The organism is Rhodococcus sp. F64268, assembly GCF_023015605.1.
GTDB lineage: Bacteria > Actinomycetota > Actinomycetes > Mycobacteriales > Mycobacteriaceae > Rhodococcus.
Map to the genome: position 1 here is coordinate 401723 of NZ_JALKAI010000001.1, position 56667 is coordinate 458389.

Annotated in this window: 53 protein-coding genes and 1 tRNA gene (2 of these 54 only partly in view); 35 read left to right on the forward strand and 19 right to left on the reverse strand. The window is 66.1% G+C overall.

Annotated elements, in window-relative coordinates:
- From MWU77_RS01870 to mddA, 4 genes are all read left to right on the forward strand, one after another.
- Positions 1 to 548, forward strand: the 3' portion of a protein-coding gene (locus MWU77_RS01870; RefSeq protein ID WP_247272803.1) for an ATP-dependent DNA ligase. Its footprint begins 1738 nt before the window's first position; the window shows 548 of its 2286 coding nt (coding positions 1739-2286); the start codon falls outside the window, past its left edge; the stop codon is at positions 546 to 548.
- A gap of 142 nt (positions 549 to 690) precedes the next feature.
- On the forward strand, positions 691 to 951 hold the full coding sequence (locus tag MWU77_RS01875; protein ID WP_169687916.1) for a LuxR C-terminal-related transcriptional regulator: 261 nt from the start codon (positions 691 to 693) through the stop codon (positions 949 to 951).
- Positions 952 to 999: 48 nt separating this feature from the next.
- Positions 1000 to 1329: a YnfA family protein gene (locus MWU77_RS01880; protein ID WP_169687915.1), complete on the forward strand. Its 330-nt coding sequence runs from the start codon at positions 1000 to 1002 to the stop codon at positions 1327 to 1329.
- Positions 1330 to 1405: 76 nt separating this feature from the next.
- Complete coding sequence (mddA, locus tag MWU77_RS01885; protein WP_169687914.1) at positions 1406 to 2185, forward strand: methanethiol S-methyltransferase; 780 nt, start codon at positions 1406 to 1408, stop codon at positions 2183 to 2185.
- Here mddA and MWU77_RS01890 read toward each other — a convergent pair.
- Positions 2172 to 2630: a hypothetical protein gene (locus MWU77_RS01890; RefSeq protein ID WP_169687913.1), complete on the reverse strand. Its 459-nt coding sequence runs from the start codon at positions 2628 to 2630 to the stop codon at positions 2172 to 2174. The two genes, mddA and MWU77_RS01890, sit on opposite strands and share 14 nt — an antisense overlap.
- Before the next feature lie 194 nt (positions 2631 to 2824).
- Between MWU77_RS01890 and MWU77_RS01895 the strand changes: the two genes are divergently transcribed.
- Positions 2825 to 3718, forward strand: a complete 894-nt coding sequence (locus MWU77_RS01895; RefSeq protein WP_169687912.1) for a siderophore-interacting protein — start codon at positions 2825 to 2827, stop codon at positions 3716 to 3718.
- 31 nt (positions 3719 to 3749) lie between these two features.
- Here the strand turns inward: MWU77_RS01895 and MWU77_RS01900 are convergent.
- Positions 3750 to 3822, reverse strand: a tRNA-Arg gene (locus MWU77_RS01900).
- Between the two features lie 240 nt (positions 3823 to 4062).
- On the opposite strand from MWU77_RS01900, the gene MWU77_RS01905 reads away from it, so the two are divergent.
- Both MWU77_RS01905 and MWU77_RS01910 read left to right on the forward strand, forming a co-directional pair.
- A complete protein-coding gene (locus MWU77_RS01905; RefSeq protein ID WP_169687911.1) occupies positions 4063 to 4875 on the forward strand; it encodes a M23 family metallopeptidase in 813 nt (270 codons plus the stop codon).
- Positions 4876 to 5075: 200 nt separating this feature from the next.
- On the forward strand, positions 5076 to 6587 hold the full coding sequence (locus MWU77_RS01910) for a glutamate-cysteine ligase family protein (RefSeq protein WP_169687910.1): 1512 nt from the start codon (positions 5076 to 5078) through the stop codon (positions 6585 to 6587).
- A 78-nt stretch (positions 6588 to 6665) separates the two neighbouring features.
- Here the strand turns inward: MWU77_RS01910 and MWU77_RS01915 are convergent, their stop codons facing one another.
- The 3 genes from MWU77_RS01915 to MWU77_RS01925 form a co-directional block, all read right to left on the reverse strand.
- Complete coding sequence (locus MWU77_RS01915) at positions 6666 to 8972, reverse strand: M28 family peptidase (RefSeq protein ID WP_247272804.1); 2307 nt, start codon at positions 8970 to 8972, stop codon at positions 6666 to 6668.
- Positions 8973 to 9050: 78 nt separating this feature from the next.
- Complete coding sequence (locus tag MWU77_RS01920) at positions 9051 to 10277, reverse strand: globin domain-containing protein (RefSeq protein WP_169687908.1); 1227 nt, start codon at positions 10275 to 10277, stop codon at positions 9051 to 9053.
- A gap of 18 nt (positions 10278 to 10295) precedes the next feature.
- Positions 10296 to 10736: an Rrf2 family transcriptional regulator gene (locus MWU77_RS01925; RefSeq protein ID WP_169687907.1), complete on the reverse strand. Its 441-nt coding sequence runs from the start codon at positions 10734 to 10736 to the stop codon at positions 10296 to 10298.
- Between the two features lie 145 nt (positions 10737 to 10881).
- Here MWU77_RS01925 and MWU77_RS01930 point away from each other — a divergent pair, with 145 nt between their 5' ends.
- From MWU77_RS01930 to MWU77_RS01950, 5 genes are all read left to right on the forward strand, one after another.
- Positions 10882 to 11793 (forward strand): universal stress protein, encoded by a 912-nt coding sequence (locus MWU77_RS01930; RefSeq protein WP_247272805.1) that lies wholly within the window; start codon positions 10882 to 10884, stop codon positions 11791 to 11793.
- Between the two features lie 65 nt (positions 11794 to 11858).
- The gene (locus MWU77_RS01935; RefSeq protein ID WP_169687905.1) at positions 11859 to 12899 is read left to right on the forward strand and encodes an LLM class F420-dependent oxidoreductase; all 1041 of its coding nucleotides are present in this window, start codon (positions 11859 to 11861) and stop codon (positions 12897 to 12899) included.
- A 45-nt stretch (positions 12900 to 12944) separates the two neighbouring features.
- On the forward strand, positions 12945 to 13853 hold the full coding sequence (locus MWU77_RS01940; RefSeq protein ID WP_169687904.1) for a universal stress protein: 909 nt from the start codon (positions 12945 to 12947) through the stop codon (positions 13851 to 13853).
- 850 nt (positions 13854 to 14703) lie between these two features.
- On the forward strand, positions 14704 to 15129 hold the full coding sequence (locus MWU77_RS01945) for a hypothetical protein (RefSeq protein ID WP_169687903.1): 426 nt from the start codon (positions 14704 to 14706) through the stop codon (positions 15127 to 15129).
- A 184-nt stretch (positions 15130 to 15313) separates the two neighbouring features.
- Positions 15314 to 17467: a hypothetical protein gene (locus MWU77_RS01950; RefSeq protein ID WP_247272806.1), complete on the forward strand. Its 2154-nt coding sequence runs from the start codon at positions 15314 to 15316 to the stop codon at positions 17465 to 17467.
- Positions 17468 to 17511: 44 nt separating this feature from the next.
- Here MWU77_RS01950 and MWU77_RS01955 read toward each other — a convergent pair whose 3' ends face one another.
- Entirely contained in the window at positions 17512 to 17781 is a 270-nt protein-coding gene (locus MWU77_RS01955; RefSeq protein ID WP_169687901.1) for a hypothetical protein, read from the reverse strand.
- 26 nt (positions 17782 to 17807) lie between these two features.
- Positions 17808 to 18731, reverse strand: coding sequence for a nitroreductase family protein (locus MWU77_RS01960; protein WP_247272807.1), 924 nt, complete (start codon positions 18729 to 18731; stop codon positions 17808 to 17810).
- A gap of 187 nt (positions 18732 to 18918) precedes the next feature.
- Here MWU77_RS01960 and MWU77_RS01965 point away from each other — a divergent pair, with 187 nt between their 5' ends.
- Positions 18919 to 19566, forward strand: a complete 648-nt coding sequence (locus MWU77_RS01965) for a response regulator transcription factor (RefSeq protein ID WP_169687899.1) — start codon at positions 18919 to 18921, stop codon at positions 19564 to 19566.
- A 22-nt stretch (positions 19567 to 19588) separates the two neighbouring features.
- Here the strand turns inward: MWU77_RS01965 and MWU77_RS01970 are convergent, their stop codons facing one another.
- From MWU77_RS01970 to MWU77_RS01985, 4 genes are read right to left on the reverse strand one after another with little or no spacing between them, the layout of a single operon-like run.
- Positions 19589 to 21250 carry a GAF domain-containing sensor histidine kinase gene (locus MWU77_RS01970; protein WP_247273047.1) on the reverse strand — a complete coding sequence of 554 codons (1662 nt, stop codon included), beginning with the start codon at positions 21248 to 21250 and terminating at the stop codon, positions 19589 to 19591.
- Positions 21251 to 21255: 5 nt separating this feature from the next.
- Entirely contained in the window at positions 21256 to 21900 is a 645-nt protein-coding gene (locus MWU77_RS01975; RefSeq protein WP_247272808.1) for an alpha/beta family hydrolase, read from the reverse strand.
- Positions 21901 to 21919: 19 nt separating this feature from the next.
- Positions 21920 to 22996, reverse strand: coding sequence for a tellurite resistance/C4-dicarboxylate transporter family protein (locus MWU77_RS01980; protein ID WP_308198750.1), 1077 nt, complete (start codon positions 22994 to 22996; stop codon positions 21920 to 21922).
- Between the two features lie 11 nt (positions 22997 to 23007).
- Positions 23008 to 23874: an Fpg/Nei family DNA glycosylase gene (locus tag MWU77_RS01985; RefSeq protein WP_169687897.1), complete on the reverse strand. Its 867-nt coding sequence runs from the start codon at positions 23872 to 23874 to the stop codon at positions 23008 to 23010.
- Positions 23875 to 23962: 88 nt separating this feature from the next.
- On the opposite strand from MWU77_RS01985, the gene MWU77_RS01990 reads away from it, so the two are divergent.
- From MWU77_RS01990 to MWU77_RS02000, 3 genes are read left to right on the forward strand one after another with little or no spacing between them, the layout of a single operon-like run.
- Positions 23963 to 24763, forward strand: coding sequence for a thymidylate synthase (locus MWU77_RS01990; protein WP_247272809.1), 801 nt, complete (start codon positions 23963 to 23965; stop codon positions 24761 to 24763).
- Positions 24760 to 25251, forward strand: coding sequence for a dihydrofolate reductase (locus MWU77_RS01995; protein ID WP_169687895.1), 492 nt, complete (start codon positions 24760 to 24762; stop codon positions 25249 to 25251). The genes MWU77_RS01990 and MWU77_RS01995 overlap by 4 nt, the downstream gene beginning before the upstream one ends.
- 34 nt (positions 25252 to 25285) lie before the next feature.
- Positions 25286 to 25612: a cupin domain-containing protein gene (locus MWU77_RS02000; RefSeq protein ID WP_169687894.1), complete on the forward strand. Its 327-nt coding sequence runs from the start codon at positions 25286 to 25288 to the stop codon at positions 25610 to 25612.
- Positions 25613 to 25654: 42 nt separating this feature from the next.
- Here MWU77_RS02000 and MWU77_RS02005 read toward each other — a convergent pair whose 3' ends face one another.
- A complete protein-coding gene (locus MWU77_RS02005; RefSeq protein WP_247272810.1) occupies positions 25655 to 27163 on the reverse strand; it encodes a carboxylesterase/lipase family protein in 1509 nt (502 codons plus the stop codon).
- Between the two features lie 119 nt (positions 27164 to 27282).
- Here MWU77_RS02005 and MWU77_RS02010 point away from each other — a divergent pair, with 119 nt between their 5' ends.
- From MWU77_RS02010 to MWU77_RS02050, 9 genes are all read left to right on the forward strand, one after another.
- Positions 27283 to 29124: a dynamin family protein gene (locus MWU77_RS02010; protein ID WP_247272811.1), complete on the forward strand. Its 1842-nt coding sequence runs from the start codon at positions 27283 to 27285 to the stop codon at positions 29122 to 29124.
- A complete protein-coding gene (locus MWU77_RS02015) occupies positions 29124 to 30560 on the forward strand; it encodes a GTPase (RefSeq protein ID WP_169687891.1) in 1437 nt (478 codons plus the stop codon). Before MWU77_RS02010 ends, MWU77_RS02015 begins: the two co-directional genes overlap by 1 nt.
- A 146-nt stretch (positions 30561 to 30706) precedes the next feature.
- Positions 30707 to 31699, forward strand: a complete 993-nt coding sequence (locus MWU77_RS02020; RefSeq protein ID WP_247272812.1) for an Hsp70 family protein — start codon at positions 30707 to 30709, stop codon at positions 31697 to 31699.
- A gap of 96 nt (positions 31700 to 31795) precedes the next feature.
- Positions 31796 to 32170, forward strand: coding sequence for a hypothetical protein (locus MWU77_RS02025; protein ID WP_169687889.1), 375 nt, complete (start codon positions 31796 to 31798; stop codon positions 32168 to 32170).
- A 22-nt stretch (positions 32171 to 32192) separates the two neighbouring features.
- Positions 32193 to 32513, forward strand: a complete 321-nt coding sequence (locus MWU77_RS02030; protein WP_169687888.1) for a hypothetical protein — start codon at positions 32193 to 32195, stop codon at positions 32511 to 32513.
- Positions 32514 to 32565: 52 nt separating this feature from the next.
- On the forward strand, positions 32566 to 33084 hold the full coding sequence (locus MWU77_RS02035) for an RNA polymerase sigma factor (RefSeq protein ID WP_169687887.1): 519 nt from the start codon (positions 32566 to 32568) through the stop codon (positions 33082 to 33084).
- Positions 33085 to 33157: 73 nt separating this feature from the next.
- Positions 33158 to 33784, forward strand: coding sequence for a TetR/AcrR family transcriptional regulator (locus tag MWU77_RS02040; RefSeq protein ID WP_247272813.1), 627 nt, complete (start codon positions 33158 to 33160; stop codon positions 33782 to 33784).
- On the forward strand, positions 33781 to 35403 hold the full coding sequence (locus MWU77_RS02045; RefSeq protein ID WP_169687885.1) for an acyl-CoA dehydrogenase family protein: 1623 nt from the start codon (positions 33781 to 33783) through the stop codon (positions 35401 to 35403). The genes MWU77_RS02040 and MWU77_RS02045 overlap by 4 nt, the downstream gene beginning before the upstream one ends.
- A 95-nt stretch (positions 35404 to 35498) precedes the next feature.
- Positions 35499 to 36287, forward strand: a complete 789-nt coding sequence (locus MWU77_RS02050) for an FAD:protein FMN transferase (RefSeq protein WP_247272814.1) — start codon at positions 35499 to 35501, stop codon at positions 36285 to 36287.
- 6 nt (positions 36288 to 36293) lie between these two features.
- Here MWU77_RS02050 and pgi read toward each other — a convergent pair whose 3' ends face one another.
- Complete coding sequence (pgi, locus tag MWU77_RS02055) at positions 36294 to 37928, reverse strand: glucose-6-phosphate isomerase (protein ID WP_247272815.1); 1635 nt, start codon at positions 37926 to 37928, stop codon at positions 36294 to 36296.
- A gap of 75 nt (positions 37929 to 38003) precedes the next feature.
- Here pgi and MWU77_RS02060 point away from each other — a divergent pair, with 75 nt between their 5' ends.
- A complete protein-coding gene (locus MWU77_RS02060; RefSeq protein ID WP_169687882.1) occupies positions 38004 to 39455 on the forward strand; it encodes an NAD-dependent succinate-semialdehyde dehydrogenase in 1452 nt (483 codons plus the stop codon).
- Positions 39456 to 39495: 40 nt separating this feature from the next.
- Here the strand turns inward: MWU77_RS02060 and MWU77_RS02065 are convergent, their stop codons facing one another.
- A complete protein-coding gene (locus MWU77_RS02065) occupies positions 39496 to 39819 on the reverse strand; it encodes a chorismate mutase (RefSeq protein ID WP_169687881.1) in 324 nt (107 codons plus the stop codon).
- Between the two features lie 209 nt (positions 39820 to 40028).
- Here MWU77_RS02065 and pcrA point away from each other — a divergent pair, with 209 nt between their 5' ends.
- Entirely contained in the window at positions 40029 to 42395 is a 2367-nt protein-coding gene (gene pcrA, locus MWU77_RS02070; RefSeq protein WP_247272816.1) for a DNA helicase PcrA, read from the forward strand.
- Positions 42396 to 42482: 87 nt separating this feature from the next.
- Here pcrA and MWU77_RS02075 read toward each other — a convergent pair whose 3' ends face one another.
- The gene (locus tag MWU77_RS02075; RefSeq protein WP_169687879.1) at positions 42483 to 43439 is read right to left on the reverse strand and encodes a M23 family metallopeptidase; all 957 of its coding nucleotides are present in this window, start codon (positions 43437 to 43439) and stop codon (positions 42483 to 42485) included.
- Positions 43440 to 43927: 488 nt separating this feature from the next.
- Here MWU77_RS02075 and sucC point away from each other — a divergent pair, with 488 nt between their 5' ends.
- Together sucC and sucD are read left to right on the forward strand one after the other, a co-directional pair.
- Complete coding sequence (gene sucC / locus MWU77_RS02080) at positions 43928 to 45097, forward strand: ADP-forming succinate--CoA ligase subunit beta (protein ID WP_169687878.1); 1170 nt, start codon at positions 43928 to 43930, stop codon at positions 45095 to 45097.
- A gap of 15 nt (positions 45098 to 45112) precedes the next feature.
- Positions 45113 to 46015: a succinate--CoA ligase subunit alpha gene (gene sucD, locus MWU77_RS02085; protein WP_169687877.1), complete on the forward strand. Its 903-nt coding sequence runs from the start codon at positions 45113 to 45115 to the stop codon at positions 46013 to 46015.
- A 91-nt stretch (positions 46016 to 46106) separates the two neighbouring features.
- On the opposite strand, the gene MWU77_RS02090 is transcribed toward sucD, so the two are convergent.
- A complete protein-coding gene (locus MWU77_RS02090) occupies positions 46107 to 46727 on the reverse strand; it encodes a YigZ family protein (protein WP_169687876.1) in 621 nt (206 codons plus the stop codon).
- A 64-nt stretch (positions 46728 to 46791) separates the two neighbouring features.
- Between MWU77_RS02090 and MWU77_RS02095 the strand changes: the two genes are divergently transcribed.
- Genes MWU77_RS02095 through purH form a run of 4 tightly spaced genes read left to right on the forward strand, consistent with a single transcriptional unit; the run spans position 46792 to position 51662 of the window.
- The gene (locus MWU77_RS02095; RefSeq protein WP_247272817.1) at positions 46792 to 47775 is read left to right on the forward strand and encodes a DUF5336 domain-containing protein; all 984 of its coding nucleotides are present in this window, start codon (positions 46792 to 46794) and stop codon (positions 47773 to 47775) included.
- Between the two features lie 49 nt (positions 47776 to 47824).
- On the forward strand, positions 47825 to 49402 hold the full coding sequence (locus tag MWU77_RS02100; RefSeq protein ID WP_247272818.1) for a DUF6350 family protein: 1578 nt from the start codon (positions 47825 to 47827) through the stop codon (positions 49400 to 49402).
- 54 nt (positions 49403 to 49456) lie between these two features.
- A complete protein-coding gene (gene purN / locus MWU77_RS02105; protein ID WP_240959118.1) occupies positions 49457 to 50104 on the forward strand; it encodes a phosphoribosylglycinamide formyltransferase in 648 nt (215 codons plus the stop codon).
- Positions 50091 to 51662: a bifunctional phosphoribosylaminoimidazolecarboxamide formyltransferase/IMP cyclohydrolase gene (gene purH / locus MWU77_RS02110; RefSeq protein ID WP_247272819.1), complete on the forward strand. Its 1572-nt coding sequence runs from the start codon at positions 50091 to 50093 to the stop codon at positions 51660 to 51662. Before purN ends, purH begins: the two co-directional genes overlap by 14 nt.
- Before the next feature lie 55 nt (positions 51663 to 51717).
- On the opposite strand, the gene MWU77_RS02115 is transcribed toward purH, so the two are convergent.
- From MWU77_RS02115 to MWU77_RS02125, 3 genes are all read right to left on the reverse strand, one after another.
- Positions 51718 to 51954, reverse strand: coding sequence for a hypothetical protein (locus MWU77_RS02115; protein WP_169687872.1), 237 nt, complete (start codon positions 51952 to 51954; stop codon positions 51718 to 51720).
- Between the two features lie 273 nt (positions 51955 to 52227).
- Positions 52228 to 53199: an alpha/beta hydrolase gene (locus MWU77_RS02120; RefSeq protein ID WP_169687871.1), complete on the reverse strand. Its 972-nt coding sequence runs from the start codon at positions 53197 to 53199 to the stop codon at positions 52228 to 52230.
- Positions 53200 to 53237: 38 nt separating this feature from the next.
- Positions 53238 to 53819 carry a DUF4126 domain-containing protein gene (locus MWU77_RS02125; protein ID WP_247272820.1) on the reverse strand — a complete coding sequence of 194 codons (582 nt, stop codon included), beginning with the start codon at positions 53817 to 53819 and terminating at the stop codon, positions 53238 to 53240.
- Between the two features lie 101 nt (positions 53820 to 53920).
- Here MWU77_RS02125 and MWU77_RS02130 point away from each other — a divergent pair, with 101 nt between their 5' ends.
- Together MWU77_RS02130 and MWU77_RS02135 are read left to right on the forward strand one after the other, a co-directional pair.
- Positions 53921 to 55306 (forward strand): sigma 54-interacting transcriptional regulator, encoded by a 1386-nt coding sequence (locus MWU77_RS02130; RefSeq protein ID WP_247272821.1) that lies wholly within the window; start codon positions 53921 to 53923, stop codon positions 55304 to 55306.
- A protein-coding gene (locus tag MWU77_RS02135; protein WP_247272822.1) for a VWA domain-containing protein crosses the window boundary here: on the forward strand, positions 55306 to 56667 show its 5' portion. It continues 573 nt past the right edge of the window; only the first 1362 of its 1935 coding nucleotides appear in the window; it begins with the start codon at positions 55306 to 55308; its stop codon lies beyond the right edge, outside the window. Before MWU77_RS02130 ends, MWU77_RS02135 begins: the two co-directional genes overlap by 1 nt.

Genomic DNA, 56667 nt, shown 5'->3' on the forward strand with positions numbered 1-56667 from the left:
GCGTGCTCGATGCGCTTGCCGCGGCGGCGGGAAGACTGGCAGTGCCGGACCAGTTGACCGGGGACGGCGCCGCCGCGCTTGCCACGAGCCTCGAGCGCGGATGGGAAGGCGTTGTCGCCAAGCGCCGCGACTCGGTGTATCTGCCGGGAAAGCGGAGCGCGGCGTGGGTGAAGGCGAAGAACTGGCTCACCCAGTCGGTGGTGATCGGCGGTTACCGGGCGGGACAGGGGAACCGCGCGGGGTCGTTCGGCTCGTTGCTTCTCGGCATCCCCGCCGACAGCGGGCTCGTCTATGCGGGGAGGGTCGGTACGGGGTTCGACGACCGGACTCTCGCGGAGTTGACCTCGTCGTTGCGGGGGAGACGGCGGGAGGAGAGCCCGTTCGTGGACGAGCTGCCCGCCGTCGATCAGCGTGACGCAGTGTGGGTGGAACCCGACCTGGTGGGGGAGGTGCGGTTCGCGGCGTGGACCGAAGGTGGCCGACTTCGTCACCCGAGCTGGCGTGGCCTGCGTAGTGATCTGGACCCGCACGACGTGCGCCGGGAATGAAATGTGCCGGCGACGATGAGGGCGAATGAGTCCATTCGGCTGGTGGTTGTCGGTGTAAAATCGTATGTTCTTCTCATACCGGACTCGGAGGCTTTGTCGGGGGGCCGCCGGTAGTCAGATCGATCGACGAAGGAATCCCGACATGACGAGTGTGCTCGAGCCCTCCCGCACCTACTCCTCACCGCAGCTCTCGGCTCGTGAAACCGAGATACTTCGGGAGTGGCTGCTGTGTGATTCCAAGTCCGAGGCAGCCGCCCGCTTGTTCGTGACCGCAGCCACCGTGAGTACTCACATCGCCCGCATCCGCGACAAGTACCTGCGTGTGGGGCGCCCCGCGACCACCAAGACGTCGCTGCTCGTGCGCGCACTCCAAGACGGTGTCGTATCCATCGACGAGTTGTGAACACGGCACCGCAGGGCCAGGCCGGTCCGATCCGTAGTCTGTTCGAGCATGACCGTCCTCAAATCCCTCGTCCTGTTCGCAGTTGCCGCCTTGTTCGAGATCGGTGGGGCGTGGCTGGTCTGGCAGGGCGTGCGCGAGCACCGTGGTTGGATCTGGGTGGGTCTGGGTGTGATCGCCCTCGGGGCGTACGGGTTCGTCGCGACGCTGCAACCGGATGCCAATTTCGGCCGCATCCTCGCCGCATACGGCGGGGTCTTCGTCGCGGGCTCCCTGCTGTGGGGTGTCGTGATGGACGGCTTCCGTCCTGATCGCTGGGACATCGCGGGGGCGCTGGTGTGTCTCGCAGGTGTCGCCGTGATCATGTACGCCCCGAGGTGACGGAGAGTACAAGGGTGGAGGATTCGCCACCTCAGGGGACCTTCTGAGCGCTGGCTGTCATCCCGACACTGAGCGCATGACTACGACAACCAACTCGGATCCTCGCACCCACACCCCGGCTTCCCGGCTGCTCGTCACTGCATACGGGGTCTGCGCGTATCTCATATTCCTCGCGGTGTTCCTGTACTCGATCGGATGGGTCGAACGACTGGTGGTACCCCGGAACATCGATCAGGGGCCTCGTGCCCCGGCCGGAATCGCCATCGTGATCGACCTGGTGCTGCTCTCGCTGTTCGCAGTGCAGCATTCGGTGATGGCCAGACCCTGGTTCAAGAGACGCTGGACCCGGATCGTGCCGGAGCCCGCGGAACGATCCACCTACGTCCTGCTCGCCTCGGCGGCGTTGGCACTCGTGATGTGGCAGTGGCGTCCACTCCCACACCCGATTTGGGGCATCGACAGCAGTCCGCTACGAGTACTGCTCTATGCGATCTCGCTCGCAGGGTTCGGTCTCGTGCTCGTGTCGACGTTCGCCATCGACCATTTCGACCTGTTCGGATTGAGACAGGTCATCCGTAGCCAACGCGGACAACTGCCCGCGGCGAACGCCTTCCGGATACCGCTGCTGTACCGGTCGGTGCGGCATCCGCTCTATCTGGGTTTCCTCGTCGCGTTCTGGGTTGCGCCGACCATGTCGGTCGGGCATCTGCTCTTCGCGGCGGTGACGACGGCATACATCCTCGTCGCGATCAGGTTCGAAGAGCACGACCTCATCGTGACGTTCGGCGAGCGATATCGCTCCTATCGGACTCGCGTACCGATGATCCTGCCGTGGAAGTGGTTCAGCCGACGGTGACAGCGCCGGTGGCCGGGGTCGAATTGCACAGCGGACCGCTGGCGAGGCTCACCGATCCGAATACGGTGGTCAGCACCTCGCCCGGTCCGGTGTCGACGGTCGCAGACAGATTCGGGTATTCCCCGGTGAGGTCGACGATGCCGGTGCGTCCGTTGTCGCGGTTGAGCCATGCGACCGTCACCTGACCGGCGGCCGGTATCGGCCACAGCGCTTGCGTGGTTGCGAACTGCACGTGGCCTGCGGTGATCCCGTGTTCGTCGTCGGGACCGGGGTGGGCTGCCACCGATGTGAGTGACGCGAGGCTGCCTTGGTTGAGGCAGCCGATGGTGATCGCTGTACCCAGCGGTTGCGTCGGAGCAGCTGTGGCAACACCGGCGAAGAGAACCGCGGCTGCGACGGGGGCTGCGAAGGTGAGTGCTCGACGGATGAATCGCACTGCAGGCATGCTGCGGGCTCCTCGGGTGGGGGAATGTCGTGTCCGAGTGCCGACCACAGCGTGTGCTTTCGTGCGTGGCGCGTCCCGCGACCGATCGACTGCCGCGATTCTATCGATCTTGCGATCGGCAGGGGATGGTTTCGGACCCGATGGTGTTAGCGCAGTCACATGATCGACGGATAGTGATCGGTTAGCCTGGCCTAATGAAGTGGGAGAATTTCGTAGCCACGCTGGTCGCGCGTGAACAGGTCGCGGAACATCTGTTGCGCGCTCGCCTCGAGATCGGGGAGGGGACCGGGAACGGCTACCGCCCGCTGGCTGCAGCAGACGAGGCCGTGGCGTTCTACCTCTCGCACGACGCGGAGGAACTGCACGCGCGACCGAGCGAGAATCCGAATGCCCTGGGCGGCTGGGAGATTGTCGACGAGGAGCGCAGCGCCGGACATCGCAACTACACCGTGCGCTCGTACGACGCGGAATCCCGCGAGATGGTGGTCGACTTCGCGGTGCATGATCACGGCCCCGCGATCGAGTGGCTGCGCGCAGCGGAACCCGGCTGGCGTGTGCTGATGGCGGGCCCGCGCTCGTGGCACGAACCGCCGTCCGCGGCGACCCGCCACGTTCTCGCCGGCGACCTCGCCGCACTGCCTGCACTGGCGCGAGTCCTCGAGCAGACCGATCCTTCGGTGCACGTGACCGTCGTCGCCGAGGTCCTCGACCGCAGCGAGCTCGAATACCTGCCCTCGCGGGAGAACACCGAGATCGTCGAACTCGTCGGCAGCGGAAACGGAGTGTCGCGCACGCGGCTGTCCGCGGCGCTCGCCGAGCTCGACCTGCCTGCCGATGGGTACTGCTGGTTCGCGGGTGAGGCCGCCGATATCCGCGCCGCCAAGAAGCATCTGCGTTCGCTCGGCTGGTCGCGCGACCAGTACGACATCGTCGGCTATTGGCGTGAGGACTCCGAGCGATGGACGGCGAAGTTCGAGGAGCAGGGTGACGAGCTTCGCTCGGTGTATTCCACCGCGCTTGCCGAGGGGAAGTCGGTGGAGGAAGCGATGGATGTCTACGAGGCCGCGCTGGAGAAAGTCGGCCTGTAGACCCGGCTGGCCAGCGCATACGTCGAGCGTGTGCCCTCGGCAGGATTCGAACCTGCGACCTACCCTTTAGGAGAGGGTTGCTCTATCCCCTGAGCTACGAAGGCGCGCGCCGATTCGGGGGCCGAATCGCGGCGCGCTGTGAGTGTAGCGGTCGCTCCCGCGCTGTGCGAAGAGAGCCGGAAATTCGCTGTTTGTTACCGACCGGTTGGTTCGATTCCCGCACTGTGGGATCGCGAAGAGGTAACGCTGGACCGGACGTATATCGTTTTGTTACCTTGAATCGCCAGGAACGACCGGGGTGTTACGCACCGGCCGAAATCGGGACTACGAACGGGACAGCGACTGTGGCACGGCACCAGCGGACACGCGAAGATGCATCGGAATTCGAGATCGATCTGACGGTCGGATCGACTCAGCGTGGGCGTCATCGCATCGAGCCGACGGGCCCGTCGGCTCCGGCCAAGGCAGCCACCGTGGCGTGCGCCACCGGCGCGTTCATGGCCATCGGCGCACAGTTCACTGCAGGCACCGCTGCCGCTCACCCCGGCCACGATCACGGCCCCGTCCAGGCGGCTCCCGCCCCGCAGCTTCCGTTCGAGCTGCCCGAGGGCATCGAGCTTCCCGCGATTCCCGGCATCACCACTCCCGCCGAGCAGGGCGCCCCGCAGCTGCCCGTCGAGGTCCAGGGTCTCGTCGACCAGTTCACCGGTGGCGGCAATTGGCTCGACAACCTCAACCCGATCAAGCCGAACACGGTGCAGCCGGTGTCGGGCACGCTCACATCCGACTGGGGTGCGCGCTGGGGCTCGCACCATGGCGGAATCGATATCGCCGCCCCTATCGGCACTCCGATCCAGTCGGCCGCCGACGGCACGGTCCTCGACGCAGGCGCCGCATCCGGCTACGGCCAGTGGGTTCGCGTACTCAACGACGACGGCACCACCGCTGTCTACGGTCACGTCGACACCTACCAGGTCTCCGCGGGCCAGCGCGTCAGCGCGGGTCAGCAGATCGCCACCGTCGGCAACCGTGGCTGGTCGACCGGGCCGCACCTGCACTTCGAGGTGTGGGACGAGGCAGGCAACAAGACCAACCCCAACACCTGGCTCAGCGACCGTGGCGTTGTCGCCGACTGGAGCGGCTACCGCGCAGTCTGACCGCCGCTCCCCGCGACACTTCGAAACGCACCCGGCCTTGCGGCCGGGTGCGTTTGCGTTCACGGACGCACACATGCTCCGGTGTTTCGGGTGGTCGTGCGGTAGTTTCATCTTCACCGCCTGCTACGCAGGAGGCAGAGGCATCAGATCTGGGTAGGGTGCCTGCATCGAGATCTGTCGGCACAGACCGGGGAGAACACGTGGGCACAGAGATTTCTGCTCGTTCGTTCACCGGCGCAGACCGCCGACAGTTCCGGCACAAGGTCCGCGAGTGCATGAGCGCGCTCGAACGTATGCTCCGCGACGGTGCGTTCGCCGATGCGCATTCTTCGCCCGAGCCGCAGCTCGGCATGGAGATCGAGTTCAATCTCGTCCAGGACGACATGGCTCCGGCAATGTCCAACCTGGAAGTGCTCCAGGCGATCGACGACCATGCGGTCTTCCAGACCGAACTCGGCCAGTTCAACGTCGAGATGAACGTCGAACCGGGGCCGCTGTCCGGCGACGCCACGATCGAAATCGAACAATCCCTTCGTCACTCGCTTCGGCGCGCGGACGAGCGGATGCACCAGTTCGATGCCCAGCTCGTGATGATCGGGATGCTGCCGACCCTCGAACTCGACCATCTCGGCCGAGACCGGATCACCGCCAATCCGCGCTACGAGGCACTCAACGAGCAGATCTTCGCAGCACGAGGTGAGGACATCGAACTCGACCTCGACGGTGTGCCGCTCCCCGGTACGGGTGAGGTGGAACGCTTGCGCGCCGATACCAACTCGGTGGTGCCCGAAGCGGCCTGCACTTCGCTGCAACTGCACCTGAGGGTGGCACCCGAGGATTTCGCACCGCATTGGAACGCAGCGCAGTGTCTGGCGGGGGTGCAGGTGGCGCTCGCAGCGAATTCGCCGTTCCTGGCAGGTAAGGCGCTGTGGCACGAGAGCCGGATCCCCCTGTTCGCCCAGGCCACAGACACCCGCCCCCTCGAGTTGAAGAACCAGGGCGTGCGTCCACGAGTGTGGTTCGGGGAACGCTGGATCGAGTCCCCGATCGACCTGTTCGAGGAGAACTCCCGCTATTTCACTGCGCTGCTACCGGAGATCACCGACTCCGACCCCGCCGCGGAACTCGATGCTGGCCTGATTCCGCAACTGCGTGAGCTTCAGATGCACAACGGCACCATCTATCGGTGGAACCGGCCTGTCTACGACGTCAGCGACGGTCAGGCCCACCTGCGGATCGAGAATCGGGTCCTGCCTGCCGGGCCGACCGTCCTCGACACGATGGCGAACGCGGCGTTCTACTACGGATTGCTGCGAGCGCTCGTCGAGGACGAGGACCCGCTGTGGCGGCGGATGACATTCGACGCGGCCGAGGAAAACCTGATCATCGGTGCCAAATTCGGACTCGAATCTCGCCTGTACTGGCCGAAACTGGGCTGGGTCGGTGCCGACGAGCTCGTCCTGCGCCGGTTGCTGCCGCTGGCGGATCGTGGGCTGGAATCGTTCGGGCTCTCCGCCCGCGCGCGCGACCGCTACCTCGGGATCATCGAGGGCCGGTGCTTGAATCGGCAAACTGGGGCGGCATGGCAACGTGAGCATGTCGCGCGACGTGAAGCGGCGGGCGAAGATCGTCGCATCGCGCTGTCGGGGATGCTCCGCGATTACGTCGCGGCGATGACCGACGGCAGACCCGTACACGAGTGGGATGCGTAGGCGCGGGCTTTAGCGCGTCCGGCCGTGGTGTGTCGATCGTCGGTGTGCCGATCGTCATCTCGTGGCGTCGCGAGTCGATCAGATCCGCAACGACCGGCTGACGACGACCGTCGGCGCCATCACCACTCGATCCGTCGGTGGTTCGTAGCCGGGGACGACGCTCAGATCGTCCGACAGATCGATCAGGCGCAGTCCCACCCGATCTTCGAGGACGCTCAGGGTGAGGGTGACCTCGACCCCTTCCGGCCCCGCAGCCCAGAATCGGAATCCGAAGTCGTCGGCCGGTTCCGCTCGGTGCCCGTCGACGGTTGCGCCGTGGACAGTGGCCGTTGTGCTGTCGACCCACAGTCCGACGGCGTTCGCGCCCCTGGGGGACGACAGGCGAAGCCGAAGCTCCCGGGCACCGCCTGCAGCAGTGTCGTCGAGGACCTCCATCTCGGGTGCCTGAAGAGGTGCTACGGGCGCCGGACCATGCGCCATCGGCTCGTCCCGCCAGGGAAATTCCGCGGTCAGGGGGCTCGCCGGGTCGACGAGCAGTTCCCGGCTCCACTCCGAGCGTGGGGAGTCCGGAGACGCCCAGATTGCGGTGTCGCGGTCGCTGTCGAGTGCGTACCACAGGTGTTCCAGTCGCGGATCGGTCGCGCCGTCGCGGTTGAGATAGCCCGCGACGAGTACACACACGAGTACCGACGCGACGACTGCGGTTCCGGCCGTCTGCGTCACGGAGATTCGCCCGACCCGTGTCGCGGACGACGGGAGCACCGCTTCCCAGAGCACGAGGGTCAGGGAGAACAACACCGCGACGAAGACGCCTGCGAGCGGCGCTCCGAACATGAGGCCCGCATCGAACGACACCACCACGGCAGGGACGAGGAGCAGCGCGGCAGGGACGGCCCCGACCGCCACCGAGAGGGTCGGAAGCGGTGGACGATCGGTGAGAAAGCGAGCGATCTGTATTCCTGCGAGTGCGGGCAGTGCGGGCAGAACCAGCACCGATGCGACACCGACATACGGCAATGCGATCACCGAGGTGAAGGCGATCAGGACGAACGCCCCCACAACGAGGGATGCGGCCGGTAGGCGCGTTCGGGCCCACAGATAGGTCGTCACGAGCACGCCCGCTGCCGCGACCACGGCGGCAAGTTGGTAGACGTCAGGACGATAGGGTTCGCTCGTCACGGGGGAGGCCATCCCGGGGGCGAGGCGCATCGCGATGAACCACGGAAGCCAGGCGGCGAGTGCCGCGACCCCCACCGCGACTGCCGAGACTCCGGTGGCGGCGGCGACAGTCCAGTACGTGGCTTCACCCCGTCGAATCCGCGCAGCGACCAGCCAACCGACCGCGGCGACGAGGAGTCCCGTCAGCACGAACTCCACCCAGCGTGGATAGTGGATCAATCCCCAGGGCGCCGCGGTCACGACGTCCTCGCCCCCGGAGTCGAGCGCGGTGAGGTCGGACTCGACGAGTTCGCGGGCGACAGTGAGGGTGGCATCACCCATCTGTTGCAGCGACTCGTGACTCAGCCGGTCCGGGGTGTCGAGGGGGCTGTGGTAATACGCCGAGCCCCTCGCGATCGCGGTGTCGTAGGCGTGGAAGCCGGCCGCGGCGAAATGCTTGAAATCAGTGTCGTTGGGGAGCACTTCGAACCCGAATTGGGTGAACGAATCGGCGTTGGCGCCGGGTGCATGGGCCAGTGTCTCGACGAGGGTTCCGTTGGGGTCCGTGATGCGGAAGGTGACGGGTATCCCTGCGTTGCCGCGTGCCTCATGGTTGAGAACGACGGTGGGGCCGAGCGACGGTGAGCGCGTCTGCGTGAACATCTGGGAGCCGAGGAGACCGTCTTCCTCGCCGTCGGTGAGCAGGACGATGACGTCGTTACGCGGTGCGGGACCGGCCGTGATCGCGCGCGCGGATTCGAGGACGGTACCGATACCGATACCGTCATCGGCGGCGCCGGGTGAACCACGCACGGTGTCGTAGTGGGCGGCGAGCACCACCGTCCCGGTGGGGTCGGTTCCTGGGAAGAGCGCGACGATGTTGTGTACTCGGGCGCCGCGCTGCGTTGCTCCGTCGGTGGGTGAATACCAGCCCACGCCGCTCTTGACGGAGGTGCGCCAGCCGAGCGCCTCGAGTTCCCCGACGAGGTACTCGCGCGCCGCGCTGTGTGCGGGAGAGCCCAGAGTTCGGGGCTCGGCGGCGACCGCCTCGATGTGGGTGGTCGCGCGTCCAGCGCTGAACACATCGGCGGGCGCGTCGGTGGTGAGCGGCGTCGGGGAAGAAGTCAGCAGCACCGCCGCGAGCCCGACGACGAGTAGCGCAAGAAGCGCGAGCACGCTCGACCGTCGGGGTAGTGCCCGAGCAGCCTCGGGCGAGGCGGTGTCCATGGATCGAGCGTAGCGGTCAAAACGGGCAGAGCCCCGGCCGACAAGCCGGAGCGCTGCCCGTTGATCGATCAGCTGTCGTCAGGCTCCTGCGGGCGCCCAGCTGTCAGGTCCGAATACCTCGTAGTGGATGTTCTCGGCAGGCACGTTGCGCTCGATGAGGGCCTCGCGCAGCGACAGCATGAACGGGAGCGGTCCACACAGGTAGGCGTGGGTCTTCGGGTCGAGGGGGAGATCCGTGATGTCGGCCCGTCCCACGCGGATCGTCTCGATCGGTTGACGCGCACCGAGGTCCTCGTACCAGCGGTAGACACCGGCCGACGGGATCTTCTCGACGAGGGTCGAGAGTTCGTGCCGGTGTGCGTGGTTGGCTGCCGAGCGGTCGGCGTGGAGTACCGAGATCGGGCGCTGGTCGCCGACCTCAGCGAGGTGCGAGAGCATGCCGATCATCGGGGTGCAGCCGATGCCCGCGGAGGCGAGGAACAGGGGGGCGTCCTCATCGGTGAGCACGAGGTCGCCGAACGGCGTGGTCACCTGGAGTTCGTCGCCTTCGAAGCAGTTCTCGAACAGGAAGTTGGAGACCTCACCGGCGGGGATGGCGGTGCCGTCGGGCGCGGTGGATGCGGCGACGCGCTTGACGGTGATCCGCCAGTCGCCGCGAGACGGCGCGTTGGACAGGCTGTACTGGCGAATCTGGCGAGCACCGTCGGGCAGCTCGACGCCGACCGAAAGATACTGTCCCGGGCGGAAGGTGGGCAGGGCGGCGCCGTCGAGTGAGGTGAGGACGAACGAGACGGTGTCGGCGGACTGGTAGACGCGCTCGGCGACACGCACGGTGCGCCACACCTCCCCGACCTCGACGCCCGCGGCCTTGTAGAGGTCGGCCTCGAGTGCGATGAGGGTGTTCGCCATCAGCCAGTACAACTCGTCCCACGCCTGCGCGACCTCGGGAGTGACTGCGGCACCGAGGACTTCGACGATCGCTTCGAACAGGTGCTTGTGCACGATCCAGTATTCGTCGGGCTTGATGCCGAGAGAGGCGTGCTTGTGCGCGATACGGGAGAGGATGGACTCGACGCGTGCGGGGTCGGGATCGAGCTGAAGGGTGGCGAAGGCTGCGATCGATCCGGCGAGTGCCTTCTGCTGCTCACCCTGCTTCTGGTTGCCCCGGTTGAACAGGTTGCGCTCGAGTTCGGGGTGCGCCGCGAACATCTTCTTGTAGAAGAGGGGAGTGATATCGCCGATGGCGGCACCGACGGCCGGCAACGTAGCGGCGATGACTTCCTTGGATTCGGGCGAGAGAGTCATGGTGAACTCCATTTCCTGTCAGGGGGTGGGCTGAGTGAGGGTCAACAGAATCGGTTCGATCTTCGATGTCGCCAGGTCGGCGACGGTGACGTCGTCGAGCGTGGCGTAGAAGGCCTCCTGCGCGTCGCGCAGTGCCTTCCTGAGTTTGCAGCCGTGACGGAGGGGGCACGGGTTCGCTCCCTCGCAGTCGACCACTTCCTCGTCTCCTTCGAGTTGCCGCGCCAGCCATCCGATACTGGCGGTGCGACCGAGTTCGGTGATGGCCAGCCCTCCGCCACGTCCGCGGCGGGTGGTGACGACGCCGAGCTCATTCAGTCTGGCGACCACTTTCGTCGTATGTGCGTACGACAGATGCAGTTGTTCGGCAACGAGTTTCGTTCTCGGCACGCTGTCCGCGGAGGACGCGGCCAGGTGCATGACAACTCTCAGTCCGAGATCGGTGAACTGGGTGAGTTGCATGCCCTCACGCTAGTTAATTTGCATCCAGAATGACAATTTAGTGTGACGCAGATCGCGTGGGGAGTCGCGTTGTCTCACTTACTTCTCCGGTTGCAGGGACGAAAGTCCATTCCACACCACATCCTTAGGAGCTAGTCTCGATCTTGTGAAACCTCACGGTGAAACACCTCGGGACCACAACAATGTGACTGTCGGTGTGGACGGATCGCCCGCGTCCACTCGAGCGGTCCGCTGGGCCGCGGCCACCGCGGCGCAACGAGGACTGTCTCTGCACCTCGTTCATGCGGTCGATTTCGCCACCACCGGCTGGGCAGCGACCCCCTTCGTTCAGACATCACGCGTCTTCGAGTGGGCGGAGGAGGACGCCAAGGCTGTGCTCGGCGAGGCCGAGCGGATTGCGCGCCAGAGCGCTCCCGGCCTCGAGATCACCGCCGCGGTGGCCCTCACGGGCACCGCGAAATGGCTGGTCCGATTGTCGCGGGAAACCCGGATGCTCGTGCTCGGGGAATCCGGCGGCGGACGCCTCGGCGAAATGTTTCTCGGTTCGACACCCGTTGCGGTCATCGGCCACGCCACCTGCCCTGTCGTCGTCGTGCGCGGTGAGGACGCACCATCCGAACCCGACTACCGTCCCGTCGTGGTCGGAATCGACGGAAGTCCGCTGAGCGAGAATGCGCTCGCCGCCGCGTTCGAGGAGGCCTCGTTCCGCGACGTCGACCTGGTTGCTGTGCACATCTGGAGCGATCTGAAGGTCGGAGCCCTCGAGACCATGCCGCTCGAATTCGAGCCCGAGGCGCTCGAGGACGTCGAGCGTGTGCTGCTCGGTGAGCGCCTGGCGGGCTACGGCGAGCGTTATCCCGACGTCACCGTCATCCGCAAGATCTACGTCGACGGACCACGCACCCATCTGCAGGCGTGGAGCGAGCATGCGCAACTCGTCGTGGTCGGCAGCCGGGGTCGCGGCGGATTCAAAGGACTCGTCCTCGGTTCCACCAGCAACTCACTTCTGCGTGCGGCGCACTGCCCGGTCATGGTCGTCCGTCCGGACGAAGACTGACGGCGGTAGTGTTCGGGGCACGGTCCACAGGCGTGCCCCGCACGCTGCAGAGTTGAGGTGTGCACATGCGAATCGGAATGGGTTTGAACTACAGCGGCGGATTCGCCGAGACTGTCGCCGAGGTCGCCGACCTCGAGCGGGCCGGCCTCGACATCGTCTTCGTCCCGGAAGCCTATTCGTTCGACGCAGTGAGCCAGATCGGTTACATCGCGGCGAAGACGTCGCGCGTCGAGCTCGCGTCCGGCATCTTCCAGCTCTACACGCGCACGCCCACGCTGACCGCGATGACCGCAGCCGGCCTCGACTACGTGTCCGACGGTCGCTTCGTCATGGGCATCGGGGCATCGGGTCCGCAGGTCATCGAAGGATTCCACGGTGTGCCGTATCACGCGCCGCTGGGCCGCACCCGTGAGATCGTCGAGATCTGCCGCAAGGTCTGGCGGCGCGAGAAGGTCGAGTACCAGGGCAAGTACTATCAGCTCCCCCTTCCCGAAGACAAGGGAACCGGCCTCGGCAAGCCACTGAAGATCATCAACCAGCCTGTGCGCGAACGAATCCCGGTTGTCATCGCGTCGATCGGCCCGAAGAACGTCGAGCTGACCGCCGAGATCGCCGAGGGGTGGGAGCCCATCTTCTACTACCCGGAGAAGGTCTCCGAAGTGTGGGGCGATGCGCTGGCCAAGGGCAAGGCAAAACGCGATCCCGCACTGGGTGAACTGCAGACCTACGTCCAGGTCGCGCTCGCGATCGGCGACGACGTCGACCACATGATCGACTGGGTCCGGCCGATGCTCGCCCTCTACATCGGCGGTATGGGAGCCAAGGGCAAGAACTTCTACAACGATCTCGCCGTCCGCTACGGCTTCGAGAAGGAAGCCGCGCTCATTCAGAACCTCTACCTCGACGGCAAGAAGGAGCAGGCAGCGGCGGCCGTGCCCGAGGATCTTGTGCGCGCCGTCTCGCTGATCGGTCCCGAAGGTTATGTGCGTGAGCGTGTCGCAGCGTTCGAAGAAGCCGGCGCGACGACACTGAACGTCACCCCGCTCGCCGGCGACACCGCAGGGCGGGTCCGTCTGATCGAACAGATGCGGAATATCTGCAGCTGACCCGCCGGCGGGTCAGCGTCACCATCACGGAGAAAGGTTCCGGATATGAGCGAGATCAAGCCGATCATAGTTGCGGTCGACGGGTCCGACGCAGCCTCGGGTGCGGTGATCTGGGCTGCCCGCGCGGCAAGTGCCCGATCGGTGCCACTGCGCATCGTCACGGTCGTCCACGTTCCGGCTTTCTACTACTCGGAGCCCTACCTCGCGCAAAGTTTCCACGAGGAGATGAAGACCACTGCCCGCGACCGCCTCGCCAATGCGGGGGTGCTCGCGCGGAAGGTCGTCGACGACAGCAACGGCTCGGTGGAGATCAGCACCGAGCAGATCGAGGGCAAGGTCGCGCCCACGCTGGTCGAACTGTCGTCACACGCCGACCGACTCGTCGTCGGATCGCGTGGGCTCGGCGAGGTCAAAGGTCTGCTCGCGGGCTCGGTGTCGACATCCGTCGCCGCCCACTCCCATGCTCCCGTGGTGATCGTGCGCGGCCGCACTCTCGATGGGGCGCCCCCGGTCGAAGGTCCCGTCGTGGTCGGTGTGGACGGGTCGGAGTCGTGCCGGGCCGCCGTCGAGTGTGCGTTCGAGGAGGCCGTCGCGCGGCAGACGACCCTCGTCGCGGTCAATGTGTGGAGCGATGTCAGTGTGCAGCCGTCGCTGGGCGCAGTGCCCGAGGATCCGCATTGGAGTCGCATCCAGACAGGCGAGGAGATCGTGCTTGCCGAACGCCTCGCCGGATACCAGGAACGCTATCCCGACGTCGTAGTCGAGCGGGTGGTCGCGCGCGATCGTCCCGTGCGGGTGCTCAGTGAATACGCCGAGAGCGCACAGCTTCTCGTGGTGGGGTCGCGCGGGCGGGGTGGGTTCAAGGGCCTGCTGCTGGGATCTACGAGCAACGCGTTGATCCAGACCGCGGATTGTCCGGTGTTGGTGGCGAGGTCGGAGACGGGCGAGGAGTAGACGCGGCAGGGCGTCCGGGAATCGGACGCCCTGCGGGCGGCTCTGCCGAACCGATCGGAGACCCTACGGGTCCCTGAGCTTGCCTTCGGCCCCTTCCCCAACGCTGCCCGGTCGCCATACCCCGATAGACCGTCTCGGCCAGCACTTCTGGCCCCACGTCGGAGGTGGCGTGTGGCTTGTACTGGACCCGGTCGGTTGTGTCGACCCGCGCGATCGGGTGCTCCACCGCCAGCTGCAGAGACGAAGGATACTGGCGCCCAGTCGGTTTCGTGCCGGGGAATGGCACCCCGGTACGCAGCGTCGATGCGCTGCCGTCGGACTCTGGGAGATGAGCGACGATGCCTCTCGACGTGCCGTGGTTACCGAAACGGCCCTTGCGCACGCGGAAGCAGGCGAACACCTCGAGCCCCTCGATAGCCATTGCCGAATCGGCAGGGATCGAGGGGTTCGAAGATTACGACGTCAGTGAAGAATCTGGTGACCAGGTGATGTGTCGGCCGGCGCGAAGGAATGCGCTCGCGGCTCGTTGCTGATTTATGCCTCCGAAGGGCGTGTGGATAGAATCCACCGTACGGTGCATGACAGTCCAATCTGTCGTGTGCCCAGACCCCGGTTCGGTGTTACAGCACCTGCCGGGGTCGACCTGTATTCAGGCCGGTGGAGGGATGATCTCACGTGGCGTGATCGGGGTCAACCTCGAACGATTGTTCGGTTCGCTCGGAGTCTTGCCGGGCGGTTCCGGACGCAGCGTTGTGTCTTCTGGATCGCGGTGTCGCGAACAGGGCGAGATGAAGCCGTCTACTCATCGCTTCCGCTGAGTACGCCGAAGCAGCAATGACATGATCGACTCATGACGACCGTGCCGCGCTGGGCGTGGGTACTGCTGGCCATGATTACGGCTGCTTGGGGCGCCTTTGCGGCGTCGAATCCGATACTCCAGATCACCGACTGCGAGATTGGGCTGTCCGCCATCAGTCCTTCTGAGTGCAACGAATCGATCTGGAGCTATTTCGGTAACAGCATGGTGATCGTTTTGGTTTTGCCGGCAATGGCGTGCTTGCTTCCGGTAGCGGTGCCGCGCATCTCTGCGGCGTGGACGGTCGCCGGATTGCTGGTGGTGGCGTCGGTGCTCGGCTTTTCAGAGGCGATGTCGTCCATACCGTCGTTGCTGGGTGTATACGGTTTCTACCTGCCGATCGCGTTTCTCGCTGTTCTCTTGGCAATTCGAGGTCAGGCGATCACCCTCCGCCAGCGCCGTGTGTCCGGCTACCCGTAGTTGGGGCCTCAGCGAGGACAACAGTTGCGGTCGATGGTGACGCCCAGAGCCACCACAAACAACCCCTGCGCAGGGACCGCCACTGTCGATATGACCGCTGCGCCGCCCACCGTTGAGAGTCGCATGCCGATCGAGCACAGCTCAGACTTCAACCGGAGTCGGAACCGTCGGGTACGTTCCGATCATGACGCCGAAGTGGGAACAGGTCCGAGGCTCGAACTACGGCACGATGGGACGCACCGTTCACGGAACTGTCCACCGGCCCGACGGATCGTGGAGCCGCGTGTGGCACGCGCCTGAGAACACGTGGCGTTACGAGAACGAGTCCGGTGAGCCCACTTTCATCGAGAACGACACCGACAGGTGGTCCAGTGACGGAGACGGCACTATGGTGCACACCGTCAAGTCTCCCACCACTGGCTACGCAATCATGGGTGCGTCGCCGGCTCTTCTGCTACGCGCCTACGGCGTGTTTCCTCCTCTGGCAACTCGAGGGTTCGACAATCAACGATTTGTCGGACCGAGTGCGCCCAAGGCGGTCCGGGTTCGTGGCCGTGACGGCTGGGAGGTGAGCGCCTTCGACCAGCACGCGAACGAAACGGTCACCTACGTGTTCGACGCAGAACTCGGTGTCGCACTGCGATGGCAGTGTGGTGATGATTGGATGGAACTCGAAAAACCCAGTCTCGACGACGTATTCGAGACCACATTGTTCTCGTGGGCAGGGCCGTCACGCCCAGCCGAGGATGACTTCGCGAGATCGAACAGGGAGCAGGAGGAACGTCAGCGCGCGCTGGCGGGTATTCCTCAGGCGCTTCCGACGTGGCTGCCGATGACAATAAACGCACAGTCTCGATCCGGTGATGCCCGCACCGGCGAATTGAGCGTGTCGATCAGCGGGCACGCACCACAGTTCACGTTGCGTCGATGGGTGAGCGCGATCGGCGAACCGAAGGTCGAATGGCCGAACGATTCGCCGCCGGAACGCTACCGTCATTCCATCGGCGACTGGACGTACGAGATTCGCAGTCACCAGGACATCAGCCGGGACGACTGTGCTCGGATCGTGGATTCGATCGTGCCGGTCGATCCACCGGATCGCGACCCCGCTGAGATCACCGCCGAACTCGCCACCGAGGAGCACGATCGCCGCGAAGCGGAGGTGCTCGCCACCCTCGGTACAGGGCGGGTTCTCACCGACCACCTCGAAGACGAGTCACTGCTCATCCGTACCGACTTCACCGACGACGCCGCCTGGCGCGACATTGCTGTCGCTGCCATGGCCCCGATACCGCAGGGAGACGGCACCGAATTCGCCGCCTACCTCACGTGCATCGACAACCCGGAATACGACGGGTTGACCGTCGACGGGCTTCTCGAAGCAATAGGCGAATCGCCGACGTACTACGCGTTTCTCGCCGACACCGAGACGGTGAGGAACCCGGAGATGCCCATCGTCGCCGTCTACACCGGACCCGACGAACCGGAACGGCCTCGCGGAAGAACCTTCCGCGTCATCCCCTCGGAGATGTGGGGTGTGGAGAACAACCTGTCGATTGCGAACATGGACTTCGAATCCTTCGCGGACAGCGCCGACGAGGACGGGGTGTTTCGTGGTTTCCCGGAACCGCCGCGTCCCGTCGAGGAGGTGACCACCCGCGAGATCTCGCAGTGGATTGCGGACGATCTCGAAACCGACGTGCTCCGCGAGTTCCATGCCCAGATCGCCGGTCGGAAATACCGCTATCCGGTGGCATTGTTCGAAGCCGACCTGGCGGAGGTGCATGCTCACACCCGCGACACCGAACACGGAGAGCGCGCCGAAGTTCTCGGGTACGACGAGTTTCTGGAGGCGACTTCGGCTGGGGGGCCGGCACTGCGCGGCACCGTGCCGACGCACAACGGCTACTGGAAATTCGTGATCGACCGCGTCTCACATCGCCCGATCGCGGCATACCGGATCACGAACGCACCCTACGTGCCCCCGGCACCCCAGGACGGTGTGCGGCAACCGATGAGGTTCGAGGTGCCGTTCGTCTGCACTGAACCGGTCTCGTTCTCGACGCTCACCGATGACGACGACCTGATCGACCGAGACGTCGTGCAGCGAGCTGTTCTTGCCGAAGCGGCACGGCTGCATCCCGACAGCGAAATCACCGGCGGCGTACCTACCCTCGAGCGGATCCCACGTCTCGTGGGTTTCAATATCGGCTGCTACGTGCATATCGATGGTCGGCCGGTGTTCTATGTGTCGATCGTGGCCGATGCTGATGACGAGTTCATCGTTCAGGAGGTGCCACCGGAGGGGATGCGGGTGGTCGGCCCGGGAGAAGCGTGAAACGCCGACCACGTGAGTGTGAAGCGGCAGTGTGATCAGCCTGATCAGCCGAACTCGTCGACGCCATCTGCGCGCAGGCGCCGCCACATGTCGGCCGGGTGCACGCCTTCACGGATCGCATTGTTCTCGATGAGGATGCCCAGCATCTCTGTGCAGGTGTAGGCGAGGTCCTCCAGCGGAAGACCTCCGTAGCGGGCCGCCAGCCACCCCGAGGTGTTGCCGGCTTTCGCTGCCTGCGCCATGTCCAGCACGGTCTGGAACAACTCGGCGTTCGACGGCACTTCGAGTTCGACGGCGGTGAGTTCTCGAGTCACCTTCGGGGTTCCTTCCTCGCGGGCTGTCAGTAGCCGATGCGCATGATCAACTGCGGCGGTGTGGCCATTCCCAATCGTGCACGGAGTCGCTCGGCCGAGTCTTCGATTCGGAGCGGATGAGTGAGAACCGACGCCGAGAGCCGGCTGTCGACGGCCGCCAGCCACGCGCGTTCGGTGGCCATCCCGATCCGGACCAGGTCGATCGGGTCGGCGGACGCGGCGTTGAACAGCAATACGGTTTCGCGGTCGATTGCCGCTGCCAGTGCCGACGTCTCGGGCACCTCGGTGGTGATCATGGCTTTGCCTGCGGCGCCGTGCTCGTCCAGCGTGGCGTCCCAGTCCTCGACGACCTCGGCGTTGCCTTCCGGCTGCCAATGCGACGTCCACGAGAACATCTCGCGTTGATAGTGGGGATTGCGTCGCTTGGCCTCGGCCGAGTAGGTGAGCATGTCGGCGAGAGCCGGGGCCTCATCGGACGCCAGCAGGCGGATGCCGACACCGGGTACCTGGGCGCCTGCGGCGACGACATCGCCGATGGTCTCGGCGGGCACCGGGATGTCGGCGAAAGCGTCACGGTGACTCTTGCGCCGGGAGATTGCCGCATACAGCCGGAGGTCGGAGCTGTCCGGAACGGCACTCCGGAGCGTCTCGATCCGCGCGATGATGGCCGGCCGATCGGGGAAGGGACAGAGGTCTGTGCGGACCTGCCTGCCGAGGACGCGCATTGCGAGCTCGAGATGGGCCACGGCGGTGCCGCACGAGATGAGCCGGTCGGGCCGGAGGGGGTCCGCACCGGGCTCCGCGAACTCGAGACGTTCCTCCAGCTCCGCGGCGGAGCCGGGAAGCGTCAGGTTCCACGGTTGGGTGTCGTGCACCGACGGCGCTTCGATGACGGCTCGCGCAATGATCTCCGTATCACTCGGCGACCAGGTTTCGGAGTCGACGGTCATCGCTACCCTCCTCATCCGGTCGTCACCGAGCGCGACACATGTCCCGGTGTACTACGAGCGTCTCCCACGAGTGCGGGACGATGCACGGGGCGAAGGTCCCGAAAGTGACGTCGAACGGCCCTGGGAAGAACACCGTCGTGGAAGGCTGCAACCATGGCACCATCGAGCTGAACGAAAGGTGCGTGCGATGCCCCGCATATTTCTCGTCGACGACCACGAGATCGTCAGGCGTGGACTGGTGGATCTGCTCAGCAGCGTCCCCGACTTCACCGTCGTGGGTGAGGCCGCGTCCGTGGGCGAGGCACTGGCCCGGATCCCGGGGAGCGGCGCCGACGTCGCAGTGCTGGACGTTCGCCTTCCCGACGGCAACGGTGTCGAACTGTGCCGGGAGTTGCGTACCCGGATGCCCGAGCTACGCGCATTGATGCTCACCTCGTACTCCGACGACGAGGCGCTGTTCGACGCGATCATGGCCGGTGCGTCGGGATTCGTACTCAAGCAGATTCTCGGCACCGACCTCGTGTCGGCGGTCCGAACGGTGGGGGAGGGCGGCTCTCTGCTCGACAGTCGCGCCACCGCCGCGCTGATGAATCGGATTCGCGCTTCGCGGAACGCCGACCCGCTGGCGGAGTTGTCCGATCAGGAGAAGGCTGTCTTCGAGCTGATCGGCGAAGGCATGACGAACCGTGAGATCGCCGAACGGTTGTTCCTCGCCGAGAAGACGGTGAAGAACTACGTGTCGCGGTTGCTCGCGAAGCTCGGGATGCAGCGCCGCACGCAGGCCGCGGTCCTGGCAACCGAATTGCGCAAGGGCAAGGAGCAGGGAAAGTCCTGAACCTGCTCGGGTGCAGTGCGATTCAGAGCGGCGCGCTCCACAACACCCGCGTTCCGCTGACGTCGCCGGGTCCGATGATGCACTTCCCGCCGCATTGTGTGGCCCGGCGTTCGAGGTTGGCCAGGCCGCTTCGCCGCGGTGCGTCGGGGAGGCCGGTGCCATCGTCGACGATCTCGATCCGGAAGTCGTCGTCGGCGGTCACCGACACCGTGATGTTCTCCGATTGGGAGTGTCGCAGTGCATTGCTCAGTCCCTCCCGCAGCACGGCTTCGGCGTGGGGGTGGATGCGGTCGGGCACCAAAGTGTCGATCGGGCCTATGAATTGGACGTTCGGCGCCACCGATGAGTGGATGCTGAGATCACCGACGACGTCGAGTAGTCTCCGGCGGAGACTCGTGCCTACCGCAGCCCCCGTCGTATGCAGATCGAAGATGGTCGTGCGGATCTCGCGCACCGTCCGGTCGAGTTGTTCGACGGCGTGGTGGATCACGTCGGTGACCCGGCCGGGGTCCGCGCCGGGGGTCATGACGCTCTGCAGGCTCATTCCGGTGGCAAAGAGTCGCTGAATCACGTTGTCGTGTAGGTCTTGCGCGATGCGGTCTCGATCGGCGAGGACGTCGAGAAGTCGCTTCTTGCGCTGCTGCTCGGCGAACTCCAGTGCCACTGCTGCAAGATTCGCCATCGAGTCCAGCCGTGCGATCTCTTCGTCGTCCCACGGATCCGATCCGGCCTCCTGGGTGACGATCAGCACGCCGGTGATGGTGGAGGTCGCCGACAGCGGGAACACGATCGCGTTGCCCTCGTTGCCGTGTCCGGCGGACGGCAGTCCGGCCAGTGAATCAGTGAGGACCGCCTGCCGGGTTTTGAGTGCATGCAACACCGGTGTGTCGGTCAGGTCGATGCGCACCGTGTCGGCCGCGGGTGCGGTCGGTGACGCAGCGCGAAGGGTTCCGTGTGAGCCGTCGACGAGGACGACGAAAGCTCCGGCGCCGCGGGCCAGTTCGCGGACCTGTCCGGTGAGTAGACCGAGCGTTTCGTCGACCGAGCCGCCCACGAGTAGCCGCGCGTTGATCGAGGCCATTGCCGCGAGCCACCGTTCGCGGGTCAGTGAATCTTCGAACAGCCGCGCGTTGTCGACGGCTATTCCGGCGGACGTCGCCAGCACTTTCAGGATCACCGCATCTTCTTCGGTGAACTCCGGCTCGCCCAACTTCTCGGTCAGATAGATGCTGCCGAACACTTTGCCGCGGATCATGATCGGAGTGCCCAGGAAGGACTTCATCGGTGGGTGATTGGGCGGGAACCCGATCGACGCCGGATGCTTCGACAGGTCGGCCAGTCGTACCGGGCGAGGATCGTTGATCAGCAAACCGAGGATGCCGCGGCCCTCCGGCAGGTGGCCCATTCTGCTGCGCTGAGCGGTGCTGATGCCTTCGTAGACGAACTCCGACAGGCCACCGTCGGCGGCGCGCACACCGAGTGCGCCGTAGCGGGCATCGAGCAGCGACACCGCGGACTGGACGATGCGTTGCAACATGGAGTCGAGTTCGAGCCCCGACCCGACCACGAGCACCGCCTCGAGCAGGCTGCGCAAAGTCTCCGGTGCTGTGGCGGTGTCGTCGAGACGGTCACGCAGTTCGGTCAGGAGGGTGTCGATCGGCGCTTCGGTGACCGCATCCGGCATGTCATTCACAGGGAGTCTCTCAGTAGGTCGAGTACCGCGGTGACCGCCGCGTCGGACGGGTCGGTCTTCGCACGGCTCAGATCGTGACCGGCGGCCGGCACCTCGAGAAGGGCCGTCGGTCCGGTCACCAGTGCTGCGGCGGTGCGTATCTCGTCGAGGGTGCCGAACGGGTCGCGGGCGCCGTGCACGAACACCGTCGGCACCGTGATGCCGGGTAGATGCTCGGTTCGGGCTTTCTCGGGCTTGCCCGGGGGATGCAACGGGTAGGACAGCAGTACGAGTGCGTCGGCGACCTCGGGTTGCTCGGCCACGAGCATGGATGTCTGCCGGCCCCCATAGGAGACACCGCCGATGAAGATCGGTCCGGTGTGCCGTTCGCGTAGCGCAGCGGCGGCGTCGGCGACCCCGGACCGGTCCTCCGCGGCGCGGGCCGGTTGTGGAGGACCCTTCGGTTTGCGTCGCCGGAACGGCAGGTCGTAACGCAGCGCGAGGAGGCCTCGCTCGGCGAAGCGGTCGCACATCACCTGCAGGATCTTCGCGTCGCTGTTGCTGCCGGCGCCGTGGGTGAGGGCTATCGCGCCACGAGGCTTCCCGTCAGGGATGTGCAGGTGCCCGTGCACGATGTCGGTGTCCAGGAGTTCGACGCTCACCACACCACCGTAACTGGGCTTAGAGAACATTCCGGTCGGAAGGGATTTTTGCGGGTGTGACGCGGGGCCGCAGGAGCGTGGTCCACAGGTGGTGCAGCATCGAAACGAACACGAGTACATACACGACCACCGCGACCCATAATTCGGCCTCACCGACCGCGCCGACGAGCGGTAGGTCGTCGGCGCGGCCGAGATAGATCCCCGCGACGGCGTACATGCCGAGGGGAAACACGATCGACCACAACGATGAGTCGTACGTGAGCGGCACCTTGTGAACGCGATGCCGCCACCAACCCGCTGCGATCAGCGGCGGGAACAACCACGTGGCGAATGCCCAGATCACCACGGCAAGGCCCGCGATCAGGCCCCGGGTGGCATCGACCATGGGCGCATCGGCCATCTCGACGATCTGCGCTCCGGCCACGACCGTGATCGAGCACGCCCCCATCGCCACCCAGTACGGTGCGGTCAGGTCGGTGGGTCGCAGCGGATATTGCAGCATCCGCGCGGCCACGAAGATCCCGGCCGCGGCATACAGGAACAGGCCCACCGCCCACGCGAACACCGCGACCGCGGCCAACAGGCGGTCCAGATCCGCGTAGACCGGTTGCAATGCGGCGGCGGCGATGGCGACCGATTCGCTCGCCACCACCCAAATGAACCAGGTGCCGTTCGCCTTGGCGAGCACTGGACGTTCCGTGGTGCCGAGGACGGCGGTCCACGGAATGACGTATCCGAGGACGAGCCAGGTCACAGCGGCCACGAGGAGCAGGATCGCCGCGGTCGAATGCCAGCCCTGCAATATCAGGCGCACACCCAGCACGTTGCTACCTGCGATGAAGGTGAAGAACCCGAATGCGCGGGAGGAATCTGCCATGTCCGAGCGCAGGGAACTCCGGAACGACACGAGTCGCCAGGTGGAGAGCACGACCAGCGCTACGTAAGTCACTGCCGCGATGATCAGCAACGTCAACGACAAGACGTCGAATCCTCTGAGGTGGAGTCCGATCGAGATGATGCCGCTGGACATGACGAGTGCGAAGTAGCCGGGTGCGAGCGACCGGACCGCCGCGCTCGACCGGGTCGAGAGATCCACGTCGGCAAACCTTACTTCAGCAGCCTGGACATCCTGCGATCAGCGAGGACCTTCCCCCCGGTCTGACACGTAGGGCAGTACTGGAAGGACCGTTCGGAATACGACACCTCGCGCACGGTGTCGCCGCACACCGCGCACGGCAACCCCGCCCGGGCGTGCACACGCAGACCCGAGCGCTTCTCTCCTTTGAGGCGGGCGGCGTCCTGACCCACCGACCGGTCGACAGCGTCGGTGAGGACCGTGCGCACAGCGTCGTAGAGCGCGGCGACCTGTTCGTCGGTGAGACGCGACGCGGTGGCGAACGGAGACAACCGGGCTACATGCAGGATCTCGTCGGAATATGCATTGCCGATCCCCGCGAGCACCGACTGGTCGACGAGGAGCGTTTTCAGCCGCGCGGTACTGCCCCCGAGGAGTTCGCCGAACTCGTCGGCGGTCACGTCGAGGGCGTCCGGTCCGAGTCGTGCGATACCCCGGACCTGGGCGGGGTCGCGGACGACCCACACCGCGAGGCGTTTCTTGGTGCCTGCCTCGGTGAGATCGAACGCGGGGGTGGAGGCGTCGGGGCGGAACAGGTGCACGCGCAACGCCAGCGGCCCCTTGCCGAGCTTCGGCGGTGTCTGCGACGGCTCGTCGAGCCACCGCATCCATCCGGCGCGTGACAGGTGCGTGATCAGCGACAGGTCGCCGCAGTCGACGACGAGGAACTTGCCGAAGCGACGGGCCCCGGTGATGTCGCGGCCTTGCAGCGCGGTGATCGGGGGGTCGGCGGTCTGCAGCACGCTGAGTGCCGCGATGTCGATGCGACCGACCACGGACCCGACAGCGTGTTCACGCAGGAACACGGCGAGTGCTTCCACTTCGGGGAGCTCCGGCATGCCTCTCAGGCTACGGCTCGTGCGCGGTCTTGGTGGCTCCGACGACCAGAAACGCGCACGGGTGGCGCAGCCGCCTAGACTGCCAACCGTGACTGCCCCGACTCAGTATGAAGATCTGCTGCGCCTCGTCCTGGACACCGGGACGCCGAAGTCCGACCGCACGGGCACCGGCACACGCAGCCTGTTCGGGCATCAGATGCGCTTCGATCTCGCGCAGGGCTTTCCGCTGATCACGACGAAGAAGGTCCACCTCAAATCGATCGTCTACGAGTTGCTGTGGTTCTTGCGCGGCGACTCGAACGTGAAGTGGCTGCAGGAACACGGGGTCACCATCTGGGATGAATGGGCGACCGACGAGGGCGAGCTCGGGCCTGTCTACGGGGTCCAGTGGCGGTCGTGGCCGACACCCGACGGCAGGCACATCGACCAGATCTCCGGTGTGATCGACACGATCCGGAACAACCCCGATTCGCGTCGCATGATCGTGTCGGCGTGGAACGTCGCGGATCTCGACGACATGGCGCTGATGCCGTGCCACGCGTTCTTCCAGTTCTACGTCGCCGATGGCAAGCTCAGCTGTCAGCTGTACCAGCGCAGCGCCGACATGTTCCTCGGTGTGCCGTTCAACATCGCCAGCTATGCACTGCTCACCCACATGGTGGCGCAGCAGACCGGACTCGACGTCGGCGAGTTCATCTGGACCGGCGGCGACTGCCACATCTACGACAACCACATCGAACAGGTCACCGAACAGCTCACCCGCGAGGCGTACGGGTACCCGACGCTGAGGCTGGCACCGCGCGATTCGATCTTCGACTACCGCTTCGAAGACGTCGAGATCGTCGACTACCGGCACCACCCCGCGATCAAGGCGCCGGTGGCGGTGTGAGCGACCATGTCACGCTGATCTGGGCGCAGACCCCCGGCGGTGTGATCGGCCGCGACGGCGCCATCCCGTGGCACGTACCGGAGGACATGGCGTTCTTCAGGAAGGCGACGATGGGCAAGCCCGTCGTGATGGGCCGGCTCACCTGGGATTCGCTGCCGGAACGGTTCCGGCCATTGCCCGGCCGCCGCAATGTGGTGGTCACGCGCAACCCCGAGTGGTCGGTCGACGGTGCCCTCACCGCGTCGAGTGTCGAGGACGCACTGGAACTGGCCGGTGACGGCGAGATCGTCGTGATGGGCGGCGGTCAGATCTACGCGCAGGCGATGGATCACGCGACGCATCTGCTCGTCACGGAGGTCGATCTCGAAGTCGACGGCGACGCGGTCGCGCCGGCGATCGGACCGGAGTGGACCCCCGCCGACATCGGCGAATGGACGACGTCCACCTCCGGAACGCGATTCCGCTGGATCAGGTACATCCGAAGCTGAGTGTCGCGTCTTCCGGTGCGCCATACTGCGAACCATGGACAAGCTCTCGCTCACCGCGCTGGCCCGACAGCAACTGAAACTTGCCGCTACCTCGAGTAGCGGACGCAGCTCGCACACCGTGTTCGGCGGACACGCAAGGAGCCTGCGGCAGACCGTCGTCGCGCTTCAGGCCGGACGGGAACTGCGCGAGCACGACAGTCCCGGCGAGGCGACCCTGCAGATCCTCACCGGTCAGTTGCAGTTGATCGCAGGGGAGAATTCGTGGAAGGGCTCGCCGGGGGATCTGCTGATCATCCCGCCGGAGCGGCACAGCGTCGAAGCGCTCGAAGACGTTGCGTTCCTGCTCACCGTGTCCATGTGAGCCACGCTCGAGACGAGCGAAGTGCCTACAGCGCAGAAGTGCCTACAGCGCAGGGGAATAACCGCGATAGCCTTCCCACGCGAGTCTGCGCTCACTGCGAGGGTCATGCTCCACGCGGGTCGGCACGTCGAACACCACGGTCGCGCGGTCGGTCTCGTCGTAGCGAGGCCACGACGGCAACGGTTCGCCGTGTCGCGCGAACTGCAGCCACTGGCGCTGTACTGCGGCGGAGACCGTCCGCAGATCACGACGGCCACCCACCGAGGTGAGCAGCCTGCCCAGCAGTTCGTCGGCTTGTCCGAATACGGCGAGCAGTTCGACGGCGTGCGTGGCGTCGAAACCCGTCCATCGAAGCAGGCGGGGAGCGAAGTCGTAGCGGTAGGCGAACGTCGGTGCGTGTCGTGCATGGGCCTGCGCGATCTGCACCGACGGATACCAGAAGGTGGTGTCGCCGCCGAGGTCGATGGCGGCACGTTCGGAGGGATACCCGGGATACACCGCGGTGATGCGATCGTGGGCGTCGGGGTCGGTGCCCGCGAACATCCGCTCGATCCGTTGCGGATCGGTGGGGAGTGCATCGAGGAACCGCGGGAAGAGCGCGCCCTCGCGGTCGTTCGTTCCGATGATCAAGGGGACCGGGTGCACGGTGCCCGCTTCGTACGCCTCGAGTGGTGCCACCGGCAGGTACTTCCCGTCGACGACCGGACCGAACGGGTGCAACCCCGGCGTCGCACGCATGACCGAGGCCCCGAGGCGTGAGCCGGCGCGCCCCAGTTCTGCCGGGGATGCGTCCGACAGTGCCTTCGCCGCGGCGTCGGCGCCGAGCAATTCGATGAAGCGCCGACCCCACTCGCGAGTGCGATCGGCGGTGTTGACCAGCCCCGGCGCGGGGCTCTGCGCGATCGCGCGGGCGAACAGTCCGTGCGCGGCAGGGGTCGCGAGCAAAGTGGTGACCGACGTGCCGCCCGCGGACTCACCGAAGATGGTCACGTTCTGCGGGTCGCCACCGAACGCGGCGATGTTGCGTTGGACCCATTCGAGCGCGGCCACTTGGTCGCGGAGACCGAGATTGGAATCGAAGGGGCGAGAGGCGTCGGAGTACTCGGTGAAGTCGAGATAGCCGAGCGCGCCGAGACGATAGTTGAGTGAGACGTACACGATGTCGCCGTCGCGCACGAGGGAATCGCCGCTGTACACGGACAACGCGCTGGTGCCCATGGTGAAGGCGCCACCGTGGATGAACACCATCACCGGCCGGGGCGTGTGGACGCGGCCCGACGGGGCGAGCACGTTGAGCGTCAGACAGTCTTCGCCGGCGGCGACCCGGGTGCCTGCACCGGTGACCAGGCCGCGCGGATGCTGACTCGCGGCGTTCCCGAAGCGAGTCGCGTCGAGGACGCCCGACCACGGCTCGACGGGCTGCGGCGCACGCAACCGCAACGGGCCGACCGGCGGCGCGGCGTAGGGGATACCCCGCCAGGCGAGGAGGTCGCCGGTGCGGATGCCGCGGACCGCGCCGTCCGGGATTGTGACGAGTGTCTCGGACGTCATGGTGCGCACTGTACGTGACGGCCCGTCACACCAGTATGAGCGTCGTGCCTCTATGTCCGGTAACGCCCGGTTTTCCGGTGTCCGATACTGTCGCACCCGGTGCAGGAGAGGAGGTGCTGGTGACCGGAACCCAGACCACGCAGCCCGCGCAATCCGCTGCAGAGACGACTCGTCCCGAGGTTGTCGACGTAGATGTACTGGTCGAGGCGTCGGTGAAGGTGCTGCGCGCGTACGGACGCAATGCCACGGCCGAGCTCGCCTTGGCCAAATCGAAGGCACCCGTGCAGCGCCGCACCGTGGTGGTGGTGGGAGAGGTGCAGCGCGGTAAGAGCGCGCTGGTCAACGCTCTCGTCGGGGAACTCGATGCGTCACCGTCCGCCGTCGAGACCACCACGTCCGCAGCGGTGCGGTTCGTGCCGCCCGACGACCGGTACCCGCCGGGATCCGCTGAACTTCTCTACGCAGATCGAAGTGTGCCGATCTCGCGGGCCGAACTTCCGGACTGGATCACCAGCAATGGTGCGCGTGTATCCGACCCCACGATCGAGGACCTGCCGACCGGCGCGGTCGTCGCGACCCACCGGCCCGTCCTCGGCGGAGCCGTCGTCGTGGACACCCCGGGCTCCGGCGGGCTCGTCGCCTCCCACACTGCGCTCGCAACCCAGTCGGCGCGACAAGCGTCGGTGCTGGTGATGGTCTGCGACGCCTCCACCCCGCTGACCGAACCCGAGATGACCTTCCTGCGCGATGCGTCCGCGTCCGTCGAATCGGTGGTCGTGGTAGTCACCAAGACCGACAAGAACCTGCGACGCTGGCGCCCCATAGTCGGCGAGAACCGCGCCTTGATCGAACGCCACCTGAATCGGCAGATACCGGTGCTGGGCGTGTCGAGCCTGCGTGCGGCACTCGCCGCTCAGATGGCGCCCGGGCCCGCGCGAGATCGGGCCGAACGGGCGTCGGGGATCGTCGAACTGCGCGCACAGATCGATGCCTTGCTCGACGAGAGGGCAGAACTTCCCCAGGCCGACGCGCTCCGCACCCTCCTCGAAGGGCTTCGTCGCGTCGAGGAACGGGTCGCTTCGGACATCGCGGTGATCGAGGACAGCGCCACTGCAACCGCTGATCTCACCGCCGAACGCGACCGCCTGCAGGATCTGAAGAACAGGTCGCAGCAGTGGGAGCAATACCTCGCCCGGGATCTGACTCTGGCCCGCCAGGCCGCGCTCACCCATCTCGATGAGGAACTCGACCGGATCAAGCAACAGTGGACTACCCGGGTCAACAAGTCGTCGCTCGAGGTGATGCGGCGTAGCGCACAGAGTTTCACCGCCGACATGCAGACCGATCTGCTCGCTGCGATGGAATCGGCCGCGCAGGTGTTCCTCGAACGCATCGAAGTGATCGTCGCGGAACTGTTCGGCCAGAACTCACCGCAGTGGTCGGAAATCCGCGAACTCGTGTGGGCCGCCATGCAGACCGGCACCGTCAGCTCGGCCGAGGTCGGTTCGAAACGGCAGGGCCTGCTCGATCCGAGCGTCCTGACGATGGGCATGATCGGCACGTCGATGCTCGGCGCGGTCATCGGTGTGGGTGCCGTGGCCGGGGTGGTGTGGGTGGCCGTCAACCTCGGTTACAAGGCGATGCGCACTGGAAAGACCAACCTCCTCAACTGGTTGCGGGAGACGTTGGCCGCAACCCGGACAGGCACCTCCCGCATGCTCGAGTCGGCGTTGTCGGTGGGGCGGCCGGAGATCGTGCTGCGCCACCGCGACGACCTGAAGAGTCGTATCGAGGATCTGCAGAGTCAATTGAAGGAAGCGCAGGAAACTGCCAGGCTCGATGCCGCGACACGTGAGAAGACCTTGGAGCGGTTGAAGAAGAACCGGAAGATCGTGCTCAACCGGATCGAGGCGATCGAGAAACTGCTGGCAGGACCACAGACTTCGGGAGTGCAGAGTTGATGCCTCAGGGCGGGAGCCCCCAGCGAGCCGTCGATCCGGTGCACGCTCGGATCGAATCGGCACTGCACTCTCTGGCGAATTTGGGCGGCGATCTGCCGTCGCACGCGTCGCGAATCGGTGCGATCCTCTTCTCACCGCCGCGGATCGTCGTCGTCGGTCGCCTCAAGGCCGGTAAGTCGACACTGGTCAATGCATTGATCGGTGCCCCGCTGGCCGAGACCGCGGCTCTCGAGGCGACCAACGTCGTCACCGTCTACAGCAACGGCGCGCCGTCGCGGGCCGAGGTGGTCAAACTCGACGGCAGTGTCGTCCCGCAGCCGTTGAGTTTCGGGGGGACGGTCGAACCCGCTTTCCCGCCCACTGAAATCGCCTATGTGCAGCGGTTTCTCCCGTCCCAGTCGTTGTCGGACATCACGCTGATCGACACTCCGGGGCTCGCGACGCTGACGGTCGACAATGCCGCCACGACCCGGCGTGCGCTGATCGACGGATACGAGCAGACCCGTACGGCGTCGGTGGATGCAGATGCGGCGATCTTCCTCTTCGATTCCGCACCGCGTGCCGACGAGGTCGATTTCCTGCATCAGCTCGGGTTCACGCCGCTGACGACGCTCGGTGTGCTCTCTCGCGCTGACGGTTTCGGGGAGGGAGCGCTGGGTCGACGTGACCCGATCCCACACGCCGCGGACCACGCGGCCGTGCTGGCGGCGCAACTACCCGGACTGGTCGGCTCGGTGATCCCCGTTGCGGGTCTGCTTGCGGAGACCAGCCATACGGGCCGACTCACCGAGACCGATGCGCGGGCGTTGCGTTCGCTGGCAGGGCCGCCCGGCCGGGAGCTGTTCGACATCATCGACGTGGGCGATCCCATGCCGGTGGACCCATCCACCGTCGAGCGACTGCTCGACCTGGTGGGCGAGTACGGACTCGTGCACGGACGTCAGGTGGCGACGGGGGGTGCACATGCGTTGGGGACCTGGCTGTCCGAACGATCCGGTGTCGGTCGTCTCCGCGAGGTACTGCACACGTCCCTGCGTGAATATGCGGTGCTGCAACGTGCGGGCCGGATCCTGCGGGAGATCGATTCGCTCGCGTACAGTCATCCCGCTCGCGATCACATCCGGTCGATCGCGTACGCGCTGGAGAACGATCCGGCGCTGACGCCGGTGTTGTTGTTGCGAGCGCTTCGGGCACTGTTGCGGGCAGATCCGTCCGCGGCGCTGGTTGCGGAACTGGTAGACCTGCTGCGCGGCCGGACGTTCGCCGAGCGGTTGCGTCTGCCTGCCTCGGCGCCTGCGGGCGCCATCCGTGACGCAGCGGCGCAGCGGCTCGCAGCGGTCCAGCAGCGCACGTTGACCGCGTCCACCGCGGCCGAGGATGCAGCTCTGACGGTGCTCACGCGGGCTTATACCACCATCTGGCGGACCCACAGTTGATTTCGGAATCGGATAGGGCATGATGTCGGACGAAACGGTGTGTTCGTAGAGGGGGTTCGTTGTCCGGCTGGATGCTGTCGATCGACTTCGGTGCGTCGAATACGGTTGCTGCGCATACCAATCCGATACGCGGTACCGTCGAGCCGATGGTCGTCGATGATGCGGTCCGGCCCATCGAGGTGGTGTACGAGCGGACCCTCGCCGCACATCACGGGCAACGTCCGAAAGTCGTGGTTCTCACGCATCCGGACGCCTGGTCGGAGCAGCAGATCCGGACGCTCGCCGACGCCGGGGCGCGAGCGGGCATCGATGCGCGCACGATCATGACGGTCTCCGAGGCTCGGGCCACCGTCGAATACTGCACCCAGGGCCGGACGCTACGAGGTGGGTCGGTGTACGCGGTCTGCGACTTCGGTGGCACCTCGCTGGATACGGCCGTGGTTGTCGTGACCGAGGCCGGGGGATTCGAGGTGGTGGCAGCCCGAGGCGACGACACGCTCGGCGGCCGGACCCTCGACGCGGCCGTACGCAGGTGGGCAGAAGGCGTGTTCACCACGCGCGAGCCGGGATTCGCCGCGCAACTACAGCAGGCGTCGCTGGGTGTGCATCGGGAGTTCGACGAGCAGGCGCGACGCGCGAAGGAAGCATTGACATCCGAGCAAACGGCCACGATCGCTGTGACGCTCGACGGTAGCGAACACGCCGCGACTCTGACTCGCGAAGAGTTCGACGCTGCGATCACACCGCACATCGACCGTGTGGTCGAGACCATGTGGGGCACCCTGACCGATGCCGGGTTCGGAGTGGGAGATCTCGACGTTCTGTGCGTGACCGGAGGGTCTGCGCGAATACCCCTGTTACGTAACAGGCTGGCGCACCTCGGCCCTCTCGCGGCACCGAGCGATCCCGCCGTGGTGGCGGAGGGGGCGCTGATCTTGGCCGAGAACAGCAGGCAGAGCCTGCGCGCCCGCGCGATCGGCTGGATCCGGCCCGTGGGGATCGTGGTGGCAAGCGCCCTGATCGTGGCGGGAGTCGCGGTTGCCGCTGTGCGGGGGCTGCCGGAGAATTCCTCGGCTCGCGGGGACGGGACTGCCCCGGTGAGCACGGAGTCGACGGTCGTCGACGGGGGCTGGTCGTAGTTTCCGGTTCGGCCGATGTTCGTCGGCCGGGAACATTTGTGGTTGTCGCTGCATCTCATTGTCGTAAGCAGATGAGCAGCGAGAATCGAGGACTAGATGGCAGAGAATCCTTACGGTGTCGGACCGGGATCCAATTCGGAGCAGGGCCCGGTCCCGAACCCGGCACTCGGCGAGGGCGCGGTCGACCGTGACGGCGACGGAGTTGCCGACACCCTGTACGTCGACCTCGACGGTGACGGGCGTATCGATGGTGCACTGTTCGATCACAACGAGGACGGAGTGATCGACGAAGGTGACTTCGACATGGACGGCGACGGTATCGTCGACACCGTGATGGTCGACGTCGATGGCGATGGTGTGGCCGACGTGATGGGCGTCGACTACGACCAGGACGGATACGCCGACGAGGTATACACACTCGAATCCGACACGGGATCGGCGGAGTCCACCGATTCGACCGGCCTGATGTGACCGACTCCGGGAAGGGGACGCGATGAGCGACTCGGATGTTTCCCTGTGGGAGGCTTTGGGACTGTCACCTGACAGTGCCCTCGAGCCGGTGCCCGACGACGTGTGGGACGGTGCGGTGGGGGCGGCGGTGGATCCCGATGCGGCGATCGCCCCCTCCGGGCTCGTGCCCGACGACGCATCTGTAGCGGCCGGCGACGACATCGTTCTCGACGATGACGACATCGTTCTGGGTGGCACCGATTCCGGCCCGGAAGACGAGACCTCCGATGTGTACAGCGACTCCGGAACCGACCTGGACGAGCCGGTCTCCGGTGGACTCGACGGGCTCGACCTGGGATGGTGATCCTCGGCCGAAGTCGGGGGCGGTAATCTACCGCCACGACATGGGGGTATGTATGGACGACGACGAGCTGATCGCGCAGTGCCGAGCCGGCGACACCGCAGCGTTCGGTGAGCTGGTGGGTGCCTATCGAACCCGCACCTGGGCAGTGTGCCTCCAGATCACCGGCAACCGGTACGACGCAGAAGACGCGCTGCAGGACGCATTGACTGCGGCATGGCAGAACCTCGACAAGTTCCGGGGCACCGCCAAGTTCAGCACGTGGCTGCATCGCATAGCGGCGAACGCGGCTCTGGCGACCGTGCGTCGTCGCCGCGAGGTGATGGTCGACGAGATCGATCTGGGTGTGAGTTCCGAGTCGCCGGTGGCCGACCGCGTCGTCGACGTCGACGCGGTGCGCCGCGCGCTCGCAGACCTGCCGGACGAATACCGCGCCGCGGTCGTGCTCCGTGAATACGCGCAGCTCAGCTATGCCGAAATCGCTGAGCATCAGGGGATCGGGGTGCAGACCGTCAAGAGCCGGATCAACCGTGCGCGCACCCGACTCGTGGAGGCACTCGCTCCCACGGCATGACCGTCGCCGATGCGCGATGCTCCTTGACTCGAGGGCCTTGACTCAAGGGGTGAACCCAAGTTCAATGCTTGGTGTGGCCTATCGGCGTACCCCAGCAGTGCAGCAACGACTCGACGCCCAACGCGACGCCATCGCGTCCGCGGCGGTCGCGTTGTTGACCGAACACGGGTACCAGGGGTTGTCCATCGCGGCCGTCGCCGAGCGAGCCGGAGTCGCCACCGGCACCGTCTACCGGCATTTCACGGACAAATCCGATCTCATGGTCCGCGTCTTCCGCGAACAGTGTGGTCGCGAGGTCGACGCGGTCAACGCCGTCGCCACCACCGGAACGGCCGCCGAACGTATCGCGCGAGTCATCGAGACGTTCGCCTCCCGCGCATTGCGGAAACCCGCCCTGGCATACGCCCTGCTCGCCGAACCCGTCGACGCAGCTGTCGACGCCGAGCGACTCCTCTTCCGTCGTGCGTTCGCCGCCGCGTTCGCCGACGCGATCCGACTCGGTGTCACCACCGGCGAACTACCCCCGCAGAACCCCGGGCTCGTGGCCGCAGCCCTCGTCGGGGCCGTCGGTGAAGTCCTCACCGGCCCCCTCAGCGTCGGTGAGGCGGCCGCCACCACCATTCCCGATCTCGTCACCCTCGGTCTGCGCGCGGCAGGATGCGACCCGGCCCTGGACCGGCACGAAGGAGTTCCGTCATGACATTCCCGGCCACACACGAAGTGTTCAATCAGGTACCCGATCTCGTGCCCTTTCACGCCGCCGACGACCGAGCGCTGCTGGAAGGGCTGCGCCGCGAGGGCGCATCCTGGGCCGAAGACGAGGTCCGTGAACTCGGCGTGCTCGCCGGTGGTGTCGAGGCACAGGAATGGGGCAGGCTCGCCAATGAGTATCCGCCCGTTCTGCATACTCACGACCGCTACGGAAACCGGATCGACGAAGTCGAATTCCATCCGCACTGGCACGACCTGATGACCGTCGCCGTCGAGCACGGCCTGCACGGCGCACCGTGGAGGGATCCTCGCCCGGGTGCGCACGTCGCCCGCGCCGCCAAATTCTATGTGTGGGGGCAGGCCGACGCCGGGCACATGTGCCCGATCTCCATGACCTACGCCGCGATTCCCGCGTTGCGGCACAACCCGGAGCTCGCAGCGATCTACGAGCCGCTCCTCGCGGCACCCCACTACGACTTCGGCCTGCGCGAACCGACGTCCAAGCGCGGCCTGATCGCAGGCATGTCCATGACCGAGAAACAGGGCGGCTCCGACGTCCGTGCCAACACCACGACGGCGACACCCAACGCCGACGGCAGCTACACGATCGTCGGCCACAAGTGGTTCACCTCGGCTCCGATGTCCGACGTGTTCCTGACCCTGGCCAACACGGAGACCGGCTCGTCGTGTTTTCTGCTGCCGCGGGTGCTGCCCGACGGCACGCGCAACCGCATCCATATCCAGCGCCTGAAGGACAAGCTCGGCAACAAGTCCAACGCGTCGTCCGAGATCGAATACCAGGGCGCGATCGGGTGGCTCGTGGGGCCGGAGGGTCGCGGCGTCAACACGATCATCGAGATGGTGAACATGACCAGGCTCGATTGCGTCATCGGCTCGTCGACCGGAATGCGGGCGGCCACGCTACGCGCCGTGCACCACGCCCGTCATCGTAAGGCGTTCGGCGCGTTGCTCATCGATCAGCCGCTCATGCGCAACGTCCTCGCCGATCTCGTCGTCGAATCCGAGGCGGCCACCACCATGATGATGCGGCTTGCCGGAGCGACCGACCGCGCGGGTGGTGACGAACAGGAAGCGGCGCTGCGCCGGATCGCGCTGGCGGTCACCAAGTACTGGGTATGCAAGCGCGCCCCCGCGCACAGCGCCGAAGCCCTCGAATGCCTCGGCGGTAACGGCTACGCCGAGGAATCGGGCATGCCGCGGCTCTACCGGGAGGCGCCGCTGATGTCCATCTGGGAGGGTTCGGGCAACGTCGCAGCCCTCGACGCACTCCGCGCGATGGTCAAGCAACCCGACAGCGTCGAAGCATTCTTCTCCGAAGTCCGGTTGGCCGAGGGCGCCGACAGCCGGCTCGACGACGCGATCGCGCGCGTCGGCAAAGAACTCGCCGATTTCGAGAACATCGAATACCGGGCCCGACGCATCGTCGAACTCATGGCGCTGGTGTTGCAGGCAGCTCAACTGGTACGGCACGGGCACCCCGCGGTGGCCGATGCGTTCTGCGCGAGCCGGCTCGATTCCGATTGGGGAATCGCACTGGGCACTCTGCCCACAGGGGTCGACACCGAAGGCATTCTGTCTCGAATCTGACCACGGCCGGGATCTGTTTCGGCACCTGACCGGCGCGAATATTCAAGGCATACTGGAGGTCAACGTCCCAGAAACGATTGCGGGTGGTGCCCGTCATGATCAGCAGCACACAGTGGCGGGGGTGGGGGGAAGACGTCGCGGTGGCGGTGACCGAATGCGCAGCACTCGGTGAAGCCGAAGAGCTCGTGCGGTCGGTGATCGAAGAGTCCGCGGCCGCATGCGACCTCCGACGCGGCGACGCGGAGATTCATACGGTGAACCTGGCGCAGGGCACACCGGTGCGGGTGAGCCCGAGGCTGGCGGCGCTCCTGAGGTCTGCACTGTGGGCTGCGCGGATGACCGACGGCGCGGTCGATCCTGTCGCGGGCGACGACGCGATACTCGACGAGAAATCCGTGCCTCCGATCCATCCGATCCCGCGCTATCTCGACGTGCAGCTCGACGACGAGACCGTGCTCGCACCGTGGGGTGCGAGCCTCGACATCACCGCCACCGCGCACGCCGACGTCACCGACAGGGCAGCAACGTCGGTCGCGACCGTGCTCGAATGCGGGGTGCTGGTGCAGATGGGCGCCACGATCGCGACCGCGGGGCACTGCCCCGCCGGCGGGTGGCAGGTGTCGCTGCCCGACCACGGCATCGTCGAGCTGCCGACGGGAGCCGCGATGAGTTCGCGGACGTCGGCCGCCGGCGAGCAACGATGGGGCACGATCACCGTCATCGCAGCGGACGCAGTGTGGGCCGATGCTGCCGCGGCGACGGCCCTGCATCGGGGGATCGGGGCGATATCGTGGCTCGAGCAGTACGAACTGGCGGGCCGCCTCATCGATTCGAGAGGCCGGGTCCACACGACGTCGACGTGGTCGGATCCGCGTGCGGCGTGAGCTCGGTCAGCTCTTCCGCATGCGGTGATACGTCCGGATCAGGGCGTCGGTGGACGCGTCGCCCGCGGAGATCGTGTCTTCGCTCTCCAACGCAGGTTGTAGTGCCGTGGCCTGTACCTTCCCCAACTCGACGCCCCACTGGTCGAACGAATCGATACCCCACACCACCCCCTGTACGAACACCTGGTGCTCGTACAGCGCGATGAGCTGGCCGAGTGTGGACGGCGACAACTGCGGTGCGAGGATCGTCGTGGACGGCCGATTTCCGGGCATCACCTTGTGCGCTATCAGCTCGTCCGCGGTGCCTTCGGCGCGGATCTGTTCGGCAGATTTCCCGAACGCCAGCACCTTCGATTGCGCAAGCATGTTCGCCATCAGCGTCGCCTGCATCGATCCGGTGCCGTCGCGGCCCGGGAGGTCCACCAGTGCCCGCGCGAACCCGATGAAGTCGGCGGGCACCAGGTGGGTGCCCTGATGAAGTAGCTGATAGAACGCGTGTTGCCCGTTCGTGCCCGGTTCGCCCCAGAAGATCTCACCGGTCGCGTAGTCGACGGCAGACCCGTCGATACGCACCGACTTGCCGTTCGACTCCATCGTCAGCTGCTGTAGGTATGCCGGAAACCGCACCAGGTCATTGGCATACGGAAGCACGGCCCGCGACTGGGCGCCGAGGAAACTCGTGTACCACACCCCCAGAATCCCGAGCAGGATCGGAGCGTTCTCCTGTGGCGGCGCCGTGCGGAAATGAGTGTCCATCGTGTGGAAGCCGGCCAGGAATTCAGCGAACCTATCGCGGCCGATCGCGCACATCACGGACAGCCCGATCGCCGAATCCACCGAGTATCGGCCCCCGACCCAGTCCCAGAACCCGAACATGTTCGCAGGATCGATCCCGAACTCGACGACCCGTTCACGATGCGTCGAGACGGCCACGAAATGCGACGCCACCGCCTCGTCTCCGAGCGCGGCGACCAGCCAGCGTCGCGCGGCCGTGGCGTTCGACAGGGTTTCGAGTGTCGAGAAGGTCTTCGATGCCACCACGAACAGCGTCGATGCGGGATCGAGGCCGGTGAGCACCGCCGTCAGATCAGCGGGGTCCACATTCGACACGAACCGCACCTCGGGGCCGTCGGCGTAGTGGCGCATCGCGCGGGTGACCATCACCGGCCCGAGGTCGGAGCCGCCGATACCGATGTTGACGACCGTCGCGATCTTTTCGCCCGTCGCGCCACGCCACCCGCCCGAACGCACTCGATCGGTGAACTCACCCATCGCGGTCAGTACCTCGTGGACCTGTGCGGTCACGTCCTCACCGTCGACGACCAGCGACGAATCGCGGGGGAGTCGCAGGGCGGTGTGCAGGACGGAGCGGTCTTCGGTGACGTTGATGCGCTCCCCGGCGAACATCGCGTCCCGTCGGTCTTCGACCCGCGCTACCCGCACCAGCCCGAGCAACAACTCGAGGGTCCGGTCGGTGATCCGGTGCTTGCTGTAGTCGATCGACAGATCGCCCGCGGTGGTGGACATTCGCGTGGCACGCTGAGGGTCCTGCTCGAAGAGGTCCCGCAGGTGTATCGACTCCACCTCCGCCCGATGCGCAGCGAGTTCCTGCCATTCGACCGTGGCGGTGATGTCGATCATGTCAGAAGACTAGCCCTCACCAGCGGTTACTGCCGGGTTGCTGACGGGCCGTGTCCTATCAAGCATTATGAGGAAATGGACACCGCAGAGTTGATCCGTTCCGTTCCCACAGACCTGTTTCTCGGCGGCCGTTGGATACCCGCCGAGGGCGGCAACACCTTCGCCGTCCGCGACCCCGCCACCGGAGACGAACTGACCCGGGTGGCGGATGCCTCGCCCGGCGACGCCGCCGCAGCCCTCGATGCGGCGGTGGCCGCAGGGCCCGACTGGGCGGCGACCCCTCCGCGGCAGCGCGGCGAGATCCTGCGGAGTGCGTTCGAGAAGGTCACCGCCCGCGCCGACGACTTCGCGCACCTCATGTCGCTCGAGATGGGCAAAGCACTACCCGAGAGCCGATCCGAAGTCGCCTACGGCGCCGAGTTCCTGCGGTGGTTCTCCGAGGAAGCCGTCCGCATCCCCGGCCGCTACACCCAGGCGCCGGCCGGGACCGGACGCATCCTCGTCACCAAGCAGCCGGTGGGTCCGTGCCTCGCGATCACCCCGTGGAACTTCCCACTCGCGATGGGCACCCGCAAGATCGGTCCCGCCTTCGCTGCCGGATGCACCATGCTCGTCAAACCCGCTTCCGAGACCCCACTGACGCTGCTGCTGCTCGCAGAGATCTTCGCCGAAGCAGGACTGCCCGAGGGCGTGCTGTCCGTGCTCCCGACATCCCACGCGAGCGCCGTCACCGGGCCGCTCCTGGAAGACACACGGCTGAGGAAGCTCACCTTCACCGGATCGACCGGGGTGGGTCGCGCGCTCGCCGAAACCGCAGGCCGCTCACTGCTTCGCACATCACTCGAACTCGGCGGCAACGCGCCGTTCCTGGTGTTCGACGACGCCGACCTCGACGCCGCCGTCGAGGGCGCAGTGGCCGCGAAACTGCGCAACGGCGGCGAGGCCTGCACGGCAGCGAACCGATTCCACGTCGCGAACTCCGTGAAGGAAGAATTCGTCACCAAGCTGGCCGAACGGATGTCGGCATACCGCATGGGCCCGGGCACCCACCCGGACACGACACTCGGGCCCCTGATCAACGAAGCCCAGCGGAACACCGTCGTCGAACTCGTCGACGATGCCATCTCGGCCGGCGCGCGCATACGCCTCGGCGGACAGGTGCCGGACGGTCCGGGTTGGTTCTATCCCGCGACGGTGATCGACGACGTACCGCAGCGCGCCCGCATCCTGCGCGAGGAAGTGTTCGGGCCGGTCGCCGCGATCAGCGGATTCGACACCGAGGACGAAGCGATCGCCGCGGCGAACGCCACGGAGTACGGATTGGCGGCGTACGTCTTCACCAACGACCTCGACCGAGCGTTGCGCCTGTCGGATGCGATCGAGTCGGGCATCCTGGGCGTCAATCGGGGAGTGGTCTCCGACGTCGCGGCGCCGTTCGGTGGCGTCAAGGACTCAGGACTCGGTCGGGAAGGCGGCAGTGAAGGGATCGAGGAGTACCTCGACACGAAGTACATCGCCCTGCAGTGACCGACGGGGCCTTGAAGTGACCGACGGCTCGGGGCGCCTGCTAGTGGCCGAGGCGTCCCCGGCCGAGGCGCAGCAGCAGCATCGCCAGCGTGTGGCCTTCCTGACCCAGCTCGCTGAAACGCTCGAGTACTTTCATCTCGCGGCTGTGGACGAGCCTGGTGCCACCGGAAGCCATGCGAGTGCGACCGATCAGACGGGACACCTCGGCGCGACGCTTGACTGCGGCCAGAATCTCCGCGTCGAGGCGGTCGATCTCCTGGCGGAGCTTGTCGATCTCGGCCTCGGAGGTGGGCACGGGGTCGGCGGCGGCACCGTTCGGAGTGGCGGTACCGCCGGTCAGCGAAGCGTCGATGTTCGTACTCATGTCGTCTCCTCGAGTCAGCTCTGAAATCGTCCGAGAATCGGGGTCTGTTACCCGGATGGGGAAACGTCGGTGGTCGAGACGCGGAACCGACCGTGTGCGCGCAGCTCGGCCGAACGAAGGACACATGACATAGCGTCCAGTTTGCCACCCGTACACCGAGCGGCCAAGTCGGATTCGATGTCCGACCCGTCCGGTAGTTTTAGAAGACGATGAACACTCCTGCAGCGCTCGCCCATTCGCTCCCCGCTTCCGACGCCCTTCTCGAGGGCCTCAATCCGCAACAGCGGGAAGCGGTCACCCACGAAGGGGCTCCGCTGCTCATCGTCGCGGGAGCGGGTTCGGGCAAAACCGCTGTGCTCACCCGCCGTATCGCATATCTGCTGGCCGAGCGCGGTGTCACCCCCGGGCAGGTGCTCGCCATCACCTTCACCAACAAGGCCGCGGCCGAGATGCGCGAGCGTGTGGCGGGGCTCGTCGGGCCGCGCGCGCATTCGATGTGGGTCTCGACGTTCCATTCGAGCTGCGTGCGGATCCTGCGGGCGCAATCCGCGTTGCTGACCGGCATGAACTCCAACTTCACGATCTACGACTCCGACGATTCCCGTCGTCTGCTGACGATGATCGCCAAGGATCTCGAGCTCGACACCAAGAAGTACTCCGCCAGGCTGCTCGCCACCCAGATCTCGAACCTGAAGAACGAGCTGATAGGTCCTGAGGAAGCCGCTGCGACCGCAGGATCCGATCCCGCTCCGCTCCCGAAGATCGTCGCGAGTGTGTACGCGCAGTATCAGAGGCGGTTGCGTGCGGCCAACGCATTCGACTTCGACGACCTCATCGGTGAGACGGTCGCACTTCTGCAAGCTCATCCGCAGGTCACCGAGTATTACCGCCGTCGCTTCCGTCACGTTCTCGTAGACGAATACCAGGACACCAACCACGCGCAATACGTGCTCGTGCGTACTTTGGTCGGCGACCCCGACGAACCGGGCGATGTCGCACCGAGCGAGTTGTGCGTGGTGGGCGACGCCGATCAGTCGATCTACGCGTTCCGAGGCGCGACGATCCGCAACATCGAGGAGTTCGAGCGCGACTATCCCCAGGCTCGCACCATTCTTCTGGAGCAGAACTACCGCTCGACACAGAACATCCTGTCCGCCGCGAACGCCGTCATCTCCCGCAACACGGGCCGACGGGAGAAGCGACTGTGGACCGACGCGGGAACGGGTGAGGCGATCACCGGCTACGTGGCCGACAACGAGCACGACGAAGCCCGGTTCGTCGCCTCCGAGATCGACCGGCTGGTCGACACCGGCGAGGTCAAGTACTCCGATATCGCCGTGTTCTACCGCACCAACAATGCTTCCCGGCCTTTCGAAGACGTGTTCATCCGTCACGGTGTGCCCTACAAGGTGGTCGGGGGAGTGCGGTTCTACGAGCGCAAGGAAGTGCGCGACGCGGTCGCGTACCTCAAGGCGCTCGACAACCCCCACGACACGGTGAGCCTGCGCCGTATCCTCAACACCCCGCGCCGCGGCATCGGCGATCGTGCCGAGGCGTGCGTCGCCGTGCACGCAGAACGGTACGGCGTGAGTTTCGGGCAGGCGCTGCTCGATGCCGCGGAGGGCAATGTCGCGCTGTTGAACACGCGCGCGCAGAAGGCAATTGCGGGCTTCGTCGATATGCTCGACGACCTGCGAACGATGTTGAGCGAGACCGACGCCGACGGAAATGACGCGGTCGACATCGGCGACGTCGTCGAGGCGATCATCGAACGCAGCGGTTACCGCGCCGAACTTGCCGCCAGCGATGATCCCCAGGACGGCACTCGCCTCGACAACATGCATGAACTTGTCAGCGTGGCAAGGGAGTTCAGCTCGGATGCCCGCAACGCCGCCGGGGTGGTCGATCCTGAACTCGAGGAGGGCGCACCCGCGCCCGGCTCGCTGGCCGCATTCCTCGAGAAGGTGTCGCTGGTCGCGGATGCAGATCAGCTTCCCGACAACGACGCCGGCGTCGTCACGCTCATGACACTGCACACCGCGAAGGGGCTGGAGTTCCCAGTGGTGTTCGTAACCGGCTGGGAAGACGGCCAATTCCCGCACATGCGTGCGCTCGGCGACCCGGCCGAACTGTCCGAGGAGCGACGCCTCGCGTACGTGGGTATCACCCGCGCGCGGCGTCGCCTCTACCTGTCGCGCGCGATACTGCGCTCGGCATGGGGGCAGCCGGTCACCAACCCGGAATCGCGTTTCTTGCAAGAGGTTCCGCAGGAGCTCATCGATTGGCGTCGGGCCGATCCGGGTCCGGCGCGTGGACAGTCCATCGGGTCGGGCACCGGGTCTCGCTTCTCCGCCGGCGAATCACGTTCGGCGACTCCGAGTTTCGGAGCGGCACGCGGGCGCAACAATCATCTGGTGCTTGCCGTGGGCGACCGCGTTACCCACGACAAGTACGGTCTGGGGACGGTGCTCGAAACCAAGGGGTCCGGGCCCACCGCGACGGTGGTCATCGATTTCGGAAGCGCAGGTAAGGTGCGGCTGATGCTGGTCGGCGGTGTGCCGATGACCAAGCTCTGAGAAAAATTGCGGCGCCGCGGCCGGCGGGGTACTCACGCGGAGTGGCGACGCCGTGGCGCAGTCCGAAAGCGCCGGAGAGTGCTCTGCTCAGTCGACGTTCTGGCCGAGGGCGATGCCTCGTGTCGCGAGCCACGGAATGGGGTCGATCTTGTCGACGCCGTTCAGGTGAACCTCGAAGTGCAGGTGGGGGCCGGTGGAGAATCCGCGGTTGCCCATGGTGGCGATCTGATCGCCCGCCATGACTTTCTGGCCGACGGTGACGAGCGAGTCGTTGATATGCCCGTACACGGTGACGGTGCCGTCCGCGTGGAGCAGGCGGATCCACATGCCGAAGCCCGAAGCCGGACCGGAGTCGATGACCTCGCCGTCGGCGACCGCGAGGATCGGGGTGCCGATCGGGCCTGCGATGTCGACACCCGCGTGCAGGGTGCCCCAGCGAGCTCCGAAATTCGAGGTGAACGCGCCGATGGCAGGCAGGGCGAACAGGGGACGGCGGGCGGCTTCTTCGCGCGCTGCCCGTTCCTCGCTGAAACGCTGGCCCTTGGCGAGCAGGTTGGAGAACTGAGACAGATCGTTGGGATCTGCGATGTTGAGAACCTGGGGTGCCTGTGACGGCGCTGCGCCGTTGCTCGCGGAATCGGAGGCGAACTGGGCTGCCTGCGGCACGGCCGTCGCGGTGAGGGTGTTCGCGTTCGAGGTGTCGGCGGCGAGTGCGATCTCGGAGGTCTCGGGGCTCGAACCGGAAGTGCTGGTCGCGGCCTGTCCTGCGGCGACGACGGCACCGGCGGCGACCGCGAAGACCGCTGCGCGACCCTTGAGTGCGGTAGGGGGAGTGGGGATGCGGTGGGCACCCGTACGCGGCGCGGGGGAGTTGACGTTCTCGACCGGCTCGCTGCCGTAGTAGGTGGGTTGTGCCTTACCGGTGTTGCGGAAGTCGGTATCGACGAAGTGCTGGGTATCCGACGAACTCCAGGGGTCCCAGGCGTCGTCGGGGGTGGTGGAGCGGCGAGCGGGGCTGCCGGTGATCTGGCTGCCTGGACGCATGCCGTCCTCCTTCGTCGTGACCTCATCGTTACTCGAGCTGGAGGTGACGGTAACGAAACGGTCGCGTAGGTGGCAAGCCGTAGGCCCGAAGCGGGCGCTTATGTGACCGGCATCACAGGTTGGACCTGGGCGGATCCGGTCATTCCCCCCAGGTCACGAATTCAAACCTTCGGCGGGTGCGGAGATCGCGAACGTGATCGCCGGGTGTCCTTCAGGTCTGTGCGCGCGATCACCTGAACCCGCTCCGGGTGCCGGTCGCCATGCGGTCTCGGCCACCTGTCATTCTGGTTCGGGTGGTCCTCTCGGTTGTCGTACAACTGCCTTCCCGGAGGTAACCCCCGTGAGGTAGTGCGAGGCCTGCGGAACCCGTGATGTGTGCCACAGAGTGCGGGCGCAGTCGTTTCGTAGGTCGTCCGAGAAACTAGAGTCCGAAATCGGCCCGCTCAATACCCCCGAGCGGGCGAGAACGCAGACGAGACGGTGAGCAGATGGATCTCTTCGAATACCAGGCGAAGGAACTCTTCGCCAAGCATGACGTGCCGACATCGGCCGGCCGTGTGACCGACACCGTCGCCGGTGCCCGCGAGATCGCCGAGGAAATCGGCAAGCCCGTGATGGTCAAGGCGCAGGTCAAGGTCGGTGGCCGTGGTAAGGCCGGCGGCGTGAAGTACTCCGCGACCGCAGACGACGCGCAGACCCACGCCGAGAACATTCTCGGCCTCGACATCAAGGGTCATATCGTCAAGAAGCTGCTGGTTGCAGAGGCGAGCGAGATTGCGGAGGAGTACTACATCTCCTTCCTGCTCGACCGCACCAACCGCACCTACCTGGCGATGTGCTCGGTCGAGGGTGGCATGGAGATCGAAGAGGTCGCCGCCACGAAGCCCGACCGCCTGGCGAAGATCGCCGTCGACGCCGTCAAGGGCGTCGACCTCGCATTCGCGCGCGAGATCGCAGAGAAGGGCCACCTGCCCGCCGAGGTCCTCGACGCCGCGGCTGTGACCATCCAGAAGCTGTGGGAGGTCTTCATCAAGGAAGACGCTCTCCTCGTCGAGGTCAACCCCCTCGTCCGTACGCCCGACGACCAGATCCTCGCCCTCGACGGCAAGGTCACCCTGGACGCGAACGCCGACTTCCGTCAGCCCGGCCACGCCGAGTTCGAGGACAAGGACGCGACGGATCCGCTCGAGCTCAAGGCCAAGGAGAACGACCTCAACTACGTCAAGCTCGACGGCGAGGTCGGAATCATCGGCAACGGCGCAGGCCTGGTCATGTCGACCCTGGACGTCGTCGCCTACGCAGGCGAGAAGCACGGCAATGTCAAGCCGGCCAACTTCCTCGACATCGGTGGCGGTGCCTCCGCTGCAGTCATGGCTGCCGGACTCGACGTCATTCTGAACGACGCGCAGGTCAAGAGCGTGTTCGTGAACGTCTTCGGTGGCATCACCGCGTGTGACGCGGTCGCCAACGGCATCGTCGGTGCGCTGAAGACTCTGGGCGACGAGGCCAACAAGCCGCTCGTCGTGCGCCTGGACGGCAACAACGTCGACGAGGGTCGGCGCATCCTCGCCGAGGCCGCTCACCCGCTGGTCACGGTCGTCGCAACAATGGACGAGGCTGCCGACAAGGCTGCCGAGCTCGCCTTCGCCGCGAAGTAAGGGACACACAGAACAATGGCAATCTTCCTGACCAAGGATTCCAAGGTCATCGTCCAGGGCATCACCGGCGGCGAGGGCACCAAGCACACCGCGTTGATGCTCAAGGCAGGCACCCAGGTCGTCGGTGGCGTGAACGCCCGCAAGGCAGGCACCACGGTCTCGCACACGGACAAGGACGGCAACGCCGTCGAGCTGCCCGTCTTCGGCACCGTCGCGGAGGCCATGAAGGAGACCGGCGCGGACGTCTCGATCGCGTTCGTTCCCCCAGCCTTCTCCAAGGACGCCATCGTCGAGGCCATCGACGCCGAGATCCCGCTGCTCGTCGTCATCACCGAGGGCATCCCGGTGCAGGACTCCGCGTACGCGTGGGCCTACAACGTCGAGAAGGGCAACAAGACCCGGATCATCGGCCCCAACTGCCCCGGCATCATCACCCCCGGTGAGGCGCTCGTCGGCATCACCCCGGCAAACATCGCAGGCAGCGGCCCGGTCGGCCTGGTTTCGAAGTCCGGCACCCTGACCTACCAGATGATGTTCGAGCTCCGTGAGTACGGCTTCTCGACCGCCATCGGCATCGGCGGCGACCCGGTCATCGGCACCACCCACATCGACGCCATCGAGGCGTTCGAGAAGGATCCCCAGACCAAGGTCATCGTGATGATCGGCGAGATCGGTGGCGACGCCGAAGAGCGCGCAGCCGACTACATCAAGGCCAACGTCACGAAGCCGGTCGTCGGCTACGTTGCGGGCTTCACCGCTCCCGAAGGCAAGACGATGGGCCACGCAGGCGCAATCGTCTCCGGCTCGTCGGGCACGGCGCAGGCCAAGAAGGACGCTCTCGAAGCTGCAGGCGTCAAGGTCGGCAAGACGCCGTCCGAGACCGCTGCACTCGCGCGCGAGATCCTCGCATCGCTCTGAGCTTGTAGCGCCTGAGCAGATTCACCGCGGCGCCCACCCGGACCACACGGCCGGGAGGGCGCCGCGTGCTCGTTTCGACCACTCGCCGTTCCTACCGGTCGATCCACTCGGTGCCCGCCGGTTCGAGCTCGCCTGCACCCGAGGTCAGCGAGGCCACCAGGCCTTCGAGCTCGGCCGCATCGCCCGCCACCGTGAACTCCACCCGGTCGGTGTAGACGACGTCGAGCACCGCCACGCCGCGCCCCCGCAGTTCTGCTTCGAGTCGCCCGGCGTCGGCATGCCCGACATCGAAGGTGAACCGCTCACGTTTTTGTCGTTCGACGAGCGCGGCGGTGTCCAGCGCCGTCGACACCGCCCCGGAGTAAGCGCGCACCAGACCTCCAGCGCCGAGTTTGATACCGCCGAACCAGCGCGTGACCACCACGACAATGTTCACGAGGTCGCGGTGGTGCAGCACCTGCAGCATCGGGACGCCGGCTGTGCCGCCGGGCTCGCCGTCGTCGCTCGACCGTTCCGCCCGTTGGGCCTGGTCGTCGCCCACGACGAATGCCCAGCAGTGGTGACGGGCATCCGGATACAGACGACGTTGTTCCTCCACGAAACCGGCGGCGTCGCCGGTCGAGTCGACCCGCCGTAGCGCGGCGAGGAAGCGCGAATGCTTCACCTCCGTTTCCACGACGACGTCGGATCCGAGCGCGAGTGTGTGCGGCATGGCCACCATTCTGGCGTCGGGTGCATAGGGTGGTGATCAGCGACCGACTACTGCAGGAGGATCGATGTCATACCCCAGCGGCCCATCCGTCCAGAGCAAGGTTGTGCCGTTGCTGTTACCGATCGGCGTGGCGGTGCTCGGCCTCGTGAATTTCATCGTCGGACTCGCCCCGTACGTGAGGATCACGTTCGGCTCGTTCGTGTCGTTGTCGTCGTTCGACTTCGGGTTTGCGGTCGTGCCGCTGGCGTTTCTGCTGTTCGGCGGTGGTTGCGCGGCGCTGTCCTTGCTGCCCGGCCAGGATCTACGTGCTACAGCGGTCGTCGCGTCGGGGGTCGGATTCGTGACGTCGCTGTTCCAGCTGTTCCACCTGCCTCAGGACACCGGCATCGCCTGGGGCGGCGTGACGATTCTCGTCCTCGGTCTCCTGCAGACGGCGCTTGCGGTGTTCGCGCTGCTCTTCGGTATCGGCGTGCTGGTGCCGGGGCAGCGATCCGCCCCGCAGGGCGTGTACGGGCAGGGCTTCCAGCCGCAACCCTTCCAGCAGGGTGCACCCCAGCAATCTCCGGCCGGCCAGTTCGGCGCGCAAACTCCCGGGCAGGGATACGGCACCCAGGGGTTCGGCACGCAGGGGATCGGAACTCAGGGGATCGGGACTCAGGGGACTGGAACTCAACAGTTCGGAGCTCAGCAGTTCGCGGCCCCGCAACAGTTCGGTGCGCAACAGGCCGGCCAGGCCCAGTACCCGGGGATGCAGCATTACCAGGGCCGGCAGGACACCTTTTCGGGACAGACACCCGGGCAGGCCCCCTACAGCGAGTACCTGCAGCCGTACGTGGCGGCACAGCGCGAGGCAGAGCAGTCCCACGATCCCGGGCAGTCCCACGATCCGGGACAGTCCCACGGCGCCGGACAGCCGCAGGACCCGACCCGGTCGCAGGAGACCGGGCCCGAACAGACCCGCGATACCGAGTCCGGTACATCGCCTGTGGCCGAGAACACCCCTGATGCGCCGACTCAGGTGTTCCGAGCACCCGACGACCAGCGGTGATCGGCGCGCCTGACGCCGTTGGCCGACAGGCGGTGCAACGATCGAGGTGATGACTTCGACGCTAGGCAGGCCAGTTCGGCACACACCCTCCGAGGACGACGGGATCGACTCGGAACGCTTCCGGATCTTGATCGCAGCGGCGGCGCGTGTTCCTGCGGTGACGATCGCCTTCGTCGCGACCGTCGTGGTGATCACAATGGTCGTGGCGAACAGCGATCTCACCGGGATCTACGCGGCGATCGCCGGTACGTGGCTGGCGCTGCACCAGGTGACTCTGACGATCGACGACACGTCGCTCGGCGTGCTCCCATTGCTGCCCACGGGGCTGATCGTGTGGCAGGCGGCGCGGGCTAGTGCCACGGCCGTGGATTCGACTATCGACCACACCGAACAGAATCTGACGCTGCAGGACGCGGCGCGGATCGTCGTCGCGACGCTCGCGGGCCCGATGATCGTGACCGTGATCGCCCTGGTCGTGATGCAGGACGCCGCGGGCGTGCTCCCGGTGACGACCCCCAACGCGGCCGCTGCCCTCGCCTGGGTGACCGGCCTGTATCTCCTGGCCGCCGTGTTGGGGATCGGTTCCCGGACGTGGCGTGTGGTGTGCGGGAGGTACGAAGTCCCCGAGTGGCTCGTCCTGTCGGTGCGCCCGGCGGTGCGAGCGCTCCTGAGCATGTTCGCGATGGGCGGTGTCCTCACGCTGGTTGGCATGGCGTTGTCGTGGACCACCATGGGCGACCTCCTCGAGCGCGGTGGGGGAGTCGTCGGTGTCCTCGGTCTGACGGTGATGTCGGTTCTCTACCTCCCCAACGTGTTCTTGGGTGCCTCGTCGATCCTTGCCGGTAGCACCGTGCAGTTCGGTGACGTCCGATTGAGCCTGTTCGAGGCGAGCGGCGGCGACTTGCCTGCACTGCCCGTCCTCGCCGCGATTCCCGCCGGTCCTGCACTCGCGTTCTGGCCGGTGATGCTTGCTGTTCCCGCGACCGTCGGGGCTCTCGCGGGCCGGTTCGTCGCGCACCGTGTCCTGCAGGCACAGGCCGATGGCCTCCCGGTGCGCAGCTCCGACGCGTCGCTGACGCTTCTCGCGGCCGCCGCGCAGACCGGTGTCGCGATCGCGCTGCTGACCTGGGCGGCAGGTGGTCCGCTCGGGATCTTCGGGATCGTGGGGAGCAATTGGTGGCTCACGGGTGTCCTGGTCTTCGCGTGGGTCGGGCTGCTCGGGCTGATCACCGCGCAGTTGCTGATGTGGCGCGAAGGCAAGTTCGCGGCAGCGCAGGCCGCCGAGGAGGAGTACGACGACAACGAAGGCGAGTTCGACGACCTCGATGGCGACGACGGGGACGACTGGGACGACGAGGTCAAGGCGATCGAGGGCCCCGGCTCGGATACTGCGGATGACGGCGAGGAGACCGCCGATCCCGAAGATGCCCAGGACCCGGCCACCGACGATGAGATCCCCGATGACGAGGCCCCCGAAGACGAAGTCCTCGAAGCTCGGGATACCGACGGCGAAGCCGAGGACTCCGACGACCCGAACGTCATCGACGCAGAAGTCGTCGACCTCGACGACGACGCGTCGGACGCGCACGAGGAGGTCGAAGAAAAGCGTGGGAAGGACGGCGACTAGTCTCTGAGGCGGCCGCCTTTCCGGCCTGCCCCCTCGAGTTCCAGGAGTAGAGCGCTGACTGCCTCGCGTGACCAGCTGCCGCCCACCGCGCCCGCGCGGATCGTCGTCCTCGCTTCGGGCACGGGAAGTCTCCTGCGCTCGCTCATCGACGCGACTCTCACCGCCGACTACCCCGCGCGGATCGTTGCCGTCGGAGTAGACCGCGAGTGCGCCGCGCAAGAGCATGCCGCTGCTGCCGACATCCCGCACTTCAAAGCGACCCTGCGTGACTACGCCGACCGCGGCGAGTGGGATCGCGCCCTCACCGAGGCCGTCGCGAAACACGAACCCGATCTCATCGTCACCGCGGGCTTCATGAAGATCCTCGGCGCCGCGTTCCTCGAACGATTCGGTGGGCGCATCATCAACACGCATCCCGCTCTGCTGCCGTCGTTCCCCGGTGCGCACGCCGTCCCCGACGCGCTGGCCTACGGCGTGAAGGTCTCGGGGTCGACCGTGCACCTCGTCGACGGTGGCGTCGACACCGGGCCGATTCTCGCGCAGGAAACCGTGCCGGTCCTCGACGACGACGACGAGGCTGCCCTGCACGAACGCATCAAGGTTGTGGAACGACGCTTGCTGGTCGACGTTGTCGCCGCCGTCGCGACCCGTGGAGTTGTATCCGATGGACGAAAGGCCGTGATCCCCAGTGACCGAACGTAAGACTGTGCGCCGCGCACTGGTCAGCGTCTACGACAAGAGCGGACTGGTCGAGCTGGCGAGTGGGCTGCACGACGCGGGCGTCGAACTGGTGTCCACCGGCTCCACTGCCGCGACGATCGCCGGTGCAGGCGTGCCCGTGACCCGGGTCGAGGAGCTCACCGGGTTCCCCGAATGCCTCGAAGGCCGCGTCAAGACGCTGCACCCGCGCGTACACGCAGGCATCCTCGCGGACACCCGCAAGCAGGACCACCTCGACCAGATCGCCGATCTCGGGATCGAGGCGTTCGAGCTGGTGATCGTCAATCTGTATCCGTTCACGCAGACCGTTGCCTCGGGCGCGACCCCCGACGAGTGCGTCGAGCAGATCGATATCGGCGGCCCGTCCATGGTGCGTGCTGCTGCCAAGAACCACCCGTCGGTCGCGGTGGTCGTCGACCCCGCCGGTTACGGTGACGTCCTCGAGTCCGTCAAGGGCGGTGGGTTCACGCTGGCCCAGCGCAAGCGTCTTGCGGCGCAAGCCTTCCAGCACACCGCTGCATACGATGTCGCGGTTGCGAGCTGGATGAACGCCGGCTACGCGAACGGTGAGGTCATCGCAGAGGGCGACTCGCAGTTCCCCGCGTGGACAGGTGCGACGTGGGTCCGCGCGAATGTCCTGCGCTACGGCGAGAACCCGCACCAGGCCGCTGCGCTGTATGTGTCCGAGGACGGCGAGCCGGGTCTGGCGCAGGCCGAGCAGTTCCACGGCAAGGAAATGTCGTACAACAACTACCAGGACGCCGACGCTGCGTGGCGCGCTGCGCACGACCACAGCGAGCCGTGCGTCGCGATCATCAAGCATGCCAATCCGTGTGGCATCGCGATCGCCGACGATATCGCCGCCGCCCACCTCAATGCGCACGAGTGCGATCCGGTGTCGGCGTACGGTGGCGTGATCGCCGCGAACCGTGAGGTGAGCGTGAAGATGGCCGAGCAGGTCGCCGAGATCTTCACCGAGGTGATCATCGCCCCCGCCTACGCGGACGGTGCCGTCGAGGTGCTCTCCCGAAAGAAGAACATCCGCATCCTGCGCGCGGATTCGCCGAAGACCGCACAGATCGAGATGCGTCAGATCTCCGGTGGTTTGCTTCTGCAGGAGCGCGACGCGCTCACCGCTGACGGAGATGCGCCGGCCAACTGGCAGCTCGCGTGCGGAGATCCGGCCGACGAGGCGACACTGCGCGATCTCGAATTCGCGTGGCGCACGGTTCGTGCCGTCAAGTCCAACGCGATCCTGCTGGTGTCCGGCGGGGCGACCGTCGGTGTCGGAATGGGCCAGGTCAACCGGGTCGATTCGTCTCGCCTCGCGGTGGCCCGTGCCGGGGACCGTGTCGTCGGTTCCGTCGCAGCATCCGACGCGTTCTTCCCGTTCGCGGACGGTCTTCAGGTGCTGACCGAGGCGGGCGTCAAGGCTGTGGTGCAGCCGGGCGGTTCGGTGCGCGACAACGATGTCATCGAGGCTGCTCGCGAAGCAGGTATCACCCTGTACTTGACGGGCGCCCGCCACTTCGCGCACTGATGTCGCGTTGACGGAGTCGTTCTCGCAGGGCTACCGCCCACTCGCAGTTGCCGTCTCAGGCAGCGTGCGGGTGGGCGGTGTGCTGTGCGGGAGCTTCTGCGGCGAGGACGCCGCGATCGTCGGCGATGACGAGGCGGGCGGCACCGCGATCGAGCAGCTTGCGGATGAGATCGGCAGCTTCTGCAGCTTTTTCTGCATCGACGTGGCTGAGATCGATCGTGATGGCGTGGCCTGTCAGATCGTCGGGCAGTGTCTTCGGGATCTCGCCGGTAGGGCTGAGTCGGAATTTCATGGTGTTTCTCCTGTTGGAAGGGAAAGAAAAAGGCACCCGGGGCGATGTGCCGGGTGCCGAGAGCGGAGTCGTCGAGGACTCTATTCTCGGGGTTTCCGCGGGGCTACGTGGAAGTGGAAGTAGGCGAACGGTACGGAGCGGCGCTTGCAGAACTGATACTGACGTTGCATCGGACCGTACCTTTCTTGTGTGTTCCATCGGGTTAACGGCAAACCATACACGAATTACGCGTAAGCGACATCCAAAATTCCCCGCGCGGTCCGGGGGCTTTGGTCAGAGCGACTTGATCCACTTCTCGAAACCGCTGGTGAATTCCTCGGAGTAGGGCAGATCGGCGACGTAGTCGGAGCCGGTGGACTGCTGCTCGCCGATGTCCTTGAGAACGTGGTTGGTGCGCTGCATGCGCAGCGACGTCAAGCGCGTGTGCACCAGCGCGGAATCGAGTGCGTCGACATCCTCGATACGGACCTGGATGTCTTTCGAGGAGACGGTCGTGAGGACGGGAAGATTGCCGTCGATCTGCGCGGCGAGCATCCGGGGATCGAGTGCGTCCTCCTCTGCGAGGGCCTTCGCGTTGGCCGAGACGAGACCGGCGTTGCGGAGCGGTTCGGGCAGGTCGTCGCTCAAGGTGCCGTCGGCGCGGAGCGACTCGACCGCACCGGCCAGCGCGAGACGCAGTTGATCGGCGACCTGCACGGGTAGCTGCCGCGCCGACACCACCGCGTCGAGCTGGGCATCGATTTGGGCGGTGAGCAGGTCGAGCAGGCGCACGGCCAGCGGCTCGAGGAGGCCGAGGCCCTTGATGTCGATGTCGGTGCGAGCGTTGTTCTGCGCGAGCGACAGGGCGATCAGCGCTCCCTCGCTGTGCCCGATGACGTACATCCGCGAGGAATCCACACCGCGTTGTCCTGCGAGGAAAGCCAGGGCATCGGAAGCGGCATCGATGAATGTCGAGAACCCGAGATCGGCGACGTCCTCGACGTCGTAGGGGCCGAGGCCCGTGGTGCCGCTGCCGAGCTTGTCGTAGCGCAAGCTTGCGAATCCGTTGTCTTCGAGGACGTCGGCGAGGTGCCGGAGAGTGCCGATCTTCCCCGGGAGCAGGGCACTGTCGCCGTTGCGATCGGTGGGGCCGCTGCCCGCGAGCAACAGCACCGCCGGCACCGCTCCCTTGATCGAGACGGGGATGCGCATGCTGCCGTGCAGGGTCACATCGCCGCTGGAAAAGGTGATCTCGGTGTCCGACATGTCATTTGTCTATCAGAAGGGCACCCCTTGGTGGACACTCAGGCCGTTCCGGCGGACCGCGCGCGTCGCATCCGGCCGTATCCTTTGAATCCGAGCCAGCCGAACAAGATCAACAAAGGGATCACCAGCAGCGGCAGGACCAGCGAGATCAGTGACGTCACGAACGACGCCACGCTGTCGATTACCGACAACACCGGATTACCGACGCCCGCAGTTGTGGCGGTACTCACGGCGCGCGTTCCGGTCTGTGCCGTGCTCACCGCGAGCGCAGTGGGCGCGCCGACGACGATCCCGGCGATCGCCGCCCACGCCGGATCGAGGTTGCTGAGCGCTGCCCATGCCACGAGTGCTCCCGCAATCGGGCGGGTGACCGTACCGGCCAGAGACAACGCATTGTCGACGAACGGGATCAGATCGGCGAGCACTTCTGTGACCGTCGCGATCGTGAGCGCGGTCAGTGCCGCGGTAGAACCGACCCACGACATCGAGTCGCCCACGACGATGCCGAAGAGTTCGAAGTGCACCGCAGCGCTCAACATCAGCAGCGGGAGGAATGTGCGCAACCCGGTCGCGGCGGCAAGGCCGAGTCCGAGCAGCACCGCCAGGAACCAGGTGTCCATGAGCGGCAGTGTATGCGCGAGGCCACACGTTGCCTGTCGTTTCTCATCGCTCGATGCGGGAGGGGGTGCCGAAACGACGCGACGGTCGTACCTTGGGTGGGGTGACCTCTCCCACATTCCGCCCGTCCACTCTCGGTGAGCTGCGCGCGTCCGGACACGTGCAGCGTTCCGTCAAGGACGAAATCAGACAGAACCTGCTCACTGCGCTGCGCGACGGCACCGACCCGTGGCCCGGCATCGTCGGGTTCGACGACACCGTGGTCCCGCAGCTCGAGCGGGCACTGCTCGCAGGCCACGATGTGGTGCTGCTCGGTGAACGAGGCCAGGGCAAGACCCGCCTGCTGCGCACCCTGCCGCTGCTCCTCGACGAATGGACACCCGTGATCGCCGGCTCGGAGCTGGGCGAGCACCCCTACGAGCCGATCACGCCCGCCTCCATCCGGCGCGCCGCCGAACTCGGTGACGACCTTCCCGTCGCGTGGCGGCACCGCAGCGAACGGTACGCAGAAAAGCTGGCGACCCCGGACACATCCGTTGCCGACCTCGTGGGCGATGTCGATCCCGTCAAGGTCGCCGAGGGACGCAGCCTCGGCGATCCCGAGACCATCCATTTCGGTCTGGTACCGCGGTCGCACCGCGGCATCGTCGCCGTCAACGAGCTGCCCGATCTTGCCGAACGCATCCAGGTGTCGCTGCTGAACGTGATGGAAGAACGCGACATCCAAGTGCGCGGTTACACCATCAGGCTCCCGCTCGACGTACTGCTCGTCGCGAGCGCCAACCCGGAGGACTACACGAACCGCGGACGCATCATCACACCGCTCAAGGACCGCTTCGGCGCAGAGATCCGCACCCACTACCCGATGGAACTCGACGACGAGGTCGCGGTCATCCGACAGGAAGCCGAACTACAGGCCCGTGTTCCCGGTTTTCTCCTCGAGATTCTGGCCCGCTTCACCCGGCTGCTGCGCGAGTCGACCTCCGTCGACCAGAGGTCCGGAGTGTCCGCGCGGTTCGCGGTCGCGGGAGCCGAGACCGTTGCTGCCGCGGCCGTGCGTCGCGGTGCTGTTCTCGGAGAGGACGACCCGGTCGCGCGCCCCGTCGATCTCGGCACCGTCGTCGAGGTACTGCGCGGCAAGGTCGAATTCGAGTCCGGCGAGGAAGGGCGCGAATTCGAGGTACTCGACCACCTGCTGCGCCGCGCGACCGCCGAGACCGCCCGCGCACGCCTGGCCGGTATCGACCTAGCCCCGCTCGTCTCTGCCGTCGAACAGGGTGAGCCCGTCGTGACGGGGGAACGGATCACGGCGAAGGTGCTGCTCGACGAACTACCCGAACTGCCGGTGCTCGACGACGTCGCCGATCGTCTCGGTGCGAGCGACCCGGGAACGCGTGCGTCTGCGATCGAACTCGCACTCGAGGGGCTTTATCTTGCGCGCCGGATCGCAAAGGACACCGGCGACGACGGCGCGGCGGTGTACTCCTGATGAGTCGGGCGGCTCGCTACGGTCCGTACCACGGCGGTGATCCACTCGCCCCGCCCGTGGATCTGCGCGACGCGCTCGCTTCGATCGGCGACGATGTCCTCGCCGGTAGTTCGCCGCGACAGGCGCTACGTGAATTGCTCCGCCGCGGGCAGGGCCCTATGCGGGGCCTGGACAAACTTGCAGCGCAAGCGAACCGGCGTCGGCGTGAGCTGCTCGACCGCAACAATCTCGACGGAACTCTGCGGGAAGTGCGTGAGCTGCTGGACAAGGCCGTCCTCGAAGAGCGGAAAACGCTCGCACGCGCCCTCGACGACGATGCGCGCTTCTCGGAGATGCGCATGGAGGAACTCCCGGGCTCGACCGCGCAGGCCGTACAGGAACTGGCCGACTACGACTGGCGGAGCACCCAGGCGCGCGAGGACTACGAGAAGATCCGCGATCTGCTGGGCCGGGAGATGCTCGACCAGCGGTTCGCGGGCATGAAACAAGCGCTCGAAGGCGCGACCGACGAAGACCGGCAGCGCATCGCCGAGATGCTCGCAGACCTCAACGACCTGCTCGACAAGCACTCCCGTGGCGAGGACACACCGGAGGACTTCGAACAGTTCATGGCCGAGCACGGCGACTTCTTCCCGGAGAATCCGCAGAACGTCGAGGAACTGCTCGACTCGCTGGCGCAACGTGCCGCTGCGGCGCAGCGACTGCGCAATTCGTTGACACAGGAACAGCGCGACGAACTCGACGCACTGGCTCAACAGGCGTTCGGTTCCCCCGATCTCATGCAGCAACTCGATCGTCTCGACGGTAATCTGCGTGCGGCCCGGCCCGGTGAGGACTGGACGGGTTCGCAGCGATTCCGCGGCGACGAGGGCATGGGTCTCGGGGAAGGCACCGGTGCGCTGCAGGAGATCTCGGAACTCGACCAGCTCGCCGAGCAGTTGTCGCAGCAGTATGCGGGTGCGTCGCTGGACGACATCGATCTCGATGCCCTCGAACGTCATCTCGGCCCGGAAGCTGCCGCAGATGCGCGGACGCTCGCCGAACTCGAAAAGGAACTGCAGAAGCAGGGGTACTTCGATCGTGGCGCCGATGGGCAGTGGCGTCTGTCGCCCAAGGCCATGCGGCAACTCGGGCAGCACGCGCTACGCGATGTGATGAACCGTCTCTCGTCGCGGGGCGGACAACGCGAGACGCGGCGCGCGGGGGCGATGGGGGAACCGACCGGAGCAGCGCGGTCGTGGGAATTCGGCGACACCGAACCGTGGGATGTCGTGCGCACGTTGACCAATGCGACGCTGCGCGACCCGGGCGTGCCCGTCCGGATGACGGTGTCGGACGTCGAAGTGGTCGAGACGGAACAG

What these genes read in the sequence shown, in the direction of transcription:
- MWU77_RS02020 (WP_247272812.1), top strand. Translation starts at nt 30,707, where the DNA reads ATGGTCGTCGATGATGCGGTCCGGCCCATCGAGGTGGTGTACGAGCGG.
- MWU77_RS02050 (WP_247272814.1), top strand. Translation starts at nt 35,499, where the DNA reads ATGATCAGCAGCACACAGTGGCGGGGGTGGGGGGAAGACGTCGCGGTG.
- MWU77_RS02115 (WP_169687872.1), bottom strand. Translation starts at nt 51,954, where the DNA reads ATGAAATTCCGACTCAGCCCTACCGGCGAGATCCCGAAGACACTGCCC.
- MWU77_RS02125 (WP_247272820.1), bottom strand. Translation starts at nt 53,819, where the DNA reads ATGGACACCTGGTTCCTGGCGGTGCTGCTCGGACTCGGCCTTGCCGCC.
- MWU77_RS01880 (WP_169687915.1), top strand. Translation starts at nt 1,000, where the DNA reads ATGACCGTCCTCAAATCCCTCGTCCTGTTCGCAGTTGCCGCCTTGTTC.
- MWU77_RS02090 (WP_169687876.1), bottom strand. Translation starts at nt 46,727, where the DNA reads ATGCCGCACACACTCGCGCTCGGATCCGACGTCGTCGTGGAAACGGAG.
- MWU77_RS01890 (WP_169687913.1), bottom strand. Translation starts at nt 2,630, where the DNA reads ATGCCTGCAGTGCGATTCATCCGTCGAGCACTCACCTTCGCAGCCCCC.
- pcrA (WP_247272816.1), top strand. Translation starts at nt 40,029, where the DNA reads ATGAACACTCCTGCAGCGCTCGCCCATTCGCTCCCCGCTTCCGACGCC.
- MWU77_RS02015 (WP_169687891.1), top strand. Translation starts at nt 29,124, where the DNA reads ATGCCTCAGGGCGGGAGCCCCCAGCGAGCCGTCGATCCGGTGCACGCT.
- MWU77_RS02030 (WP_169687888.1), top strand. Translation starts at nt 32,193, where the DNA reads ATGAGCGACTCGGATGTTTCCCTGTGGGAGGCTTTGGGACTGTCACCT.
- MWU77_RS02095 (WP_247272817.1), top strand. Translation starts at nt 46,792, where the DNA reads ATGTCATACCCCAGCGGCCCATCCGTCCAGAGCAAGGTTGTGCCGTTG.
- MWU77_RS02120 (WP_169687871.1), bottom strand. Translation starts at nt 53,199, where the DNA reads ATGTCGGACACCGAGATCACCTTTTCCAGCGGCGATGTGACCCTGCAC.
- MWU77_RS02035 (WP_169687887.1), top strand. Translation starts at nt 32,566, where the DNA reads ATGGACGACGACGAGCTGATCGCGCAGTGCCGAGCCGGCGACACCGCA.
- sucC (WP_169687878.1), top strand. Translation starts at nt 43,928, where the DNA reads ATGGATCTCTTCGAATACCAGGCGAAGGAACTCTTCGCCAAGCATGAC.
- MWU77_RS01970 (WP_247273047.1), bottom strand. Translation starts at nt 21,250, where the DNA reads ATGCCGGATGCGGTCACCGAAGCGCCGATCGACACCCTCCTGACCGAA.
- MWU77_RS01945 (WP_169687903.1), top strand. Translation starts at nt 14,704, where the DNA reads ATGACGACCGTGCCGCGCTGGGCGTGGGTACTGCTGGCCATGATTACG.
- MWU77_RS01940 (WP_169687904.1), top strand. Translation starts at nt 12,945, where the DNA reads ATGAGCGAGATCAAGCCGATCATAGTTGCGGTCGACGGGTCCGACGCA.
- MWU77_RS01875 (WP_169687916.1), top strand. Translation starts at nt 691, where the DNA reads ATGACGAGTGTGCTCGAGCCCTCCCGCACCTACTCCTCACCGCAGCTC.
- MWU77_RS02100 (WP_247272818.1), top strand. Translation starts at nt 47,825, where the DNA reads ATGACTTCGACGCTAGGCAGGCCAGTTCGGCACACACCCTCCGAGGAC.
- MWU77_RS01935 (WP_169687905.1), top strand. Translation starts at nt 11,859, where the DNA reads ATGCGAATCGGAATGGGTTTGAACTACAGCGGCGGATTCGCCGAGACT.
- MWU77_RS01985 (WP_169687897.1), bottom strand. Translation starts at nt 23,874, where the DNA reads ATGCCGGAGCTCCCCGAAGTGGAAGCACTCGCCGTGTTCCTGCGTGAA.
- MWU77_RS01925 (WP_169687907.1), bottom strand. Translation starts at nt 10,736, where the DNA reads ATGCAACTCACCCAGTTCACCGATCTCGGACTGAGAGTTGTCATGCAC.
- MWU77_RS02075 (WP_169687879.1), bottom strand. Translation starts at nt 43,439, where the DNA reads ATGCGTCCAGGCAGCCAGATCACCGGCAGCCCCGCTCGCCGCTCCACC.
- MWU77_RS02025 (WP_169687889.1), top strand. Translation starts at nt 31,796, where the DNA reads ATGGCAGAGAATCCTTACGGTGTCGGACCGGGATCCAATTCGGAGCAG.
- MWU77_RS01895 (WP_169687912.1), top strand. Translation starts at nt 2,825, where the DNA reads ATGAAGTGGGAGAATTTCGTAGCCACGCTGGTCGCGCGTGAACAGGTC.
- MWU77_RS02065 (WP_169687881.1), bottom strand. Translation starts at nt 39,819, where the DNA reads ATGAGTACGAACATCGACGCTTCGCTGACCGGCGGTACCGCCACTCCG.
- MWU77_RS01950 (WP_247272806.1), top strand. Translation starts at nt 15,314, where the DNA reads ATGACGCCGAAGTGGGAACAGGTCCGAGGCTCGAACTACGGCACGATG.
- MWU77_RS02060 (WP_169687882.1), top strand. Translation starts at nt 38,004, where the DNA reads ATGGACACCGCAGAGTTGATCCGTTCCGTTCCCACAGACCTGTTTCTC.
- MWU77_RS02000 (WP_169687894.1), top strand. Translation starts at nt 25,286, where the DNA reads ATGGACAAGCTCTCGCTCACCGCGCTGGCCCGACAGCAACTGAAACTT.
- MWU77_RS01960 (WP_247272807.1), bottom strand. Translation starts at nt 18,731, where the DNA reads ATGACCGTCGACTCCGAAACCTGGTCGCCGAGTGATACGGAGATCATT.
- sucD (WP_169687877.1), top strand. Translation starts at nt 45,113, where the DNA reads ATGGCAATCTTCCTGACCAAGGATTCCAAGGTCATCGTCCAGGGCATC.
- MWU77_RS01965 (WP_169687899.1), top strand. Translation starts at nt 18,919, where the DNA reads ATGCCCCGCATATTTCTCGTCGACGACCACGAGATCGTCAGGCGTGGA.
- pgi (WP_247272815.1), bottom strand. Translation starts at nt 37,928, where the DNA reads ATGATCGACATCACCGCCACGGTCGAATGGCAGGAACTCGCTGCGCAT.
- MWU77_RS01920 (WP_169687908.1), bottom strand. Translation starts at nt 10,277, where the DNA reads ATGACTCTCTCGCCCGAATCCAAGGAAGTCATCGCCGCTACGTTGCCG.
- MWU77_RS01915 (WP_247272804.1), bottom strand. Translation starts at nt 8,972, where the DNA reads ATGGACACCGCCTCGCCCGAGGCTGCTCGGGCACTACCCCGACGGTCG.
- MWU77_RS02005 (WP_247272810.1), bottom strand. Translation starts at nt 27,163, where the DNA reads ATGACGTCCGAGACACTCGTCACAATCCCGGACGGCGCGGTCCGCGGC.
- mddA (WP_169687914.1), top strand. Translation starts at nt 1,406, where the DNA reads ATGACTACGACAACCAACTCGGATCCTCGCACCCACACCCCGGCTTCC.
- MWU77_RS02045 (WP_169687885.1), top strand. Translation starts at nt 33,781, where the DNA reads ATGACATTCCCGGCCACACACGAAGTGTTCAATCAGGTACCCGATCTC.